Consider the following 57,671-nt stretch of genomic DNA (forward strand, 5'->3'; position numbering starts at 1 on the left):
TTTCATGTTAATTTTTCGAGTTCGGCTTATATAGCATCCTGTTTTTATTAAAAAAACCTCCATATTCATCAGCCATGTTCACATGAATTAGTGTGAGATATGTCATTGTGTTTTCCTCGGAAACACGAACTTCTCTTTGGAGACATTCGCAGAATGAGTTACAATACAGATAAGCTATATATGGAGAACTTTTGAACAGGAGGCTGTACTGAGCTATGAAAATAACATCTATCGAGCCAACTCCCAGTCCGAACACCATGATGCTGCATCTGGATGAGCGACTGGAAGCGGGTATCCGCAGAACATATACACGGGACAATGAGCGTTCCGCTCCTCCATTTATCCGGCGCATGCTGGGCATTGAAGGGGTCAAAAGCGTGTTTCACACGACCGACTTTGTGGCCCTTGACCGCAAAGGGAATGCAGACTGGTCCACCATTTTGGGTCAAGTCCGGGATCGGCTAGGCGAGGAAGGCGCTGACGCCAATTGGGATTTGCCAGAGGAAACCTCTGGAGAAGCATTTGGCGAGGCACAGGTTTTTGTGCAATTTTTTCGCGGCATTCCTATGCAAATTCGAGTCAAGGCGGGGCAGCAGGAGGAACGAATTTCCTTGTCCGACCGCTTTGTGCAAGCCGTTACCCGTGTAGCGAGTGCAACGCTGATTAAGGAACGCAAGCTGAGTGATTACGGCGTCCGCTATGGTGAACTACCGGACATTGCACGCGAGGTCGAGCAGGAACTGGAAGCTGCCTTTCCGCAAGAGCGGCTGGAGCAGATTATCCAACAGGCGATTGCCCACGGCGCAAACAACAGCGAATTCGTGGAGGAACGCCGCGAGTGGAGCGATGCCGAGTTGGGGCAGGCCCTGCAGCACGAGGATTGGCGCACACGCTACGCTGCGCTGGATCGGCTGGAACCGACGCCCGAGCATTTGCCGCTTATCCGGCAAGCGCTGCATGACGACAAAATGCAGCTGCGGCGGCTGGGCGTCGTCTATCTGGGCGATATTCGCTCACCGGAGGCGATGGATCTGCTAGCCGAGGCACTGCGCGATCCTTCAGCGGCAGTACGCCGCACCGCAGGCGACACGTTGTCGGACATCGGCGACCCGGTCGCTACCAGCGCAATGATCGGAGCCCTGTCGGATAGCAGCAAGTTGGTGCGCTGGCGGGCGGCACGTTTTTTATACGAGGTTGGAACTGAGGATGCGCGTGATGCGCTGGAGAAGGCCGTCGATGATCCCGAATTCGAGGTTAGTCTACAGGCTAAAATGGCGCTGGAGCGCATCGAATCAGGCGAACAAGCGGCGGGAACAGTTTGGCAGCAGATGGCCAAGCGGAACTCTTAATTTAAGATTCTACGAGTGATTTTCAAAAAATTGTCGATTGTCAGAAGATGTACAGGTACGATATACTGTAGTTCGCTATACAATAAAATATCATGTCATACACCTCATCAACCCTGTTTTATGATGAGGTAGAGGTCGCGGATGTAATCAGTACACCGGAGGAGACGATAAGAGCCGTCTGAGATTCCAGTGGAAAGGTACACCCGCCGAAGTATGCGGAGCTGACTCTTTGTAAATACTCCGAATGCTGGGGCTGCTAACCGAAAGGAGCAGAACTGTCACACGCTGTCCTAACACAGACACGTGTGTTGAGCTATCTTGTTATAGAAGAAGGTATGGTGCGGAATGCATAGACAAGACCGCAGGCGTATTCCCTGCGGTTTTTTGATTTATATACTCCCCCTCCTTCTGGCTCTTGCCCTGACATGAAATACAATTTCATGAAGGAGTGTTTGAACGTGCAACACAAAGCAACACCTGACGCAACCTTGCGTAAAAGTCTCAAAGCCCGCCATATGACGATGATCGCCCTCGGCGGCTCTATCGGAACAGGTCTGTTCCTCGCCAGTGGAGGCGCGGTTGCCGAAGCTGGACCCGGTGGTGCCCTGCTGGCTTATGCAGCAGTTGGTCTCATGGTCTACTTCCTCATGACCAGCCTCGGTGAGTTGGCTACATTTATGCCTGAATCTGGCTCTTTTAACACCTATGCAGGTCGCTTCGTCGATCCGGCTTTTGGTTTCGCCATGGGCTGGAACTTCTGGTACAACTGGGCGGTGACGATTGCTGCCGAATTGGCAGCAGCGACCGTGCTCATCAAATACTGGTTCCCGGAAAGCCACTCTGCCTGGTGGAGTCTGTTATTCCTAGCCGTAATCTTCGCGCTGAACGCGTTGACCGTCAAAGGCTACGGTGAGTCTGAATACTGGTTCGCCATGATTAAAATTGTGACCGTCGTCATCTTTTTGACTGTAGGTGTGCTGATGATCTTTGGCATTATGGGTGGCCCTGCGATCGGCTTTGCCAACTTCACGGTAGGAGACGCCCCGTTCCATGGCGGATTCTTTGCTGTATTGGGCGTATTCATGGCAGCGGGCTTTTCCTTTCAGGGAACGGAGCTGATTGGGGTAGCCGCTGGAGAGAGCGAAAATCCGCGTGAAAATGTGCCGAGCGCCATCCGTCAAATCTTTTGGCGCATCCTGTTCTTTTATATTCTCGCGATTCTCGTGATTGGATTGATCATTCCGTACACTAATCCGAATCTGCTGCGGGGAGACATCAGTGACATCGGGGTCAGCCCGTTCACGCTCGTATTTGAAAAAGCAGGGCTTGCGATTGCTGCTTCTGTTATGAACGCCGTTATTTTGACTTCCGTATTGTCGGCAGGTAACTCGGGTATGTACGCGGCAACTCGGGTACTGTACGCTTTGGCACGGGAAGGTAAAGCCCCGCGTTTCCTCGGACATATCAATAGACGCGGCATTCCTATGAACGCGCTTCTGATCACGACCGCTGTCGGTATGCTGGCCTTTCTCGCCTCTCTGTATGGAGACGGTGTAGTCTATAACTGGCTGCTGAATGCCTCCGGAATGTGTGGATTTATTACGTGGGTCGGGATTGCGGTCAGCCATTATCGTTTCCGTCGTGCCTTTACTGCACAGGGTCACAGTCTAAGTGAGCTGCCATACAAAGCCCGCTGGTTCCCGTTTGGGCCGTTGTTCGCCTTCGCTCTGTGTATCATTGTCATTATCGGGCAAGGGGCGGATGCCTTCACCGGACAGGAGATTGACTGGAAAACGATGATCGCTACGTATATGAGTGTGCCGCTGTTCCTTCTGCTGTGGCTCGGCTACAAATGGATCAAACGTACTAAAATCGTTCCGTTAAAAGAATGTGATTTGAGTCCAGATGCTTCTTCGGATAAATAATAGAAAACAGTAAAAAAAGCCCGTCTCCACATATCAGGGAAAACACGCTGGTAAACCTGGTCCAAGACCGTTTATCCGCATTTTCACCTGTATATGCCCGGAGACGGGCTTTTTCTGTTTATTTGGAGGAAGGTTCCAATGAAGCTGACAAAGACATGGATAAGGCACGACGACTAAAAATACCGTATATAACAGCAATCAGCGTCAGCACTGCAGAAAACAAGTACAAATTAACGATGCCCAGATGATCTGCAATCCAGCCCATTAACAGCAGCGATATACAAAAGGTCAAACTTGTCAGTGTGGCCTGGGCAGACAGCACCTTGGGCAAATCATGTACGGACACACTCATTTGCATCATCGTGCGGCGGGATACGACGGACATTTCCGCAGGTAGTCCCATCAACAACACGATAAGCAGTGTCAGCGGCGGTAATGTGTTCAGTGCATACCACGCTGTCAGCAGCCCGTAGCCTACCATCCCCGCCAGCATGGCGGGCAGCAGTCTACGCTGCAAATGCTTGACGCAGGCGAGGACAACGATGCCGCCGCCAATCGCTCCTGCAAAATACGCTGCATTGATGTATCCCCACCATGCCTCGCTCTTGTGCAAAACCTGCTGAGCGAAAGCAAGCGTGAACGCGCCTACCCAAACCGAACCCCCTAGAAGGTCAATCATATCCATAAAAATAAGAGCTTTCAGTCTGCGACTGGCTCCGATGAGGCTCCAGCCTTCACGGAGTATTTCCTTTTTACGTTTGGGAGGTAGTGCGGTGCTCTCTGATTCCGGGCCATACAGTGTATCTTCCAACCGTGCAGGAGGCAAGTCATGATGCCCTTGCCCGGACTCAGTTACAGCTTCGGAAACTGAGACATCTCCACCTCGCACCCTTGTTCCAGGTTGCAGCAAATAATGGGCTTTGCCCTCTAGTGGATCTCGAATCAGGCTGGTGAAGATCATTGCTACCATATACAGCCCGCCAGCCACCAGTAGTGTTTTTTCCGAGCCTAGCATGGCTACGAGCACACCACTAAGCCCCCATCCCGCTAATTGCACCGTCTGGTCGCTGACCGATACCAGACTGTTTGCCCGCATGAGTCCTTCCCCAGACGCAAGGCGGGGAATCAGCGCATTACGCGCAGGCGTGGTCCATCCGTCCAGAAAGGACATGGCTGCCACCAACGTAAACACCATCACCCATATCGGCTCCGTACCCGCTGACCACAAGTGGCCCAGCAGAACAGCAAAGAAAGCCAATTGCCCGAACTGAGAAACGAATAAAATAAAAGGAAGCTGGAATCGGACCAAAATGAGCGGTGCTAAAAAGCCGCTGATCATCTGTGCCCCCATTCGCAGCAACGGGACGAGTACCGAAGAGAAGATCGAGTCCGTTTCATGAAAAACCAGAGACACAAGTGCCATAATGTAAAGAATGTCGGCCGCATTGGACATAGTCTGCGTGCCAAGCAAGTAGGTAAAGGAACGCTTGTGCATATAAATAGAATACTCCTTTGTTAATGTAGCTTTTTACAGCAAGATGATTAGGTCCATTTCAGGGTTACACGAAGATTGCCGGTACTTCCTAGATCCGTAATCTGATAGGAAATGGATTTTAAACCGAGTTGATATAAGGATTGTAAATCCTCCTTGAGACTTCGCTCCGTTCCCTGATAGGCAAAGGTAAGTGTCGTCCCTCCCTTATTTACAATCTTACGCACCTGTTCCTTAATGTCGGCGGATGTTTTAACCAGACCCTTGCCGTCTTGCAGCGGATATTCGAGGGTATTGTACAGTTTTTGATACACAGCAGCCTTTGATCCTCCGGTAGCCACCAGAACTGATAAGGTTTCACGATACGATGTATTCGCCTGAGGATACGGCTTTACCCATGAGTGATCCCGTCGCATTTCGGTATCCGTCAACAGATAATATGAAGTGCTTACCTCGTTCGCGCGATCCGGGGTTGGATCATCCCATGTCGTATCCATGTGATACCATCGATCATCTAATAAAACAAGATTCCAGGCATGCAGCTGGCCCCCTGCTCTTCCTTCCACAATCCGGTTCGTAATGCCTGCACGTTCCAGCATTTTATAGGCCAACAGTGAATAACCCTGACAGACTGTGCTTCCCGTTTTCAGGCCATCATAGGCTGTGTACTTTTGTTGTGCTTCATCATACTTCAGGCGAACGACGATCCAATCATGAATGGCCTTTACCTTCTCATGATCCGTCATTCCCTTCGTAATAATATCCCCCAGCACTGCTTTAACTGTGCTATCCACATATGCTGTCTGTTCCTTCGTCTCCCGGTAGCTTAGACGAATCGTAACCTGAGCGGAGGTCGTTGTGCCTGTATAGCTGAATGCGTAGCTTTTGATCGTATAATTCACATACGGATCGCTCTCCATGGCCTGTTGGATGGCCGTCTGTAATTGTTGCTTGAGACCGTTCACTCGCCCTTGATATGTAAAGGTCAGCGTTTCACTCCGCGTAGCCATTGCCTGTAAAAGCTTGTTCTGAAGCTGCTGCGATGATACGGATGGAGCCGGCTTGGTCGATGCCGCATACACATTGCTACCCCACTCCACAGCCTGCGGCAGCAACACAGCCAGCGCTGCACCCGCAACCAGACATTTTACAAGCCTAACCCCGATTTTTCTGTTCATACAGAGCGTTCCTGCCCTTCTTAGCATAGTTGTAAACAGCTATATCTTACCATAAAAACAGTTGCCCCAAACGCTCTAGTTTTGTCGGTTGCAGACGAGTAAGGGAGCAGTTCAAGACAGGGTGTGACATTATACTCGCCTATATAACAGATGGGACAATGAGCAGACTTGTCGTTCGCAGAGAGTTTTATCACAGCAATCTAGGTTTCCTCATGATATGGTACTGGCATCGGAAGTAAATGATATTGATTCTCATTCTAGATCAGAAAGGCTGAGCACCATGCCAGAATGTATCTCACTCCTTCGTACGCCACTGGGTCAGACTGTGCGTTTGCAATCTCTTGCCCCTCTTCATCCCTCATTGCGCCGCCGCTTAACAGATATGGGTATCAACGAAGGTTCCATCATACGATTAAAGAAAATCAGTTTATTGGGCGGTCCTATCGTCATTGAATGCAACGGCCAGCTGGTTGGCCTCCGTCAAAATCAAGTGAAGCAACTGGAGGTTGTTCCAACATGGACATGATCGCTCTATTCGGTAATCCCAACACAGGAAAAACCTCATTATTCAACAAGCTGACTCGTACGTATGCAGAAGTAGGAAACTGGTCCGGCGTCACAGTGGAAAAGAAAACAGGAATCCTGCGTGACAAGTCTGCCGTATTGGTGGATTTGCCGGGCGCCTACTCTTTACTCCCTCTTTCGCTGGATGAAGGTGTCGCAACTCGATATTTGCTGGAAGAACCTCCTACGGCCCTGATCAACATTGTGGATGCCTCCCAGCTCCAGCGTAATCTCTATCTAACCGTACAACTACTGGAGTATGGCCGTCCGCTTGTACTTGGCTTAAACATGACTGACGTAGCCGATGCCACGGGTCTTCGTGTAAACAAGGAATTGTTAGCCGATCAGTTGAACGTTCCCATCATTCCTATGGTGGCGCGTACAGGCAGTGGAAGTAAGCAAATGCTCGCTTCTCTTCGGGAGGTAAGACGTACATCCAATGCTTTTCAATTGGACTACGGCCCTGCCGTTGAAGCTGCTATTACCGATATTTGCGACTTGCTGCCAAATGCACCTGTGCCGCAACTGCGGTGGGCCGCACTGCAATGTCTGGAAGGCAATCCTGTCGTCATGGAATGGATGACGAATGAGGTACAGCGTGAACAAGTAACTGTGCGCATCCACCGTTGCGAGGAAGAACTTCTCGGTGAAGGCCATGCCATCACCCCTGCTCAGCATATTCGTTCTGTACGAACAGCATGGATTGCTGATCTGTGCACCAAGGCACTCGACACCTCCAAACTCAGACCGCACAGCCTGACGGATAGGCTGGATGCACTATTAACTCACCGGTATCTGGGGATTCCGATCTTTTTGCTGCTGATGTACGCTACCTTCAAGTTCACCTTCGATTGGGCGGGTACGATCCTTTCAGATATGCTGGATGGATTTTTTTCAGGGACACTCAGCACTTGGATTTCTGAGTTACTCGTTCACTTGAACGCGTCCGCTTTTACGCAAAGTCTAGTCGTGGACGGCATCGTGGCTGGAGTCGGGGGTGTGCTTGTTTTTCTGCCTCAAATTGCTATTTTATTTCTGATAATTTCAGTGATCGAAGACTCCGGGTATATGGCACGGGTCACGATACTAATGGATCGCCTGATGCAAGCCGTTGGCTTGAACGGGAAAAGCTTCATTCCCTTTATCATCGGATTTGGCTGCAATGTCCCTGCGATTATGGCAGCACGCACCATTGAACAGCCCAGAGAACGTCTCATTACAACGTTGCTGGTGCCCTTTATGTCGTGTTCGGCCCGCCTGCCGGTATATGCGTTGTTTGCGGGTGTGTTTTTCCCAACACATGCGGCAAGCATCATCATGCTGATGTATGTGTTAGGAATCATCGTTTCACTTATACTTGCCAAAATTTTTTCCAAAGTATCCATTTTGTCGGGTGAGCCCTCCCTCTTCATCGTGGAACTTCCTCCCTATCGAGTGCCGCAGGCTCTTACACTATTCCGCAGCACATGGGAGAAGGTCAAAGGCTTCGTCCGTAAAGCTGGAACCATTATTCTTGCAGGTTCCGTTGGCATCTGGCTCTTGTCCAATTTCGGTCCGCAGGGCTTCGGGGCAGACATGGATGACAGCCTGCTTGCCACCGTTGGAGGTTGGTTCGCTCCATTACTGGCCCCTCTCGGTTTTGGCACCTGGCAAGCAGGTGCTTCCCTACTCACGGGCTTTATGGCCAAGGAAGTTGTCGTATCAACGATGAATATTATTTACCACGTTCCTGATATGCAGGGACTTGAACTACAAGTCAGACAGGCCTTTACACCGCTTGCCTCTTTTAGCTTTATGGTGTTCATTCTGTTGTATGTTCCGTGTCTGGCTACGGTAGCGGTCATTCGTAAAGAAACCCTTTCGTGGCGTTGGACCGCATTTTCTGTGATCTATCCTTTGACCGTCGCATATATCATCGCCGTCTTGATCTATCAATGTGGCAGATTATTAGGTTGGGGTTAAGTCAGGCCCTACAGTAAATAAAAGGAAGTGGATTCCATGATCAATATCATCATTTTATTGGCGATCCTCGGTTATAGTGCGTGGGTGCTGGTACGATTTTTGCGAAAAAGCCGTCAAGGCGCCTGTGCGGGGTGTTCGTCGAGCAAGTCATGTCCTGGCTGTGCCGGGAGTTCTATGAATGAAGATCATGCGAAAATCGAGAAAAGTATTTAATTCAAACTCATCATCACATGAAAAAAAAGCGGCTCCGGGGGTTTCTTACACCCGAAGCCGCTTTTCATTTACGCTCAAAACTCACCGTATTCAGCGATATACTGCCAAATGCTCACTTAGCTCTCGCGTATGCAGGTAAACTTCACGGTACAGTTCGTATAGGCCTTCATACCGTGCCACATGTTCCGGGTTTGGCGAATATCTCGCTGCTTCACGCAAAAAAGCTTCAGCACACGCTTGCAGAGATTCAAACCAGCCACTACCATAAGCAGCCAGCATGGCCGCCCCCAAGGCAGGTCCCTGCTCGCTTTCCAGCTTGATGATATCCGCATTAAAAATATCTGCCTGCATTTGCAGCCATGCCTCATTACGCGCACCGCCGCCGATGGAAATGACTTCGTTCACCGTTTTGCCCGTTCCTCTGAGAATATCAATGGATTCCTTGAGCGAAAACGTAATTCCCTCCAGTACCGCCCGTGTAAAATGCGCAAACTTATGCCCCGCATCCATCCCGATAAAGCTGCCTCGAATGGTTGCATCTGGATGAGGTGTACGTTCGCCGACGATATAAGGCGTGAACAGCAGCCCTTGGCTGCCCGGCTCAATAGAGTTCACATCTGCCAACAGTGCATCAAAAGAATGCCCTGGTGCAAAGGTATCCTTAAACCAAGTCAAGCTGTATCCGGCCGCGAGCGTAACCCCCATAATATAATAAGCATCCTGCTCACTATGATTAAAAAAATGCGCCCGCCCCTGCACATCAATATCCTTGCGTTCCTCATAAGAAAGTACAACCCCTGAGGTGCCGATACTGCACAGGGTGCGGCCTTCGCTCAAAATGCCGGCGCCAATCGCGCCACATGCGTTGTCCGCACCACCTGCAAAGACCTTCGTTTCAGGCGAAAGCCCGCTCTGCTCCGCAATCTCCGGCAGTAGCGTACCCGTCTGATCAAAGGATTCCACTAGCGGCGGGAACAGCGACAACGGTAGGTCAAACGCGGCAGCGATCTCTTCGCTCCACTGCTTGTTCGCAATATCCAGCAGCAGCGTGCCCGCCGCATCCGAATACTCCGTCGCCAGCTCTCCTGTCAGACAGTAGCGCACATAATCCTTGGGCAGCATAAAATGTGCCGCACGGGCCAGCACGTCTGGCTCATGCTCCTGCACCCACAGCAGCTTGGGCAGCGTGAAGCCTTCCAGCGCGCGATTACGTGCGATGTTCAGCAGCTCCGATCCGAGCTTTTCTTCAATACGACGGCATTGTGCTGTTGTACGCGTGTCATTCCACAGAATAGCCGGACGAAGCACTTGGCCTTCCTTGTCAGTCAGCACAAGCCCGTGCATCTGTCCCGAAAAGCTAATACCGTCCACGGCATCTGTGCCGCCGATTCCAGCCTTCTCCACAAGCTGTTTTAGTGATGCTAACGTGCCACTGACCCAGTCCTCAGGGTGCTGTTCGCTATACCCCGCCTTTGGCTGATGGAGCGGATAAGACTGGGAGGTTTCATAAGACACCTGCCCCTTGCGGTTAACCAGCACCGTTTTGACCGCGCTGGTACCCAAATCTACGCCGATGACATAGCGTTCCTGCTCCTGATTTAGCTTCTCCTGCATTGGAGTTCCTCCTTCCCTGTTATCGTACTGCCCTTATAAGTTCTGGCACTAGTCAGCCAAAATGTATTGATTTAATGTTGCTTTCAGATATTCCTGACGACCGGATACATTTTTGCGTGGTGTTTCGTTCGCCAGAGCATATTCAGCCAGAGAAGCAAGTGTTGCTTTTCCGGATACGATGTCTGCTCCAATACCTTCTTTAAAGCTGCTGTAGCGCTTCTCAATAAAGTTTTCAAACACACGATCTTCGATCAGTTTGGCGGCTACCTTCAGTCCCTTCGCATACGTATCCATACCTGCGATGTGCGCAAGGAACAAGTCTTCTGGCTCAAATGATGCTCTGCGCACCTTGGCATCAAAGTTGATACCACCGCGGCCCAAGCCTTCATTTTGCAGCACTTCATACATAGTCAGTGTGGCATCATACAGATCAACCGGGAATTCGTCCGTATCCCAACCCAGCAGCAAATCTCCCTGATTTGCATCCAGTGATCCCAGCATGCCGTTAATCCGTGCTACACGTACTTCATGATCAAAAGTATGCCCCGCCAAAGTTGCATGATTAGCTTCCAGATTAAGCTTGAAATGCTGATCCAGATCATATTTTTGCAGGAAGGCAATCGTCGTCGCCGCATCAAAATCATACTGATGCTTAGTTGGCTCCTTCGGTTTTGGCTCAATCAGGAACTGAGCGTCAAAGCCAATTTCACGCGCATAGTCTACGGCCATATGGAACATACGTCCCAAATTGTCCTGCTCCAGCTTCAAATCCGTGTTCAGCAGTGTTTCGTAGCCTTCACGGCCTCCCCAGAAAACATAGTTATCCGCGCCCAGACGTTTGCCCACTTCCAACCCTTTTTTAATCTGAGCAGCTGCGTGTGCGTATACATCTGCATTGCAAGTCGACGCAGCTCCATGCAAATAACGTGGATGGCTAAACATGTTCGCCGTATTCCACAGCAGTTTTTTCCCCGTAGCTTTCATATGTTCCTCAATCAGATCCACGATGGTATCCAAATTGCTGTAAAATTCCTTCAATGACGCGCCTTCTGGTGCAATATCCACATCGTGGAAAGCAAAATAAGGTAAATTCAGCTTATCCAGTAGCTCAAAGGCAGCTTCTACACGTGCCTTCGCCAAATCCAGCCCGGTAAACTTGGACCATGGACGTTCCGCTGTTTCTACACCAAAAGGATCAGAGCCGCCTGCAACCAGTGTATGCCAATAGGCCATGCTAAAACGCAAATGCTCCTCCATCGTTTTTCCCGCTACAATTTCCTGTGGATTATAAAATTTGAACGCAAAAGGATTGTCGGATTGCTTGCCCTCAAAGTTAATTTTAGATACCTGTTCGAAATAAGCCATTATAAGTTCCTCCTTTATAGTAAACGTTTACAAAAACGATTCTAGCACAGCTAAAAGACTTTGTCTATTGCTTAAACTAAGTTTGTTTTTATGATATAATATCAGGAATTACACCAACAGGAAGTGAATTAACATGAATGTCACTGGCGATCAGGCGCTTGTCAAAAAGCTGAATAAATCCATTGTGCTGGAGCGTATTCGCCTTCATGCTCCGCTATCCCGGGCACAGTTATCCAGTCAAACTGGATTAAACAAGGCCACCGTTTCCAATCTGGTGGCAGAGCTCATCACCGATGGACTTGTGTATGAGACGGGATTAGGGGAATCCAGCGGCGGGCGTAAGCCTTTGATGCTACTGTTCAACAGCCGTGCAGGCTTTGTACTCGGTATTGAGGTGAGTGTACAGTACATCAAGGGCGCTCTGACCGATCTGGCAGGTACCATTGAAACTGAGCTTACCTTTTCCCTAACTCAGCATGACCCCGCCTTTGTTATGGAACAGATTCGAAAGCTCGTTCAGGAGCTCATGCAGGTCACTCCTCCCTCCCCTCATGGTATCGTCGGCATTGGGCTGGGGGTACCGGGTATGGTGGATGAAACCGGAACCGTTTTGTTCGCACCCAATCTGGGCTGGGAAGAGGTTCCGCTGCGGCAGCAGCTTGAGGCCGAGCTAGGTCTGCCCGTCGTAGTGGATAACGAAGCCAACGTCGGCGCACAGGGCGAGTTGTACTATGGTATGGACGGTGATCACCGACAGCTGGTGCGGGATCTGGTCTACATCAGTGCAGGGTCCGGGATCGGGGCCGGGATTATCATTGACGGCAAGCCGTATCAAGGAGCTTGGGGGTACGCCGGAGAGACGGGTCATATGACCATTGATTGGAACGGACGGCTCTGCTCCTGCGGTAGTCGCGGCTGCTGGGAGCTGTATGCTTCGGAGAAGGCGTATGTAGCATCCACATTGAAACTGCCTGCACATAATACAGCGGAATTACTGCCGTTTGCTCAGCAAGGTGAAGCGAGTACATTAAGCGTCCTTAGTGATATTGGGAGATATTTGGGTGTGGGTATTACCAACATTGTGAACAGCCTCAACCCCGGAATGCTTATCATCGGCGGTCCACTGGCGGAAGCCAGACCTTGGTTGGAGCAAAGTATGCGTGAAGTGATTGACGAACGTGCTCTGCCCTATCACCGTCGGCAACTACAGATCCGTTTCTCCACGCTTGGCAGCCGTTCGACGATGCTAGGTGCCGCCTATGCAGCAACAGCTCCTTTTCTCGGGCGTGTGCGCGTATCTTTATAAGAAAAAAAGCGTACGGGAACACTTAGGTTCCTGTACGCCCACTTTTCTCGGGATTTTGGAAAATCCTCTTCTTACAACCCGTTATTGGAGATAACATCCTTATACCAGTAGAAACTCTTTTTTCGTTTTCTTTCAAGTGTCCCATTACCGTCATTGTCTTTGTCCACATATATAAATCCGTATCTTTTTTCCATTTCAGATGAGGAATAACTGACCAAGTCGATCGCTCCCCAGCTGGTGTAGCCCATGAGTTCAACCCCGTCTAGAATCGCTTCATGCATTTGTTCAAAATGTGCACGGAAGTAATCAATACGGTAATCATCCTGAATACTACCATCTTCCTCCACCTTGTCGTATGCCCCCAAACCATTTTCTACAATGAACAATGGTACTTCATAGCGGCTGTACAGCTCATTCAGAGAGAGTCTCAAGCCGACTGGGTCCACCTGCCAGCCCCAATCACTCGTTTCCAGATAAGGATTTTTAACGCCGCCAATCGTATTGCCACTGACTTTTTCCATGCCTTCACTATCCGCACTAGCAACCAACGACATATAGTAACTAAAGGAAATGAAATCCACCGGATGCGTCTTCAAAATTTCATCGTCACCCTCGAGCTTTTCAATCACGATTTCCTTTTCACGGAAGAAGCGTTTCATATAATGGGGATACGCTCCGCGAACCTGTACATCCGTGAAAAAATAGTTGAACTGATTATCTTTAAATGCTGCCAGAATATCCTGCGGATTACAGGTGTGCGGATACGTCGTTAGCCGGGTTAACATACAGCCGATTTTAGAATCCGGAATGATTTCGTGGCAGTATTTTACGGCCAGAGCACTAGCTACAAATTGATGATGCAGACCCTGATAAACCGCTAGCTCTACATTTTCAAAGCGCTCCGGTAAAATACCAGCGCTCGTAAACGGATGGCGCACGATACTATCTATTTCATTAAAAGTGATCCAGTGCTTTACTTTATTTTGGTATCTTTTAAATACAGTCTTACAAAAATGGATAAAGAAATCTACAACTTTCCGTTGGATCCAGCCTCCGTAATGGTTTACAAGATACATCGGCATTTCGTAATGGGACAGGGTGACAAGTGGCTCTATCCCGTTTTTATGCATTTCATCAAACAGCCGATCATAAAATTGCAGTCCAGCCTCGTTGGGCTTGTCCTCATCTCCGTTGGGGAAAATACGCGTCCAAGCAATAGAAACTCGCAACGTTTTAAATCCCATTTCACCAAACAATGCTAAATCTTCGGGATAGCGGTGATAAAAATCAATTCCCTGACGTTTGGGATAATCATGATCTGACGTGTCCTGCATCGCCTTTTGGATATGCTCCTCAGTCATTGAATTGTGTTTTTTATAATCAGCTTTGCTCACATTCTTTTTGTAAATAGCCATATCTGCTGTAGATATCCCTTTACCATCGACATTCCAGGCGCCCTCCACCTGATTTGCGGCTACCGCACCTCCCCATAAAAAACCTTTCGGAAATGTTCTTTTTATTTCTGTCATCTCTAGCTCCTCCTCTTTAATTTCTACTTATGACTCGTTTTAAGTGAATGATCAGATACATGAGTTCTTCATCCGGGATCAAAAGTTCGAATTTGGCTTCAATATATTGTTGAATCGATAACGCACACTTCTCTTCTTCAGGGTACTTGTTCACAATTTGGCTCATTAATTCTGGATCTTGAGAATCCAACATTTTATGCTCAAGTAATCTCTGAACAAAAAATTGAAGGTGCGTTAGAAAACGCGAATAGTTGATGCTGTGGGTATCCAGTTCGATTTGGTAATGCAGTTTAATGATGTTCAAAATGTCTTTGACCGTATTGGTCATCAATAAAACCTGGTTCATATTGTTATCGGTTTGTTGAGCATTAACCAAATGAAAGGCGATATTCGCCGCTTCCTCTTCAGGCAGTTCTAGACCGATACGCTTTTCAATCAAGGAGAGCGCATACAAGCCAATACCGAACTCTTCCGGATAAAACTTTTTGACCTCCCACAGCATCCGATTCTGAATCTTCATATTTTCTTTAAATCGTTTGGTTGCCATGTACAGATGGTCTGTCAGGGATACATATAAATGCTCATTCAAGTGACTGGATAGTGTATTTTTGGCATAAGATATGATTTCGTCTGCCAGAATCAAATACTCTTTGGGGGTTTCCTTCATTAGCGCCGTCAGATCAGAAGACATGCTTTCATTTTCAAGAACATATATCTTTTCAATCTCGTTCTCATCGACGAAGTCACCAGGTTTGCTTTTAAAGCCGATCCCTTTCCCCATCACGATAATTTCTTTGTGATCCTCACGTTTGGCAAGAACAATACTCGTATTGAGAACTTTAATTACTTTCATATCCAACGACATCTCACTTTCCAGGCTTGATTCCCCCAACAAACACACTGTTAAAGTACAGTAATTAGAGGCTTCTCCGGCCCTGTCTTTTCTGAACTTTCATGACCCATGATTTCCAGATAGTCCGCCGTGTTGGTCACAATAATCGGAGTTATCGTATCATACCCCGCCCTTTGTATAGCTTCAAGTTCAAATTCAATTAGAAGTTGTCCATGCTTAATTTCGTCCCCTTCCTGTACATGCACAGTAAAATGCTGGCCTTTCAGCTTAACGGTATCCAAACCGATGTGAATGAGCAGTTCTACGCCTTCAACTGATTTTAAGGCTATGGAATGCTTGGTGCGGAATACATTTGCTACGATGCCGTCAAAAGGTGCGACCACTTTTCCGCTACTTGGTTGAATAGCCATCCCTTTACCCACTGCTTCCTGAGAAAATGCTTCATCTTTGACCTGTTGTAAGGGAATTACGGTGCCCTCCATAGGTGCGAAAATAACGGTTTTAGATTTGAAGCTTTTACTTATACTTTGTGCTTTAGCAGGCTCGGGACGAGCTTCTATTTTAGTCGGTTCGGTAACCGTATCTTGAAAGCCGATCATATAAACTGCAATAAAAGTCACAATGATCGAAATAGCCATCGTAATAAGCGCATATACCAGGTTAGAGTGATCTTCACTGATAAACATCGGCAGTGATGCAAAACCTGGACCCACAGCTGCATAAGCTTTTAAATTCATAAGACCTGCAAACAATCCGGCAACCCCGGCTCCAATCATACAGGCGAACAGTGTTTTTTTCAGGCGTAAATGTACGCCATACAAAGCGGGTTCCGTAATGCCGAATACCCCTGAAATACCTGCGGACAAAGCAATTTGTTTGAACTTGGGATCTTTCGTTTTCAGCGAGACGGCAAATGCACCCGCGCCTTGGGCCATATTGGAAGCCAACATGGCAACCAGTACCAATGTTTCATATCCTGGTGAAGCCAGCGCAGCAAAAATAATAGGATAGAATACTTTGTGCATGCCGAACATGACGATTAGCGGCATCACGATAGACATCAATACGACTGTAAGCCAGCCGATTCGTTCCTGAATCCAGAATACACCGTTGGACATACCTAAGCCCAAATACGTACCTAGAGGTCCTAAGGCAATGAGAGAAACAGGTGCGACAATCAGAATGACGATTAATGGTTTTAGAAATATTTTCACAGGTCCGGGAGAGATTTTATCAGCAAATTTCTCAATATATGACATGAGCCATATGGTCAAAATAATAGGAATAACGGAGGTAGCGTATTGTACCGATGCTACGGGCAAGCCTGCAAATGTGACAGCTTTCTCACCTCCTAGCAAACTGATTAAGTTCGGATGAAGTAGCACACCCCCTAGGAGTACGGATACGAATGGATTAGTCTTGAATTTCTGCGCGCTGGAGAAAGCCAGCAGCATAGGCAGAAAATAAAATGCCGCATCCGAGATTACACTTAGGATCATATACGTTTGGCTTTCCTTGCTCATGATTCCGGTTACTGTGCATAGCAAGAGCAGTGCTTTTAACATCCCTGATGCAGCAATGGCCGGAATAATGGGCTGGAAAATACCTGCAATCATGCTCGCAAAACTATTGAACAATCCCTTAAAGCTTCGATCCATCTTCACTTTTTCGGCTTCATCGGAAGACGATTGATTCGGGTCCAGCAATTTGACTAGCTCATTGTAGACATAGCCTACATCATTTCCTATAATGACCTGATATTGTCCACCGCTATTCACGGCTCCCATAACTCCGTCCAAAGCTTTAATTTCATCTGTTTGTGCCAATTCCGGCTTACGAAGCGTCATCCGTAATCGAGTAGAGCAATGAATAACACTGTTAATATTATCGTTCCCGCCCACTTTGTTAAAAATGGCTTGTGCGATATCTTTGTAATTCATGAGTTACACCTACCTTCTTAAAATAAGGAACAAAAAAAGACCTAAAAAGGGTAGGGAAAAATATCCTACCCAATCTAGGTCTTGCCTGCCGAACAGTAACACGCCTTTATTGGATATTGTGCTATTTAGTTAATTAGAAGTCATAATTGATGGTGCATTGATGAATTGTTACATAGAAGCAACCCGGGTTTTAAGCGCTTACAATTAAAATATAGCACCTATTATCTACAGATGCAATACTTTTCGACAAAATTCTCTCTTTGTAAAAAGAAGTAAAAAGACCTCCATCGCAGCTGTAACTGCAATGGGGGCCTTATTTAAACCATATAACGATCATAGGACCGTCATCTGCTGTTAGGTTGGATTAAGCGTTCAACACTTTTTCAAACTTGGTTTTGTTCATACCGGAAATACGTTCTTCCCCGATCAAAGTCAATGGAACGGCACGAATGCCCATATCCCAAACCTCTTGAGCAAAAGCTTCATTGGTTTCAATGTTGCGTTCTTCGTACTCCACGCCTTTTTCACTCAAATAGCTTTTTACTTGACGGCAATGCGGGCAGTTTGTAGATGTGTATACAATTGCTTTTTCCATGAATATCACCTCATCATTTATTTTGTTACATCATATTTATTCAACCTTGCGAAGATCATTACAGGGCCAGTGCGCTGTGCTCCAAGCTTTCGATGTATTTCTCGCTGTCCATAGCAGCCATGCAGCCACTACCTGCTGCGGTAATTGCTTGTCTGTAGCGTGTATCCTGTACGTCGCCACAAGCGAATACGCCTGGCACGTTTGTTTCAGAAGTCCCCGGATTTACGACGATATAACCGTTCGCATCCGTTGTAATTTGCCCCTCGAGGAAGCCTGTATTCGGATGATGACCAATCGCCACGAATACGCCGCTAACTGTAATGGTCTCCTCTTCGCCTGTTGCATTATTCAGCACTTTCAAGCCAGTGACTCCGTTCTCGTCAGCGATCACTTCTACAGGAGTACGATTGAGCGCCCATTCAATTTTGTTGTTCGCACGAGCACGATCCTGCATAATTTTGGAGGCGCGCATTTCTTCACGACGATGCACCAACGTTACTTTGGAGGCAAAACGAGTCAGGAAATTGGCTTCCTCCAGTGCAGAGTCTCCACCGCCGATGACAACAATTTCTTTGCCACGGAAAAAGAAGCCGTCGCATGTTGCGCAAGTGCTTACGCCACGTCCGATATTATCCTGTTCACCGGGAATACCCAAATATTTGGCAGTCGCCCCTGTGGAAATAATCAGTGTATCGGTAACCAGTTCACCCAAACCTTCTACATCCAATGTAAATGGACGAGCAGTTGTGTCTACCTTGTTTACCCAACCTGTGCGGAATTCAGCGCCAAAACGCTCCGCTTGCTTACGCATATTATCCATCAAATCGGGCCCCATGATTCCTTCAGGAAAACCCGGGAAATTTTCGACTTCCGTAGTCGTGGTTAATTGTCCGCCTGGCTGTGGTCCTTCGATCACCAGTGGGCTCATGTTAGCGCGTGCCAGATAAATTGCAGCGGTCAAACCGGCAGGGCCGGTACCTATAATAATGGACTTGTACATATCTTGGTTCCTCCTAAAATATCATAAGTATTATATAACGAGTTTTCGACACCGGGCGCTGGGCAGCTGCATATACTCTAAAAGTAATTCCACCAAAAGCTTATCCCAAAATGTGGACACCCGGATATTGCAAAAACGAATCACTTGTTTTGTAGGTTCTTATGACTTAGACTGATTCTAAATCCTAATTTCATTATGCGGAAATAGCTGTAAACAGTCAAATGAAGTTTTCATGAAGCGAAGCTTAAAGATAAATTAGGTATGGAGGGATTATCCCGATTATGAATGACGTTTTTGTAGGTAGCTTTATTTCTGCCCTGTCCACTGGACTCGGCGCCGTGCCCATACTATTTATGCGTAATATCACGCATCGGCTTCGCGATGTTTTGTTGGCTTATGCCGCAGGAATTATGACCTCTGCATCCGTGTATAACCTCATTCCCGAAGCGATCGAGCATTCCAATTGGTTCGTGCTGACTGCGGGAATCCTGCTCGGCTGTCTCGTATTACTGGTGATGGAAATGTACATTCCCCATGCGGATTTGGAGGACCCGGACTCCAAGACCTTTCATCTGGAGTCCAAATCTTTTCTCATTATCGCAGCTATTACATTGCACAATTTGCCAGAAGGGCTTTCCGTTGGAGTCAGCTATGCAAGTGAGACTCACAATCTCGGCAATCTGATCGCCTTCTCTATCGGCCTGCAAAATGCCCCGGAAGGCTTTATCGTAGCATTATTCCTTGTGAATCAAAACATTGGCCGTTTCAAGGCATTGGGCATTGCTACCCTCACCGGAGCCGTGGAAATCATAACGAGTCTGATCGGGTTTTATTTGAGTAGCTGGGTGAACGGACTGGTACCTTACGGGCTTGCTTTTGCCGCCGGAGCCATGATGTTTATCGTCTACAAGGAACTGATTCCCGAGAGTCACGGGGATGGCAACCAGCGGATCGCCACATTCTCTTTTATTCTCGGCTTGATTACAATGATTGGGCTAACCGAATGGCTATAGCCGAGCAACACAAAAAAGCTGCCTTCTGCCTGTAATCCAGACAGATAAGCAGCCTTTTTGGCATGTTCACATGAAGGTACCTCATTTTTTTTGGTTCATGGAGCGCAGTGCTTCACGGTACTGCTCATCCTCACTTTTGTGAGTCTCCTTCTCTCCATTAGATATTTGGGAACGTTCATCCTTTTCTTCGTCTTTTCCAGCAAAACCACGTAAAGCCGCACGATAATCCTGATCCCCGTAAGCACCTTTGATGTTCTCGCGATCCTTTTCCACCTTCTTATCCGTCTGGATATCCGGCATATTGCGATGCTCCTCGGCATGGTGTTCTTCGACGTCGAGATTTTTATGCTGCATCTCACGCGTATGATCTGTCAATTCACGCACCTCGGGTTCCACCTGCACAGGATAAGGACGTTTACTTCTTTGCCGTGTATCCTCTTCGGTGGGGTGAGTCTTGGGAGAAGACTTGCGTGTCATCTTCGTATTAAATACCAGCAAAAAAATAAAGGCAACCGCAGCTACTACGATAAAAGCAATGGTCATCGGCGGCCTCCTATTCTCTTTCAGCGCTACGGTACCGTCTCGCTATCTCAGCGACCCGTTTGCCCAAAGAGCGACCTAGTGCAAGATCATCACCCGTTGGAAGATTAGGCGGTCCATTGGGGTCTGTCTCCACCGGACATGTTATCCCTACGCCGTAATAGGAGCCGTATAACGCATTTTCCGTAATATTAGCTGGCAGTCCTACAACAATCATGCCTTGATGAAGCATCGGAGTAATCAAATTCAGAAGTGTGGATTCTAATCCACCATGAACAGTAGCGGTTGTGCAAAACACAGCGCCGATTTTATCCACCAGCTTGCCCTGTGCCCACAGATACCCCAGCTTATCAATCCAGCTTTTCAGACCGCTACTAATGGTACCAAAATGGCCCGGGCAACCCCATATGATCGCGTCCACACTCACTAGCTCATTCACATCGGCCTCGTTCACATGCTTTAGCAACACTTCCGTGTGCTCAAGGCGCGCGCCTTCTGCGATGGAGCGAGCGAGACGTTCGGTATGCTCATTTTCACTGTCATATACAATCATGATTCTGGTCGTCATTATGCGCATCATCCTTTGTCAGCAAAATCATCCTTTTCGCATGCGCTCTTAACCTTGCCCAAAATCCATCTGAATATTATGAATCGTTTGACGCATACTTTGAAAATCCAAGAACTAGGGAGGCATGTTACACATGAATTCACGCGCCATATTAGTCAACCTGCTAGTTATTATCATTATTCTGGCAGGAGGTGGAGCCGCCGCCTATTACTATAATCAATCCGCCAACTACATAAAAACCGATAATGCCCAAGTGAGCGGACAAGCGGTTACCATTGCCTCTCCAAGCGCGGGCAAGCTCACAGGCTGGAATGCTGAAGTTGGTAAAACCTACACCGCTGGAAGCACGCTTGGGAATATAGAAGGAGGCGGAAGTCGAATTAGCGTTACGATTCCAACCGATGGTACCATCGTGCAGCAATCTGCGGTCAATAACTCGATTGTTGGGGCAGGCACGCCTTTAGCGAAGGCTTTTGATCTAAACAATTTATGGATTACCGCCAATATAGACGAAACGGCTGTACAGGATCTTCAAGTAGGACAGACCGTAGATGTATATATTGATGCTTACCCGGATACGTCCCTAAGCGGTAAACTCGAAAAGATCGGCCTGGCGACCGCATCGACTTTTTCACTACTGCCCACTTCCAATACCACTGCCAACTATACCAAGGTAACGCAGGTCGTGCCTGTCAATATTTCCATTCAAGGTTATAAAGGGCTGGGTATTATCCCGGGAATGAGTGCGACCATCAGAGTTCACAAGTAGGAGGCTGTCATGGATCAAAAAATGTCCGTCGGACGTATTCTGTCCGTGCTGCTGCTAGGCGCCTTCATTTCGATTTTGAATCAAACACTGCTTAACGTGGCCATTCCACACTTGATGAATGATTTCAATGTATCTGCAACGACCGTTCAATGGCTATCCACCGGATATATGCTAACCAACGGGATTTTGATTCCAATCACCGCTTTTCTGATTGAGTCATTCGGAACACGTGCGCTGTTCATATCCGCGATGGGGTTATTTACTGCCGGGTCTGTCGTCTGTGCTGCCAGTACCGGCTTTGCGCCTATGCTGGTTGGACGCGTTATCCAGGCCAGCGGAGCGGGCATCATCATGCCTGTGGTCATGAACGTGTTCCTGACTGTGTTTCCTCCGGAAAAACGGGGCGCTGCCATGGGTACCATGGGGATCGCCATGATGTTTGCCCCGGCGATTGGACCGACTTTATCCGGCTGGATTGTGGAGCATTACAGCTGGCGGCTGCTATTTTTGCTGGTTATTCCGCTGGCGATCATTGATATTCTGTTCGCCATACGCTGGCTCAAAAATGTATCCAAGCTAACAAAACCGAACTTTGACCTGTTGGGAACCATCTTTTCCACCCTTGGTTTTGGCTTTCTGCTGTATGGCTTTAGTTCAGCTGGAGACAAAGGCTGGAGTAGCAATACGGTAATACTTACACTCGCTGCCGGGATTGTGTTTATTGTAATGTTTATCGTACGTGAGCTGAACATGATACAACCGATGCTGGAGTTCCGTGTGTTTAAATATGATATTTTCACTGTATCGACCTTAGTCGGGGCTACCGTCAACATGACAATGTTCGGCGGGATGCTGCTGCTGCCGATCTATTTGCAAAATATACGCGGCTTTACACCGCTGCAATCCGGTCTGCTGCTGTTGCCGGGTGCACTGCTGATGGGTGTGATGTCACCGATATCAGGGGCAGTATTTGACCGTATCGGCGCGAGGCCGTTGGCGATCATTGGACTGATCATTACGGCAGTCACGACATGGGAATTCAGTCTGCTGACCGATGCCACCACCTACGGACATATTATGATCATCTATACGATTCGCAGCTTCGGAATGTCATTGCTGATGATGTCCGTCCAGACGGAAGGGCTAAACCAGCTACCTGCCCATCTCGGTAGCCACGGTACAGCCATGTCCAACACAGTACGGCAAATCGCTGGGTCTATCGGTACCGCTTGGCTCATTACTGTAATGAGCAGCCGGACCACGATTCATGTAGCGGATTATGCGAATGTCGCTACCACCGCCAATGTTCCTTTAACCGAAGGAGTAGCACAGTTGGGACAAACCCTCGCGCAAACGGCGGGCGTTTCAACAGAAAGTGGTTCAGCGTTGGCGCTACAACAGGTGTACCGCAGTGCCGTTACGGAATCGACGATCCATGGCATTAATGATGCCTTCATCATTGCTACAGGGATTGCGCTTGCAGGGCTATTGTTTTCCTTGTTCTTGCGACGGTCTACACCGCGACGAAGATAGACGTACAGCGTTAGCGAACTAGAGGTATGAGATGAACTTGCCTTTCAGACAGATAGGCTAGTACTGCAAAAGAAGGAGCATTCACCCCCTTGGATTTTAAGAGGTATGAATGCTCCTTCCTGTTTGTCATCTTGTAATTATTAGTCCTATGACCGCAATAAGCGCAGGCCATTCAAAATGACAAGTAATGTGCTGCCTTCATGCCCAATAACCCCAAATGGCAGGGCTATATCTTGCACAAAGTTGCTGATCACAAGCAGCAAAATGACACTTACCGCGAAGATCATATTTTGTTTGACCACCCGCTGCGCCTTGCGCGCCAGTGCTATCGTCGGAGCAATCTCCTCGATTCCATCGTTCATCAGTACCACGTCAGCGACCTCTAGCGCTGCTCCGCTGCCATGCATCCCCATGCCTAGTCCTACGGTTGCCGCAGTCAACGCTGGAGCGTCATTCACACCGTCGCCGACCATGACGACATGCCCGTACTGCTCCCGCAGCATGCGAATATGGCTGACTTTGTCCTCCGGCATTAAGCCAGCATATACGGCGTCGACTCCGGCCTGCTCCGCGATCACAGCAGCCGTTTCTGGACGGTCTCCGGTCAGCATGACGACCCAGATCCCCTGCGCTTGCAGACGTTTCACGGACTCTTGGGCCTGCGGACGCAGCTCGTCGCGTAGTGCCAGCATCCCGGCAATCCGATCATCCGCGAGGATAATGGATACGGTTTTGCCCTCAGCTTCCAGCCGGGCCCGACTCTCCATCCACTGTGGCTCTGCCAGAGGACTAGGTCCATCCAGTACATTTGTACGACCGATTTTCCACTTCACCCCGCCTATGATGCCTTCCATCCCCCATCCGGTGAGTGCCTGCACTTGCTCGGTTGGGAGCAGCTCTCTCTGTCCCCATTCAGCTTGGGCTTTGGCTACAATCGCTCGCGCCAGCGGATGCAAAGAATAACTTTCGATTGTAGCGACAATGTGCAATAGCTCATCGGCATCGTATTCTGCGGCGGTAATCCAATCCGTGACGACAGGTGACCCCATCGTTAACGTGCCTGTTTTGTCAAAAGCAACAACAGAAGTCAATGCCATATTCTCCACATGTGCGCCACCTTTGAACAGGATGCCCCGCCGGGCACGGTTGGAAATGGCCGATAGCATCACTGGCATAATGGATGACACGAGCGCACAGGGTGAGGCCACGACGAGGAACACCATAGCCTTGTAGAACGCTGCTGCCCACGTCCAGCCTAATGCTATGGGTGCACCGGCAATGACGATCAGCGTGACAGCAACAACAATTCGAGCGTACACCGATTCGAACGTTTTAATAAACCGCTGGGAATCAGGAACTTCGGTCTGAGCCTCTTCCACCATACGAATGATTTTTGAAAATAAAGTGTCCTCCGAGGACTGACTAACCTCTACATATAGCACGCCTTCTCCATTAATGGTGCCGGCATATACTTCGTCACCTTCCACCTTATTTACCGGAACAGATTCACCGGTAATAGATGCCTGATTCACTGCCGAAACGCCCTTGGAGATTCGCCCATCCGCCGGAATCAGTTCGCCCGGCTTCACCAGCAGCAGGTCGCCTGGCAACAGCTGCTCAATGCCGACCGTTTCCGTCCCCTCGCGAGACAAGCGCAAAGCCGTTTCCGGCTTCAACGCCATGAGCTCAGAAATATCCTTACTACTACGCTCGGTGGTATAGCTCTCCAGCGCACCACTGAGTGCAAAAATAAAGATCAGCATGGCTCCTTCATTCCAATAGCCAATGGCCGCAGCTCCTAGGGAGGCAGCGATCATGAGCAGATTAACATCCAGATCATGTTCTCGGATCAGTGTTTCGATCCCTTCTCTGGCTTTGGACCAGCCCCCAAGGGCGTAAGACACCACATACAGAATGACCGATAGCCATTGCCACCAATGTGAAATCCCCCATGCCATTAGCATCAGCAATCCACTACCTAGAGCAGCTTGCATCTCCTTGTTTTTCAGCATGCTTTTAAGCTGAAATTGCGGCTTGCGATTCGGACCGGGTCGTCCGCTGCCACTGTTTTTTGAAAGGGTTCGGTTAGAGGAAGACAATGTATCTTGTAATCGTTGAGCAGCTTGCATCATGTCACGTTCCTTTCATATTTTGTTCCTTGTACTAGCATCTCATTGAGAATGATATCCATTGTTAAGTGCCCTAAAATAGCACATGCTGCTTCGGGAAGCCCGAAGCAGCATGTTTGGCAATGAGAATGATAATCATTTTTGCATATATACAATTATTTTGGTTTAGTGAAACTTTTGTTTTATTATATACCTTTTCTTTTCCACTTGTAAACCAGTAATAGCCTAAATAAAAAAAGATACCCGCGCAAACACCGCAGGTATCCTCCATATTTAAAGTATCCTATTCAGGATTTGCAAAATTCGATTCCAGTCGCTCCAAAGTGCAATATATAGACGAACTAGACCATTTCGATCTATATATTGTTCATTGAAAGTCGCTTATTGGATTTTTGCAAAATCCTCTATTACATGAATTCGGGTTATCTTCAGGCTAAAGGAAACTTCCACGCATGGTTGTGTGCAGTTCCTGAAGTGTGCTGACGATCTGCGGGCTGTTGCAGTTCCAAACGCGCAGCCGCAAGGCGTGCAGCGGGAACTGCTGTGTCCGGGCAAATGACCCCCGTCAGCTCATTCTCCCAGATCGAAATCCCATCCAGAGACTGGTGAATTTCATCTATTGCTACCCATAAAGGAAGCTCGGGCTTTACACGCCGAACAGCTTCCATTATGCATTTTATCGTATCACTAGTATTCTCATGACCATTGACATCGGATGGAATCAACTGATCCTCAGCCCTAATGCCATCGGATGAAGTTGGTACGACTTCTAAAATGACCGTATCGGCAAAGCGTGCCAGATCTGCAGCTTGAGCCACCTGCTTGATCTGTCGTGCGCCCACTTCGGACATGTGATTGGGGTTGGCTGACTCCCCCGACCGTGCGGCTGGCCTGTTCCCTGTTTGGCTTACGTTAGGCACCAAAGACGGATCAACTGTCAAAAGTACGCCTACCCGATATGGAATGCACCGAAGACGTCCGCATAAGGTCTGCTCCGCAACGCCGTCAATCCAGTCTCGGGTTGCCCGGAATTCGTCCACGTCAGCCGGATTGCGCACCATAATCTCCAGCTTGGGTTCTCCCCCCTGCCGCACGCTCCGTAACGCCGCACGCAGTAATGCCTCCAGCTGCATATCTTGCAGGCTTCCAAGACCCACTGCATTGTTCTGCTCAATTAGGGCTATAGTGAGTGGTGATCCGTTCAAAGACTCGAATAAGCCTTCATATTCTGTTTCCAGCAAACTGATAATTCGGCGGGACAAATGCTCACACAATCCAGGCAGGCCAGATGCCTGGTTAAAGGTTTTGTACGTGTCAGATGCACGAGAACCGGGAATAAGGATGGGATCGGGCTCCCCGTCAGGGGCATGAATCATCTGTCCAGACTCAGCTACGTCCAGATAGGCATAGCATAATTCCCCCACGCGGCCAGATGCCTGTGACAAGGGACCATGCAGAAGACTATAACCGTCAAAACTGCCTATTTCTGATGCTGTCTCTGTACTGATGCGACTCAAACTTGCAGGAGCATCGGCATAAATCCGTATGGAGGTACGCCTGTATTCATCGCTCCATTTTAGGAGTGTGCCCATTGCTTGCCCAATATCGTTGCTGTTATTCAGCATCGTTTCCCCAAGTAATTCCGGATTCGCAGCCATCAAAGCCTCCGCTCGACTGATTACGCCCTGCTCAGCTAAACCAACCAGCCAGCCCAACGGATCTTCCTCCTGCGTAGCAGATACTTCATGGCTGCCTGCCCTTAGCGTCTCCATAGCCAACCTCTGTGCAGCAGCCTCCGTACCCGACTCTGGAACTTTGAGATCCCGGCTGTTTTTACCACCCAACAGCTCTGCGAATACATGCATCAGTTTAGCCTCCATGCTATTAATCCATCCTTTCTTCCGTCAGCAAGTTGGCACACACGAATTCGAGTACCCCTCCAAACAAAGAAAACGCTTACTCATTATGGAGCAACCGAATCTTACATGGGCCTTACCTGTAAAGCCCCTACCTTAACGTATTAGGCACGCCACACATTTATACATCTGGGCACAACCACCCTACATCCCAAAATAAATCTCTATACTGCTGGCACAAGACCACTCGAAAAAGGAACCTATAAAATAAACACCCCCGGTCTTCACAGGATGCCTATACATCCAATGCTAACCCAGGGGTGTTTATTTTTATTCGTAAGAACGAACCTTCAATACACGCATCACATTCAATACGGCTAGCAATGTTACACCTACATCGGAAAATACAGCCTCCCACATAGTAGCAATACCGAATGCTCCCAGCGTAAGAAACACAGCTTTGACGCCTAGCGCAAATATAATGTTTTGCCATACGATACGACGTGTGCGCTTAGCGATATGGATCGCCGTAACTAGCCTTGAAGGCTCGTCGTTCATGATTACGATATCTGCCGCCTCAATCGCAGCATCCGATCCCAAACCGCCCATCGCTACACCGACATCTGCCAGTGCCAGTACGGGTGTATCATTAATCCCATCGCCTACGAACAAAATTTTGTCGCTCGTTTTTTTACTTGTAGACAACTGCTCGATGGCTTCAGCTTTGTGCTGAGGTAACAGCTCTGCCCGTACTTCATCCAAACCCAGCTGTCGTCCTACAGCCTCGGCAACTGTCCTATTGTCACCCGTCAGCATGATGGTTTTAACCACACCCAACTTTTTCAGTGAAGCAACCGTTTGGGCTGCGTCTTCCTTAACCTCATCTGAAATCAGAATGCACCCAGCATACGTTCCGTCTACAGCCACATGTACGACCGTTCCTTCATCCAGCGTCCCTGCTTGCTGCGCCGCGTTAAAAGCCACATGCTCCCGCTCCATCAGCTTGGCGTTCCCGGCCGATACCAGACGACCATCTATTTGTGCCTGAATCCCGTGACCCGATATTTCACTATATTGCTGAACCCGTTCTGCTCTGAGTTCTTTACCGTAGGATTCACGCAAAGACGCAGCAATAGGGTGTGTGGAATGCAGCTCCGCCAAAGCGGCGGTTTCGAGCAAGCTTTCGTTTGTAAAATCTCCGGCAGGATAAATCCCTGTTACACGGAAAACACCTTTGGTGAGTGTGCCCGTTTTATCGAAAACAGCGTATTTCACATGATTCAGAGCTTCAAGATAGTTCCCGCCCTTGATCAGAATACCTGAACGGGAGGCTGCCCCGATTCCCCCAAAGAAGCCCAGTGGAATGGATACTACCAGCGCACAAGGACAAGAAATAACGAGGAAAACAAGCGCACGGTATACCCAATCTGCAAATTGTGCACCTGGCACAACAAGCGGTGGAACAACCGCCAACAACAGCGCTACAATAACCACTACTGGAGTATAGTATCTGGAAAATTTCGTGATAAACTTTTCAGTCGGCGCTTTTTTGGCACTCGCATTTTGCACTAATTCCAAAATTTTAGAGACCGCGGATTCACTAAATTCTTTGCTAACCTCTACCGTTAGAAGTCCGTTCGTATTGATAAATCCACTCAACACACTGCTTCCTGGCTCTACAGTACGAGGCACCGATTCACCAGTCAACGCAGAGGTATCCACATGCGATTTACCATCTATAACCTTACCATCCAGCGGGATCTTCTCGCCCGGCTTAATTACAATCAAATCCCCTATGCGAACGTCTTCTGGGGACACTCTCCGTACGGACTCAGCCGTCTTCAGGTTGGCATAGTCCGGTCTAATATCCATCAGATCACTGATGGACTTACGTGAACGGTTAACTGCAATGCCTTGAAACAGCTCTCCGATTTGATAAAAGAACATGACAGCTACGCCTTCCGGGTATTCCCCAATCGCAAATGCACCCACAGTAGCTAGCGTCATTAGGAAGTATTCGTCAAAGGCCATTCCACGCACCAGGCTGCGCGCAGCCTGCAAGACAACATCACCGCCAACGATGATATATGCCAGTAAAAATAGGGCCAGCTTGCCTACACCTTCGACAGGTAACCACCAGGCAACAGCCGCAACGACCGCACCAATAGCCAAACGCGCAATCATGCGGCGCATACCGTCCGTACCGTGATCATGCGTATGTCCAGCGTGGCCATCATCTCCATGCGAATGTGAATGAGCGTGGGTGGCTTCACCATGTTCGTGCTCTGCATGGTGGTTGTGATGCTCGTGTCCATGATCACCGTGGTTGTGTCCATCGTGCGTATGGGCTTGCTTGCCATGTGCTCCATGATGATGACCAGCGTGGCTGTGAGCCGCATGTTGCCCGACCTCGTGTGTATGCCCTTCACCTTCACCATCATGCTCATGACCGCATGCACAATCCTCTGTGCTGTCTGACTGTACTGCACCAGCATTGCTTCGGCTGTCTTCACGCAGGCGTCCACGAGCATTTTTTACAACCATTCGAACATGCGGCTCGAGTCTGTGAACCTTCCGTTCAGTCTGGCGAAAAACCTCTTCTTTTTGATCCGAACTTGTGGTCATCGTCAACGTTTTCGTAACAAAATTGACCGAGCAATCCAGGACCCCTTCTATTTTACTGACTCCATTTTCAATCTTTAGAGCACAGTTGGCGCAATCCAAACCTTCCAAAATCCATTCATGCCGTTCCGTTCTTTTTAGAGCATCCATAATCATCGGCCTCCAATTAACTATATATGAGCAACTGTTCATATATTATTTGTTAAGGTCATTATATTCAGGATCAGGGTCAAAAGTCAATGTCTCTAGCCCCTTTTTAACAAAAAAATCGACTTCAACGGACAAACGCCAAAAGAGCGCCAATCACTTGGCGCCCTACTGTTGTTTTATTCCAAAAAATCATTGATGTGATATGTGCTGATGGGTTTGCAAAAAGATCTGCTCCACATGATTATCATCCAGTGAATAAAACACCGTCTTGCCTTCCTTGCGTCGTTTGACAATACGCAGGTTGCGCAAATAGCGAAGCTGGTGGGATACCGCAGATTGTCCCATGTTCAACACCTGGGTCAGATCATGAACACACAATTCTTTTTGTGCCAGGGCATAAATCAGCTTAATCCGTGTCGGGTCACCCAGTGCTTTAAACAGCTCCGACATTTTGTATGCGATGGAATCCTCGACAAGGGAAGATTTTATGCGCTCGATTTCCTGATCTGAACCGTGACAAGCCGGCTCGCAATCCAAAGCTTCCGTTTCAGAATTCATCCTTTTCACCCCGTGTATTTCGACTTGATGCTTCTATTATAGCAAATTCGTAGAGTTTACGAATAGCTTATATTACAGCTTGCCCTGTAACAGAAAACTTCCAAGTTTCAATGCTTGCCTAACGCTATAGCTTTACACGACATAAAGCTTAATTCAACGTCTTTAATACTTCATCACTGTAAGGAATAATTTCTTCTATTTGTTGATCACGTAACTTCACCGCAAACGCTGGATCAACCAACAAAGCACGCCCAACCGCAACCAGATCAGCTTCCTCTCGTTCTACTTGCCCCACGAGTTGTTCTAATCTTGCCTCTACACTACTGGATTGATCGGTTTGACGATTATTATTTTTTTCCAAATCACTCAAAAAGGCCTTCTCCAAACCAATCGAGCCCACAGTAATCACTGGCTTGCCTGTTATCTTTTTGGTCCAAGCTGCCAAATTTAGATCAGACCCTTCAAATTCCGGTTCCCAAAAACGGCGGCTTGAGCAATGGAATATATCCACCCCTGCCTTCACTAATGGAGTGAGAAACTGTTCAAGTTCCTGTGGTGTCTGTGCCAGCTTTTCTTCATAGTGATACATCTTCCACTGGGAGAATCGCAGTACAATTGGGAAGTTCGGCCCCACTGCACGACGGCAAGCCTCAATGACCTCCACCGCAAACCGAGTACGCTGGACCAAATTGCCTCCGTATTGATCGGTACGCTTATTCGTTTTGTCCCAGAAAAATTGATCGATTAAATAGCCATGTGCTCCATGAAGCTCAATACCGTCAAACCCCACTCGCTGGGCATCGGCAGCGGCCTGAGCATAAGCGGAGATAATATCCGCAATCTCAGCCTCCGTCAATGGCTCGACCACCTTTTCACCAGCGGGAGAAATACCGGACGGACCGACAGGCAATGCCTCGGGATTCGGTTGATTATCTGCACCTATTTTACGGGCCGTACCCACATGCCAGAGCTGCGGTATAATCTTGCCACCTACCGCATGAACCTCCTCAACTACCTTGGCCCATCCCTCTAATCCCTCTCCATAAAAATTAGGAATGCTTGTGTGCTCCACAGCTGCAGGATGATTAATAGCAGTGCCCTCCGTAATAATCAATCCAACTGCATTTTCCGCACGGCGACGATAATACGCGGCCACTTCAGGCCCTGGAATACCTTGAGGAGAAAAATTCCGTGTCATAGGCGCCATAACAATCCGATTGGGAAGAGATAAATTACCTGCCTTAAAAGGTTTAAACAGTAATTCTGTGTTCATTAATTTTTCCTCCGCTCTCCACTAGTATTATCGTTTTCACTCTACTGTTATACAATTCCATTTTACACATATGTAAACTTGAGTTCAAGAAGCCACAGTTTTAATTTTAATAAGCTACACAAAAAAAGAAGAAGCGGCTCTAAGTCCGCTTCTTCTTTCCTAATTCGTTTGTACTTGAGTGATTTTGCAAAAATCCTGACTTATTAGTGTGCTACCATGTTGTATTCCATAATCCATACAGAACCACCAACAATGGTCAACAGGATAACTACCCCGAAAATCAAAGTCATGACATTCCAGCGTGGTCCATTGCTTTCACGAATGTGCATGAAGAAGAAAAGCTGAACCAGAAATTGCAGCACTGCCGCGGCTAAAATAACAACCATGGTCGAAGTGCGGCTCAACATATGATTCATAACCACACCGAGAGGAATGATGGTCAGTACGATGGACAGAATAAACCCGATAACATAGGATTTCACTGAACCGTGAGAATCATCATGACCATGCGAACCCGCTCCTGTTTGATGCTGTGCCATCTACATCACCCCCATCAAATAGACGACTGTCAGCAAGAAGATCCAGACAGCGTCCAAAAAGTGCCAGTACAAGCTCAATGCCGAAACTTTGCCCTTCGTCTCTGGTGTAAGCCCGCGTTTCTTCAACTGGAACATGAGTCCAATCATCCAAACCAGACCTAACGAAACGTGAAGTCCATGCGTTCCGACTAAAGTGAAGAATGCCGACAAGAACGCGCTGGTTCCAAAATTGGCTCCTTCGTGTACCAACTCAACAAACTCGTAAACCTCAAAACCGATAAAACCAAGACCCAGGATCGCCGTCACGATTAACCAGTTAATTAATCCCTTCATGCTTCCTTTGTTCATGGCCAACACAGCCAGACCACTTGTGAAGCTGCTCGTGAGCAAGAGGAACGTTTCAATAATAACGCCCGTCATGTTAAACAGCTCTGCGCCACCCGGTCCTCCGGCTGTGTTGTTCCGAAGGACGACGAAGGTTGCGAACAAGGTACTGAACAGGATTACGTCCGTTACGAGGAAGATCCAAAAACCAAGCATCTTCAATTCTTGCGGATCGTGATGCCCGTGGTCATGATCATGGCTTTGGTGTGCTGCTGCTTGTGCCATTATACAGACCCCCTTATTGCCGCTTCCGTGCGTTTTACTTCATCCGCAGGGATATAGTAGTCGCCATCATAGGAGAAGAACGAACGGCAAATCATACAAATTGCCACACCGATCAACCCTGGAATATAGAAGAACGACCATCCGAATACGAACCCGAAACCTGCAATGAAAAAGAATACCGACATAATGAATGGAATCGCCGAGTTCTTCGGCATATGAATCGCTTCAATTGGCGGCTGCTTTCTGAAAATACCTTTTGCACGTTTATCTTTTTCTGCCCACCAGTCATCCCGTTCTTCTACTTGTGGAATGGTAGCAAAATTGTACTCCGGTGCAGGTGAAGGAATCGACCATTCCAACGTATGGCCACCCCAAGGGTCGCCTGTTGTATCCTTCAGCTTGCGGTAATTCTTGATGCCCAGAAGAATTTGAAGAACCTGGAACAAGAAACCAATCCCCATCAAGAATGCCCCAACGGTCGAAACGAGGTTAAGCGGCTGCCAGCCGGTATCCCAGCCATAAGTGCTCAGACGACGCGTCATACCCATCAGACCCAGAGAATATTGTGGAATAAAACATACATAGAAACCGATGTTCCAGAACCAGAAAGCCCATTTACCAGGCGTTTCAGGTAATGTGAAACCGAACATTTTAGGCCACCAATAGTACAGACCTGCCAAGTAACCGAACACTACACCACCAATCAGAGCGGAGTGAAAGTGAGCGATCAGGAAGTAACTGTTATGGAACTGGAAGTCAGCAGGCGCTACAGACAACATGACGCCCGTCAAACCAGCAATCAAGAAGTTAGGAATAAAAGCAATTGACCACATCATAGGGGTCTTGAATGTAATCTTACCCCGATACATCGTGAACAACCAGTTAAATACTTTAACCCCTGTTGGTATTGCGATAACCATCGTCGAAATCGCAAAGAATGCATTAACATCTGCGCCTGATCCCATCGTGAAGAAGTGATGCGCCCAGGTGAAGAAGGACAAGATCGCAATAATGAACATGGCGTAAACCATGGACTTGTATCCAAACAATTTCTTTTTGGAGAATACACTGATGACCTCGGAATAAATACCGAAAGCCGGCAAAACTACAATGTATACCTCAGGGTGACCCCACATCCAGATCAAGTTGATATACATCATCGGATTACCGCCGAAATCAAGCGTAAAGAAGTGTCCTCCTCCAAAGCGGTCAAGGAATAGCAAGGCTAAAGTAACCGTCAGAATTGGAAACGCGAAAATGATAATAACACATGATGAAAATACGGACCACGTAAAGACAGGAATCTTCATCCAAGTCATACCAGGTGCACGCATTTTAATGATAGTAACAATAAAGTTGATCCCTGTAGCCAATGAACCTATACCCGAAATCTGAATACCCCAGATATAGAAGTTCTGACCAACGCCGGGACTAAATTGCATTTCTGAAAGCGGTGGATAACTCAACCAACCTGCATCTGGCGAACCGCCGATAACGAAGGACAGGTTGAACAACATCGCTCCCATAAAGAAAAGCCAGAAGCTCAATGCGTTCAGGAAAGGGAACGCAACGTCGCGCGCACCAATTTGAAGTGGTACGGCAATGTTAAACAAACCAAACATCAACGGCATCGCCATAAACAAGATCATGATCGTGCCATGTGTTGTGAAAATCTGGTTGTAATGCTCAGGATGCAGTAGTGTAACATCCGGTGTAGCAAGTTGAACACGCATCAATAATGCATCCACGCCTCCGCGGAATAACATCAAGATGGCCGCAAGAATATACATAATACCGACTTTTTTATGGTCGACGGTAGTCAACCAGTTTTTCCAAAGCCAGCCCCATTTTTTGAAATAAGTGAGCACAAACACGATCCCGATCGTTGCTAGTGCGATGGAAACGTCCGCTCCATAGATCATCGGGTCTCCAGTAACGAAGAAAGTGGATGCAAACTCTTTTATTTTGTCAAGCATTGGGGGCCTCCTTCCCTGTAATCATTTAATGGTGTCCGCTCATATTCATATGACTCATGTCCATTGCAGCTTCATCTTCTGTATCGGACTTGGAAGAACCTTCTGTGGATGTGTGTCCGCCATGTCCAGCATGCGGGTTAGAAGCACCATCCACTACATACTTGCTTACAATGTCTTGGAACAAGCCATCTGGAATTGAAGAATACTCATCAGGTTGGGACAAACCTGGTTTTGCAAGCGCCAAATAGCCGTCTTTCGTCAGCGGCTTAGACTGCTTCTTGATGTTAGCGACCCAGTTTTTGTACTCTTCATCCGACTGAACCTCTACATCAAAACGCATTTGTCCAAAATGCTCACCGCTAAAGTTTGCACCCGAACCAAAGTATGTTCCTTCGTGGTCGGCCTGCAAATGCAGTTTCATTGCCATGCCTGACATGGTGTAGATCTGACCGCCCAATTGCGGAATCCAGAACGAGTTCATCGGGGCGTCGGCAGTCAGTTCAAAACGGACTGGAACACCTTTAGGAATGTGAATTTCATTGACTGTAGCAATACCTTCTTCAGGGTACATAAAGAGCCATTTCCAGTCCAGTGAAGTCACTTGAATGGTTACTGGCTTTTGTGTACTTGCCAACGGCTTGGAAGGCTCCAGCAAGTAGGTATATCTCGCAGTTATAACCGCAAGAATGCAGATAACGATGATTGGAATAGCCCACCATACGGTCTCCAGCTTTTTGCTGTCATCCCAATGAGGTTGGTACTTGGCTTTGTTATCCGGTGCGTCGCGATATCGCCAAATGATGAAAAAAGTCAAAATCATGACCGGTACAATCAGCAGTGCAGCCATAGACGTTGAAAGAATGATCAGCTCTTTTTGTGCTTGCCCAATAGGTCCTTTTGGATCGAAAACAACGTATTTTCCGCCAGCATAAAAACACGTCCAAATGAGCAATGCTACCGTGAGCACGGTCAAAACCAACGCAATAATCGCTTTTGGTTTTTTGTTCATGTTGTTCCCCTCTCCTTAAATAATAAATTACTCAAAACTTACGAACTCCTGTAATGTTGCCCTTATATAAGATAGCAGAAAAGCGGCCACTTTTTTTATTGTTAACAGAATTGTCGATTATTTGTCCGTTTTTTGTGAAAAACATCTCTAAAAATAAAATTTCTCTTGCAAATTCAAAATTTCTTATTAATACAAAGATGACATAATAAAAACGTTATTTGTGTATCTTAAAGAAGTTATATTAAAGAAAAAAGGGGACTCCTTACAGTTATCATCCTACACTGCTCGAAGCCCCACATTGTTGTTTTCGGTATATATTGCTTTAAATCATTTTTAAATTGTATTAACTGCGGCCGTTTTCCTGGTCTTCCTTCTTGCGTGCAATGACAAATGATTTCCCAACTAGAAAAATAAAAATCCCGGCAACAACGCAGCCAATACCTGTCATTAAATATATATTTCGATCAGTTAAATTACCTATATCAAGCAAAATAAGGATAATTCCTGCAATACAGGCGATCCAAGCGATAACAGATACCGTGCGGCTCATTTGGTTATCATTTGATCCTGATTTCCTAACATTCGAAGCCATACCCTCCACTCCCTCTGGTTTAAAATGGTTTAAAACGCCCTCGTCAGGTATTTTTTTCAGTATGCACACTTCTTATTTTTTTATTCCTGCTGTCTCTACATACTTGAAACAACCTGCATTCATCTTGGTTATTATTACCCCAGAGGGCCTCCTATTCAAACAAAAGGGAGCAGAGACAGGCGTAAATCTGCTTTATTTTCAAAACATCTCTTCGTTTAACGTCTGGTCTCCAACCAGTTATTACTTACTACATTTCGATACCAATAGTAACTTTCCTTCGGGGTGCGGACCTGTGTGCGGAAATCGACATGAATCATGCCAAATCTCATATTATATCCCTCTGCCCACTCAAAATTGTCCATAAGTGACCATGCCATATATCCTTTGACATGAAGGCCGTCATGAATAGCCCGGTGTACCTGCACCAAATGCTGCTGCATATACGAAATACGACGGTCATCCTGAACCTTGCCATTCACGACATCATCGTTGATGCAAGCCCCATTCTCTGTGATATAAATATCGAGGTTACCGTATTTTTGCAAATAATGCAGTACCTCGTACAGCCCACGCGACTCCACTGGCCAACCGATATCCGTTACAGGTAGCCCCATATTGATTTCTTCAGATTGAAGAAACCCGGCTTCAGGATTAAAACGATTAACTGACATAGCATAGTAATTGATACCGATCATATCAATAGGCTCGCCGATAATATCCATATCCCCATCCTGAATAGGCACGGTGGCTCCCTGCTCCGCAAACCAGTCTACCAAAAACTGAGGATACGAGCCTTGATAAATAGGTTGAAGAAACCAGTCACTGTGCAGGGAAATGGTGCGCGCACAAGCGGCTTTATCTTCCTCAGATGTGCTGTAAGGAACAGCCCAGGAGACATTGGGAGCGATACCGATCTGGCCACTGGTGCCCAGCTCGCGGAAGCGGCGCACAGAAAGACCATGCGCAACTAGCAAATGATGTCCTACATCAATGGCTGTCTGAAGATTGGTCAGACCCGGGGCATGAACACCCAGCATATTGGATAAAAAGGCGATGCACCACGGTTCATTGAATGTTAGCCAATGGTGTATTTTACCGTGAAATTCGCGGAACATCGTTTCTGCAAACTGGACAAATGCTTGAATCGTGCGACGATTCTCCCAGCCTCCAGCATCCTGAAGCGCTTGAGGCAGATCCCAATGGTACAGTGTACAAAACGGTTCAATCCCATTTTCGTTCAACAAATCGACTACGCGATGATAATAGTCCAATCCTTCTTGATTGACTTCACCGTCACCATTGGGAAATATACGCGGCCAGGACACTGAAAAACGGTATGTACGAATGCCCAGCTCCTTCATTAGGCGGATATCTTCCTCGTAGCGATGATAGCTGTCACAAGCTACATTGCCGTTATCACCGTTGAATACTTTGCCAGGCGTATGGGCAAAGGTATCCCAGATCGACAAACCTCTCCCATCCTCCTCATAAGCTCCCTCGATTTGATAGGCTGCCGTCGCGGTCCCCCACATAAAGTCCTGCGGAAATTGAAAAATGGTCATAATGTCTCTTCCTCTCCTTTAATTATAATCGTATGTCCGTTCGTTATTTCATGCTCTTTGGTAAAAATCCATGACAAAATGAATCCTCCATGCTCAGGATCAGGCAGAGCCTGACGGGCATTAGCGCTAAACGGATGCGCACTGCGAATCGTGCAGCTTCCTGCTGAGATGGATGTGACCAGTTCAGCGCAGACAAGCCGGGAACCGGACCATTCCATGCCGACCGTCATCCCGCCATGTCCCTTCAATCCACTGACCCGTCCCTTCGACCAGGCCGTTGGTAGGGCAGGCAGTAACGTCAGTTCTCCCGGACGGCTTTGTAGCAGCATTTCTGCGATCCCCGCCGTCGCACCAAAATTACCGTCGATCTGAAAAGGCGGGTGAGCGTCGAATAAATTAGGATAGGTCGATCGCGACAGCAACGTGCGAACATACCGATGTGCGGCATCGCCATCTTCCAGCCGAGCGTACAGGTTAATCAACCAGGCACAGCTCCATCCGGTGTGCCCACCACCGTGATCAAGCCGTCGACGCAGCGATATGCGGGCCGCCTCAGCCAGCTCCGGGGTATCACGGATGTGAATTTGTCGACCGGGGTACAACCCATATAGATGCGAGACATGCCGATGCCCAGGCTCCGCTTCCTCAAAATCGACAAACCATTCCTGTAACTGACCGTGACGGCCAATTTGATAGGGCATTAACCTGTCCCGTATCTCCTCGCAGCGGTTGCGAAACTCATCGTCTAATTCCAGCAGGTCCGCAGCTTGAATGCAGTTACCCAACAGCTCCCGAATCAGCGTCATATCCATGGTGGAGCCAATAGATATACTGCATTCCTCGCCGTCCGGCGTTTTGAATTTATTTTCAGGTGATGTGGATGGGGATGTCACAAGCCAACCCTCCGGGCCTTCCACGAGCCAGTCCATGCAAAAGGCTGCCGCCCCCTTCATGAGTGGATAAGCTTGTTCTGCCAAATAGGCTGTATCCAGGGTAAACAGATAGCGCTCCCATAGATGGGCGGTCAGCCATACACCCCCAAGCGGCCAAAACGCCCAACTGGCATGGCCCCCTGAAGGTCCAGCGTATCTCCACACATCTACATTGTGATGAGCTGCCCACCCTTGAGCACCATAATGGATGGAGGCTACCCTCCGTCCCGTGCGGGCAACTTCTCCAATCATGTGCAGCAATGGTTCATGGCACTCGGCAAGATTGCATACCTCAGCGGGCCAATAGTTCATCTGAGCATTGATATTGGTTGTATAATTACTGTTCCACGGCGGCTGCACCCGGTCATTCCAGATGCCCTGAAGATTGGCAGGCTGACTCCCCGGACGCGAGCTGCCCATGAGCAAATAGCGGCCATACTGAAATAACAGCACCTCCAGCCCCGGGTCGTCCTGACCTTTCTGATAACGTTCTAATCGCAGATCGGTCGGTAGAACGGAGTCGTCGGTTAAAGTATCACCTCTCAGTTCTAATACAACGCGGTCAAACAGCTTTCGGTGATCCTGTTCATGGCGTTGCCGCACCTGCTCACTTCCCAGCGAAATTGCTCCGTCTAAAATGACTTGACATGCTTCTGCTGACTCCGTTGCATCACTATTCGGCATAGTGTGAAATCCCCGAAATCCGGTAGCTGCTGCCAAATACACCGTGATTTTATCCGCGCCTGAGATGATCAGTGCTCCATCAGCACCCTTCGTCAAGGTTCCTCCCTCGGGAATAACCCTCGCCTGAACTGCAAAAGCCATCCCCAAATCATTTTCATAAACAACAGACTGTGGATGATCGCCGTGATAATTAGATTCCACATGACTGGGCGCTCGTCCAGTCAACGTAATAAAGTCCCCGGACGGCTCCTCGGATGGAGCGTCCTCCTTATCGCTATCCCATTTGGATGAATCACCAAAATGTATATCCTCTCCAACCTCGTCTTCACAAGGATGGAGGGAAGTGATGCGCACGGATGCATGGATCTTCCCAAGCTTATTCGCAGTCAGTGACACCATCATGACTCCATCTGGCGCACTGGCGATAACTTCACGGGTATAGCAGACTCCAGCACTCTGAAAAGTGACCGCTGCCGTTCCGGTCAGCAAATCCAGTTCCCGTTCATAATGTGCAATTTCCCCTAGGCCCTCCTGCGTAATCCACAAATCTCCCAAAGGCTGATAGGCTTCCGTATCGCGACCTAGCATATTCGCATTAATCAGTTGTTCCGCTTCCTTGTATTTTCCATCTGCAATCAGCTTTCTGACAGGCTGCAAATATCGCAATGCATCATACTGAACGCCGTCTCTGGGAAATCCGGACCAGAGCGTATCCTCGTTTAATTGCAAATGCTCCTCTCTGATTCCGCCAAATACCATAGCTCCCAGCCTTCCGTTACCGACTGGCAATGCTTCCTCCCATACCTCAGCAGGCTGGCGATACCATAAACGCAGGGACTGTCGTCTTTCGCTTTTCGTCACATCAAACCCTCCCCCATCAAGATGAAACAGAGCGCTAATCCCGTATGGACCACAAGGACAAGCGCTCTGTCATTCCGGCATTCAAAATTTCGTTAAAAGCAGTCAGCTATTTAGAAGCCTTGCCACTCCATAACTCCACTCTGTCCTTCACCAGTTGCGTGTATTGCTGTTCCATTTGGACAGCTCCGGCGGCATCCAGTTCTTTAATCATGTTGTCGTATACCGTATCAAAATTGGAAGCCGGTGCTAAAATAGCTTCCGGTATACGTTTGCGGATAATGTCTGTCGTTTTTTTGAATGTAACGTTATAGCTGGATTCATTGTCTGTTGTCAGGTTATAGGCTGCGCCCCAAGGCTTTACATCAAATTCTTTCTTGTCCGGGAACAGATCTTTCCACGTTTTTACGCCATACGCTTTAAGTGATTCTTTCTCCGGCTTCGAATAAGCCGCGATAATTTGTTCCGGGAATTTGGCAGTATAGTAGTTACCTGTAGGGTCCTTCACGCCGTCACCATAGTGTCCGCTGATGAGCGTGTACAAATCTATACCCGTAGATTTATTGAAGTTGGTTGTATTGTTCGTTTTTTGTTCCAGTACATCAGCAGGAATGACGCGTTTGCCGTCTTTAATTTCATAATGCTTGCCTTCGATCCCCCAGTTCACTAGCACCTGTCCTTCATCGGAAGCTAAATAATCAAGGAATTTAATAGCCCGCACCGGGTCCTTGCAATTCTCTGTAATACCTACTCCATAACCGGACGTGAAGCCCGTATCCTGAAAGGAACGATCCTTGTATTCCTCCGAAAGTGTAACTGGAAAATGCGCGTAGCTGGATTCGGATTTACCTGACGCTTTTAACGCATTTTCGGCATCCTGATAACCCCATTCCTGGTCGATCAGACCAAGAACACGACCGCTGGCAATTTTGGATTTGTATTGATCACTTTTTTGCACAAACGAATCTTTATCGAGCAGTCCTTCATTGTACATGTGGTTCAACCAACGGAAATATTCCTTTTCTTCCGGACGTTTGTAATGAAGCTTCGCTTCAAATGTTTTGGGATCAATAAAATATTCACCATCATCCGGCGCTCCAGTCGTCTGGAAGGCAGGATTCGTTACGGTAATCATAATTCTCCAGTCGTCTGCATCCAGCGTAAGTGGGATCGTTTTTTTGCCATTGATCGTCGGATGCTTGGCTGCATAAGTTTTGAGTACGTTTTCATAATCCTGTAGCGTTCTTACCTTTGGATATCCTAGCTCCTTGAGCACCTTATGCTGAATTTCAAATCCCCCCGTCGCGTCAAAACTCTCCTGTCCCACACCTGCATACGTAGGAAGGACATAAATGGATTGATCTTTATTACTGTATTTCAAACGATCCATATAGGGTCCATATAGCTTTTTGAGATTGGGTGCATGATCGTTGATCAGATCTGTCAGATCAATCATGGCCCCCGCATCCACAAGCTTGTTAATATTCGCTTTAGGAGAAACCAAGTCCGGGTATTCTCCACTTGCTGCCATCAAAGCAATTCGGTCATCTCCACCTCCACCGCTGACATCAAATTCCGCATTCAAGGTTACACCTGTTTTTTTGGTGATTTCCTTGCCTATTTCATCCTTCATTCCGTTCCATTGTGGGCTTGTATCTGCTCCGAAGAAGCTAAACGTAATCGGGTCTGTGCCGCTGGATGTGCCTTCCTTCGCTGCTTTATCGCTTCCTCCACAACCTGCGAGTGCGGTAAGGGACACCGCGAGCAAGGGAATCAGTGCAAATCTGGACCAGTGTTTTTTCATGTATAAATCCTCCTATATTCCTATGATGACTTCTCCTGCAAATAACTGCTATTTTACTACCGGAATCCTGTCTTTTATGATTTCACTGCCCCCAGTGTCATCCCGCCTACAAAATATTTTTGCAGGAACGGATATACCATCAGGATGGGGAGCGTAACCGTAATCGTGATTGCCATTTTAATCGACTCTGGTGAAATTTGAGCCATTTGCTTAGCCATATCGTTACTATTCGTCATACTGGAGCCGCCTTGCTGCGTACTTTGCAGTATCTTCATCAGCTCATACTGTAGCGTCGTCCATTGCGGCGCCCCACCATTATACAAATACGTATCAAACCAAGCATTCCACTGACCTACTGCCAGAAAAAGAGCAATCGTTGCCAATACTGGTTTGCACAGCGGCAAAATAATTCTCCAGTAAATCGTAAAATCATTCGCCCCATCGAGTTTGGCAGACTCCTGCAACGCATATGGCAAACCGTCCATAAAGGAACGAATGACAAACACGTTAAATGCGCTAATTAAGCCTGGAAAAATGTACACCCAAAACGAACCCAGCAGATGCAGATCACGCATCAAAATAAACACGGGCACCATCCCGCCAGAAAAATACATCGTCAACGCCAAAAACGTAGAAATAAACTTACGAGCGCGAAACTCGACCCGACTCAATGTAAAAGCAAGCATAGACGCGCAAATCAATCCGAGTACTGTTCCGACCAAAGTACGAAGAATAGATATTTGCAGTCCCTGAAGAAGGCCATCGTACTGGAAAATCGTTTTGTAATTTTCGAGCGTAAATTGGCGGGGCCATATATAAATTCCACCGCGAACCGTGTCCGTTGAATTGTTCAGGGAAATCGCAAGTACGTTCAGAAACGGGTACAGCGTCAACACCACGATCAGAGCCATGAGGATATAATTGAACAGGTCAAACAGCTTCTCAGACCGGGTAGCATTAAATGCCTTATTCGTCATTTCGCTTCTCCCTCCCTACATGATGCTTTCTTTGGTCAGTTTTTTGAATATACCGTTCGCCGTAAACAACAGCAAAATGCTAACCAGTGAGTTGAAAATACCAATTGCCGTCCCATAAGAGAAGCGACCCAAATTAATCCCGTAATTGAGCGCGTACAGATCCAACACCTCGGAATAATCCGTCACGAGACTATTGCCAAGCAAGAACTGCTTTTCAAAACCATTGCTCACCAGATGCCCAATCGCCATAATGAACAGAACGGCAATCGTCGAGCGGATACCCGGCAGTGTAATATGCCACATCTGTCTCCAGCGGCTCGCTCCATCCACGCGCGATGCTTCATACTGTTCTTGATCAATTCCGGTGATTGCAGCTAAATAAATAATCGTATTCCAACCTGTCTCTTTCCATATGTCGGAAGCGGTTACAATGTACCAGAACCAGCTCCCCTTTGCCATGAACTGAATCGGCTCATCCACAATATGAAGCGCTACCAATATATCGTTGACAATGCCTCCGTCAATGGACAGCATTTTCGTGACCAATCCAGCCACAACTACCCAGGATACAAAATGCGGGAGGTAGGATATCGTCTGCACAAACCGTTTGAACAGCATTCCCCGCAACTCGTTTAACAGAATTGCAAAAAAGATCGGTACGACAAAACCAAATATAATCCCCATCAGGCTCATCGCCAGTGTATTACGTAATACTAGATAAAATCGTTCGTCCTGAAATAACTCAATAAAGTTATTCAACCCTACCCATTTCTGGTCCGTAAAGGATTTAGCTGGCTTATAATTTTGAAACGCCATCGTCCAGCCCCAGAGCGGCAGATAGCTGAAAACAAACACCCATATGACGAAAGGAATGGACATAAAATAAAGATACTTTTGCTGCTTCACACTGTCCCACAAGCCTTTTCTACCACGTTCAGGCTTCGGTCCGCGAGCCTTGCGCGGTCTTCCCCGGTTGGATTCAGGAATCACAGCACCATTGTTGGAAGCGGTTTCAGTTGAAGATTCCATAACAAGCTCCTCCTCATCTCTAGATACTATTATCATACTTTGCTGGCTTGGAAGCGGGTACCCGACGAATTAGGAGAAAAATCAGTTCAAAATTAGATATATGAGGGGTCTCTATGCCTTCCAAGCATAACTTTTTTGCGGATTCCAAACAAAATCGATCCTATAGTGAAAGATGACTAAAATTGTATTGGGGTTTACATTATAATCAAACTTGACAAACTTATTGGATGGAGGAGACTTTATGGAAACTAACGTAATAACATTACCTCTTTTTCATGTTGCAGGTTACAGAATCGAAGCCAATATTAATGAATTTGAGTCTGGTCTTGGCAAGAGCATCTATCATTCATTAATTGAAAGAAAAGATGAAATTCGGGACAGGAAAAATGAGAATGTAATTTTAATGCAAATTTATCCCATGAAGCCTGATTTTAATCCTCAGGTAGATAAGTTTACAAATATAATCTGTTATGAAATAAGTAAACTAGGTGAGGTTCCATTAAATATGATAAGTCATACTGTAAATGAAAGTAAGTATGTAACTTTCACACATAAGGGGCTTGAATCGGAGCTTGATCATTCGTATGACTACATATATGGCCAATGGATTAAAGATACCGGAAATGAACCGAAGGATTACGATTTTGAAATTTGGGGTGAGAAATATAATCCAGAAAGTTCAGACAATGAGATTGAATTATTTATAGCATTGAAATGAACGAGACACAACAATAGCCCCCAACACAAAATGTGTTGAGGGCTATTGTTTGCTTAGGTCAATCTATTCCTAGTTCACAGGCTCGGATGATCCAGCTCATACAGGTTGCGGTATCGGGGCTGCTCCTGCCAAAGCTTTTCATGACTGCCCCGCATGGAAATGACCCCTTTTTCCATAAAAATCACCTCGTCCATATGCTCCATTCCTGTCAGATGATGCGTGATCCAGATCAATGTTTTGCCCTTCAGCACACGAAACATCGTCTGCATGAGTTCATGCTCTGTCAGTGGGTCAAGTCCCACTGTTGGCTCATCCAGCAAAACAATCGGGTGATTTTGCAGCAAAATCCGCGCCAGTGCAATTCGCTGTTTTTCTCCACCGGAAAAACGAAGACCCGTCTCCTGCATTCGAGTATCGTAGCCCTCCGGTAAAGAATCAATTAGGGTTCCAAGCCCCACCTGCTCTGTTACTGCACGAACCTCTTCCAGCGTAGCATTGGGTCGTCCTAACCGAATATTATTCGCTACCGTCGTATCGAATAAATACGGCTGCTGGTTTAGCACCGCAAATAAACCGGAGTATGCTCCACCTGTATATACGGGAATCCCTGCGACAGTGACGCTACCTTCATCAGGCTGCAATGCTCCCTGAATCAGGTTCAGCAGCGTGGACTTGCCCGCACCACTGCGGCCAAGCAATGCAAGCTTGCCCCCCTGCGGTACGTGCAGGGAGATATTACGCACGCTCCATTCCTGCGTTGCCGCATAGCGGTAGCTTACGTTGTTCAGCAGCAGGTCTCCTCCGAGGCCCAATCGCATAGCGGTAGCCTGTTCCTCTAGAATGTCTGCTGTTCCGCCTGCTCCCGGTGTAGGTGTGTCTTTCTCCGAATCCTTTAACCGTCGAAGTGAATCCTGATACTCCGGTGCATGAACCACCGCTTCTCCAGCGCGAACGAAGGCATCCAGCAATGGAAAAGCCACAAGGGCAAAGGATGCCAGCCATGTGGCTTCTATACGATTCTGTGCTACCAGTCCCCCGGCCCACACAGTCATAATCACAATCCCGCCGCCTACAACGCATTGTGCGATCCAATGAGAACGCCACTCGCTCCGGCGAAGTGAATTCTCCATCACGGCAGCCCTATTGTGCCGTTGTGTAAAGGTACTCAGGAAATGCCCAGTCCGTCCGCTCAGCACCAGATCACTCATGCCGAACAGAGCATCCGTCAGCTCCTGATAGGCTTTACTCCGTTCCTGCTTGAACATTCGCCGTTTGGCGAGTGAGGTCCATAGTGAGATAGCTGGGGCAATAAAAAGCAAAAATCCGCCATATAGCGCCATGAGCAAGGCAAAGGTTCCGTCCATCCGTCCGAGCGCCAAGATGCCTGCTGCATAAATCAGCAAAGCCGATAGCGCAGGCAGAACTAGCTTCAGATAGATGTTTTGAAGCTGCTCAATATCCTCTGCCAGCAATCCTAATAGATCCCCTGTACGGAATTTGCTGCGAATCATCAGCGCCTGCGGTTCTACTGCCCGATATAAGCGTACCCGCATACGGGACACCAGACGCAGTGCGGCATCATGCCCTACCAAGCGCTCCAGGTACTGAATAACCGCTTTACTAAAGCCAAATGTTCGCACAAGCACAATTGGAACGTACACCATTAATATATTTTCCGGTTTTAAGGCCGAACGGGTAATCAGATGACCGGACGTAAAGAGCAACGCGCCCGCACATCCAATGGCCAGCGCGCCCAAAAGAGCAGCTACCAGAAAGGCCCAAAAATATTGTCTCAGATACGTCACAAACCAGCCTTGTCTGCTATTGTCCGTTACTCTCATATCGTCCGTTCCCTCCTTCCGATATCCCCGTCAGCAATCGGTAATATGCTCCCTTACGGGCAATCAATTGCTGATGGGAGCCTACTTCTTCCAGGCGACCTTGATCCATCATCCAGACACAGTCCATTTCTGGCATCCAATGAAGCCGGTGGGTGGCAAGAAACATTCTCTTATGTTTCAAAACCGATAAAATCGTCTGTTTTAGCTCCCATTCTGTCTCAATATCCAGATGGGCCGTAGGCTCATCCAATAAAACGACCGGACGATTACTGAGCAATGCCCGCGCCAATGCAATCCGTTGCGCCTGCCCTCCGCTCAGTGTCCGACCTGCTTCACCAATGGGCTCATTCAATCCACCCGGAAGACCGTCTACCAGTTCACGCAGTCCAACCGCGTCAATCGCCCACTCTACCTGCTGGTTGGATGCCTCCGGTTCATAAAAGCGGATATTATCTGCCAGAGAAGCGCTAAACAGGTATGGATGCTGTGGAATATAGGCAATATGCCGTTGCCATTCAGCTTTGGCAACCCCAGCCAATCCGCATCCATTCAGGAGCAGCTCACCCGAAGTGGGATCAGCAAAGCCGCCAAGCAGACTGAGCAGCGTCGTTTTACCTGCACCGCTAGCTCCAACGATGCCGATCATGTTCATGAGCGGTTCAACATTTGCAGACACATGTTCGAGCCGAGCCGAACCGTCTTCATTCAGGAGGCACACATCAGATAGCTCGAGACTATCCTGTCCCGTGATGTCCAATCTTTTATCGCTAGCTGCCTGTTTATTCGGCTCGTTCGCATCATCTTCTGTACTGAGAATGGAGCGTATTGCTCCCCAAGCCTCCTTACCATCCAGTGAAGCATGATAGTCTGATCCCAACTGGCGTATGGGCATAAAATATTCTGGTGCCAGAATAAGCACCGCAAGCGCTGCCTCCAGACCCACCGAGCCACTAATCAGGCGCAGCCCCAAGCCTACCGCGACAAAAGCGACCGATAGCATACTAAAAAAATCGAGGGCAAATGAGGAAAGAAACGCTACCCGCAGCGTGCGCATCGTTGCCGTGCGGTATTGGTCGCTGACCTTCCCAACCGATTCCCCATGCTCTTGGCTACGCCCCAAAAACCTTAGTGTCTGAAGTCCACGCAGCGAATCCGTGAAATGGTGAGATAACAGACGATAGGAACGCCACTGCTTGTCTGCCTGCTTCCGCGCCGCCAAGCCGAGCAAAATAAAAAAGCCCACCAGTATCGGCATCGTAGTCGTCAAAATCACACCTGAAATGACATCCAATGTGAAAACATACACAAGCACAAGTATAGTTACAGCCATCATGTCAATCATTCGAGGAATGGACAGTTCCAAATACGTGCGAAAACGATCTATGCCGTCCAGCGCTAGCGTCACCAACTTGCCGCTGCCTTCCTGCGCTGCAAAACCCGGCCCCCGTTCGAACAAACGTGCAAGCAGACGCTCCCGTAAGGAAGCGCCTGAAGCTTCGGCAAAACGGCCGGCTGTCCGTCGTTGCAGCCAGATCATCGTATGCCTCATTGCAAAAGCAGCGAAAAACAACGCCAGTGACGGCCAAGCCATCACCAGCGGATTTTTATCAAATAAAATCGTAACAGCCTTTGCCAAGAAGACTGCTTGTGCAATCACAGCAGCCCCCTGGAGCAGGGAAAGGGCAGCCAGTAGCAGCATTACTGGCCGAATGCCCTTTAATTCTAACCATGCCTTATCCATTAGTATTCCAAATGATCCTTCTCACTGAGACGCTTATGGAAAACAAAATAGCTCCACGCCTGATAAGCCAGCACAAAGGGTAAAAGCGTTGCTGCAACAATCGTCATGGCTTTCAGTGTGTAATGACTGGAGCTTGCATTATAAATCGTCAAATCAAAAGCACTGTTAATCGAGCTCACCATAAATCTTGGGAACAAACCAACGAATAACGAAACGAAGGTCAGCAAAATCAATGCACCTGTCATCCCGAAGGCCCATCCTTCGCGGCCCTGCTTCAGGAAGTACCACGTCAGCACATAGGCGACAATTCCCACTGCTACCGCAGCATACATAAAGGGACCGCGACGTGCAAATAAATCCGTTGCAAAATAAGTCCATACCACCATGCCAGCGAGTAAAATGCCCAATACCGGAAGAAATTTGGACGCAATCACGCGAGCACGATCCCGTACTTCTCCAATCGTCCGCAGGGAAATGAACGTCAGCCCATGCATTAGGCACATTCCGACCACTGTCAGTCCAATCCATACGGTGTATCCATTGAACACATCGGAAAATCCAGCTTTCAAATCCATGTTTTGCTGAATAGGTACACCTTTCACCAAAGCCGCAAAAGCCATACCGAACAGCATCGGCGGTAGAAAGCTACCAATCAGAATGCAGGCATCCCACGTTCCTGTCCACCATTTCCCTTCAGCCTTGCCGCGGAACTCAAAAGAAACTCCACGCAAGATCAAACCTAGCAAAATAAAGACAAATACCAGATAATATCCGCTGAACATAGTTGCATAAAAATGCGGGAAAGCGGCAAACATCGCACCTGCTGCTGTAATCAGCCACACTTCGTTGGCATCCCAAAATGGACCAATCGTATTGATCATCAAACGTTTTTGTTGGTCATTGCGCGGTACCAATCCCGTGGCCATCCCCACGCCAAAATCAAAGCCCTCCAGAAAAAAGAAACCGGTAAACAACACTGCGATCAATAAGAACCATAAATCATTTAGCGTCATTATTGTCACCCCCTTGGGCAAATGGATCATGAATTACCGTTTGCTGATGTGGCTCGATATCTGGACCTTTGCGAGCCGTACGGTAAAACAGAAATGCCAGCACACCTGTTAAAATTAAATACAATGTGGTAAATGAGATGAACGAGAACAGCACTTCTCCTGCCACAACCGTAGGCGAAACAGAATCTTTTGTTTGAAGCAAACCAAATACAGTCCACGGTTGGCGACCTATTTCGGTCATGATCCAACCAGCAGTATTCCCAATGAATGGAAGGGATATCCCCCATATCATAAGACGGAAGAACCAGCGATGTGAACCTTCCAGCTTTTTACGGAACGTCAGGTAAGCACCGTATAAAGCGAGTGCAATCATGCCACATCCCGCCGCAATCATAATACGGAAGCTCCAGAACGTGGTACGTACTGGCGGGATATAATCGCCCGGACCATAGGTTTTTTCATATTCTGCTTGAAGCTCATTCATACCAGGCACAGAGCCGGAAAATTTACTATAAGATAGAAAACTCAGAGCAAAAGGAACTTTAATTTCAAAGGTATTTTCCTTCTTTTCAGGATCAATACCCGCGATAACTGTCCAAGGAGCGGGGTCACCGCTGTTCTCCCATAAGCCCTCACTGGCAGCCATCTTCATCGGTTGTGTTTTCACTAAATATTGAGCCTGACCATGACCAAACAAAGGAATAGCAATGGCACTGATTAAGGCAACAATAATGCTCAATTTAAAAGAAGGTTTAAAAAAGTCCATATTCTTTTTGTGCATCAGCTTCCATGCACTGATACCCGCGATAAGAAATGCCCCCGTTGCAAAAGCAGCAAACAACGTATGCGGAAATTCCCATAACAGTTGTTCATTCGTTAACAGAGCAGCAAAATCTTTCATTTCTGCACGTCCATTTTGAATCTCATATCCTACTGGACGCTGCATGAATGAATTAGCAGCTAGAATCCACAACGCCGATAACATCGTACCGATAGATACCAGCCACATACAGATTAAATGGACCGTTTTGGACAATCTTTCCCAACCGAATACCCATAATCCGATAAAGGTCGATTCCAGGAAAAATGCAAGCAGCGCTTCGATCGCCAGCGGCGTACCGAATACATCACCCACAAAACGGGAAAAGTCCGACCAGTTCATCCCGAACTGGAATTCTTGCAAAATCCCGGTGACTACGCCCAATGCAAAGTTAATCAGCAGAAACGTTCCCCAGAATTGAGCCATTTTTTTGTACAAGTCATTTTTTTTGATAACATACATAGTCTCCATAATTGCCACCAATAACGACAATCCAATGGAGATCGGCACATAAACAAAGTGAAGAATCGTTGTAGTTGCAAACTGCAACCGTGCCAAATCCAATACGTCCATGATGTTGCTCCTCCCCCTGCACTTCTCTTAACATTGATTTATAGTGTCTGTAATCTGAAGTCTTCTACATTTGTGATAGTATTCACATTCTTACATATGCAGCGGTCACTTTTTAGAAAATGACTCACTCAACTACCTTCACCATGGTTGTCATGATCCGGCTTCAGATTATCCCCATTATATAGAATAAATTTAAATGAAATAGAATCGAAAATGTGAACATCGTGTCAAATCTGTGTCATAACGATGGCGATTTGATGAAAACGGCCTAAACTACATAATAAATGTGACATTTTCGATTGATCTATCCATTTATCCGCCATAAAAAAAGAGCCTCTCTTCGTTCGGAGGTCGTACCTCCGACATCTGTAAGAGAGACTTCATAGCGTTGAACCTAGGGATTCTATCAACAGCCATCTGTTCCTCCGTTCTTTTGAACCCGATTACGGTAGGAGGAAGGTGACATTCCAACATACTTTTTAAATTTACTATGAAAATAATCTGCATTCGCATATCCTACGCGTTCCGCCACCTGGTGCACCTTAATTCCTTGAGCAAGCAATTCTCTTGCTCGCTCAATCCTCACCTTATCCAGGTAGGCATTAAAGGCCTCGCCAGTATGACTTTTGAACAGTTTGCCCAAATAGCCACTATTGTAATTGAACATATCTGCCAGTAACTCCAGTCGCAAATTTTCATCATAATGACTATGTATAAAGTCAATCATTTGTTTCATGATGATGCCCTTGCCACCAGATTCAGTCTGGCCAATCCATTGCAACACATGCTCCAGCGAGTGATCCACCAGCTCGCCCAATGTGGAATAAGCATATACATCGATTATAAAGCTGGAGTGCTCCTCTAGCACGGTTCGGCTGTGATCCTGTCCGGCTGCATACTTGTTCAACGCCAGTGTGAATGTTTGGGCGAACGCCGCCTTGATTGCAGATTCTGTGCGATAAATCCGTGGAAATTGGCCTTCCATTTCCTTAATGACACGGGTTGCAGCTTCACTATTAGCCATATCTAGCGCATAATACAGCTTTTCTGCATAACGTAGGGGATCATCTGTGGCACTATCAGACGCTCCACTCCTTTCAGTCTCGACTGTCTCCAATTCGTGTAGGTCTCCGGAAAGCATGGCTCTTTCTGCCCGGAACAAAAACGTACGTTCTAACAATCGTAGTGCCTGCTCAAAAGACCTGGGAATGTCGTTAAGAATGGCTACAGGATCACCGGCAGCCACATAAATTTCCTTTGCCCACGGCTTTAGCTCCTGTCGCCAAGCAGCCAGTAACTGAACAGCATCTTTCTCCGTTTTTAACGTGGCGGGAAGCAAAAGACCCATATATATTCCAGCCTCAAACACGATACCTCTGCCCTGCTCATGGCACAATTCTGTTAGCCGCTGCTTTGCTGCCGCCAGCCGAGCTTGCCGATCCCAGTCAGGAATACGTAAATCGAGCAGAATAACCTGATAGCTACTCCAGTCCAACTCTGGTAACACGGGCTGTTGTCCATGTTTTCCGTTACCGCTTTGATGTTCAGCTTGCTTGGATGCTCTGTGAAGAGAATCGCTGCTTTCCACAGCATTACGAGCATGCTCTTGATGAACCGGAAACAATAGTGCTTCGATCCAATTACGCTCATGGGAAGGCGGACTTCCCCATTTGCCATCTTCTTTCTCGTCCTCAATGTTTTGCCGTACCCGTTTCAACTCTGTCGTCATTTCTTCCTCATCAACTGGCTTCAGTAGGTAGCCATCCACCCCGAAGCCCATGGCTTGCCGTGCATAATCAAAGTCTGCATATCCGCTTAATATGAGAAAGTGAAACGGCTCTCCGTTCTTTTCACGTATGCTTCGTATGACCTCCAGCCCACTCATCCCGGGCATACGAATATCTACAATGACCAGCTCCGGTCGATGCTCTCCGAACTTATCCAGAGCCTCGCGTCCGTTCCCTGCCGTATCGACAATACGGAAGCCACAATTCCCCCAGTCAATAATGGAGGACAATCCTTCACGAATCGCAGGCTCATCATCTACAATCATTGCTTTATACATTCGACTCTTCCCCCCTTGGTATGGAAAAGTATACGGTTGTTCCTTCTTGTAATGCGCTTTCAATATGCAGTCCATAACGTTCGCCGTACATCAATGTTAGACGTTGATGTACATTACGCAGGCCAATACTGCTTCCTTCCGGCTCTTCCGTCCCCCTGATCCGAGCTAGCAGACGGGTCAGTTGCCCAGCTTCCATGCCAATCCCATCATCTTCTACTTTAATTTTTAGCTCTCTTCGTTCTATTGCAATATCTACCTTCACGGTAACTGGCTCTTCCTTATTTTCCAGGCCATGAATGACTGCATTTTCCACCAGCGGTTGTATGATTAAGGGAGGAATCGACAGGTCCGTCGCGCTTTCTTCCAAATTCACTTCATAAATCAAACGATTTCCAAATCTGAACTGCTGAATTTGTAAATAGGATCGCACCATATCCAGCTCCTGTAGTACCGTCGTTTTACCACTGCCAATCTCCAGATTCCGGCGCATCAGCCTGCCAAGCAAACGCACCGTCGTTGCAATTTCCGCTTCCCCATTCAGATGTGCTTTCATTCGAATGGATTCTAACGCATTAAACAGAAAATGCGGATTAATTTGGCTAGCCATCATTTTTAGCTTGATATCCTTTTGTGCCAATTCCAGTCTGTTGTTATGCTCACTCGTCTCATAGACCTGCGCCATGAGTTGGCGAATACTGTTCACCATATAGTTGAAACGGCGGGATAAATCCCCGATCTCGTCCCTTCCCTCCACACTCGATACCACATGAAAATCGCCCGCGGCTACCTTACCCAGTTCATAGCTCAACCGCTGTAGGCGTTTGGTAATCAGCCAGGAAATGATGGTGATCAGAATCAGTGCCATAACCAGCACCGCAAGAACACATAGAGCACCAATCAAGCTAATTCGGTTGGCTCCCTGTACAATATGCTCCGTCGAAAACACTGAAATAATCGTAAATCCGCTCACACTGGAGGCGGGCAGCAGCTCATCCACGATGATGTTGGAGGACTTTCCGTTGATTTTCGCTTCATATATTCCCTTACCCGCACGCTGAACATCAAAGCCCAAATGTAAATCTCCCAACGTCTGACCCACCGACTGCGGACGAGTAGCTGCGACCACAATACCATTACGATCTGCAATCAATGTTTCAAAGGGCTCCTTGCTCAGCATATGATTCAACTCGGTCTGACTCAGCGATATCATCAGAACTCCCTTGGTATTGTATTCGGGAAATGGAATTTGCCGTACCAGGCTCAGGCGATTAACCGGGTTATCTTCCTTATCATGAATGTAAAACCAGTTAATCGCCGTCCCCTTCAAAGCCGTTTGGAACCACTGCTGCCGCTCAATGTTAGAGTCCACTGGAATAAACTCCAGATTATTGACAAGCGTCGGATTGTACGAATAGAACCGGATGGTAGCAATCTCTCTATATTGCTGAGTATACTCATTAAAATCCTTGTATTGATGATACGCATTCATCAGCTCCACCATACCCGGATACCGTCTGTTCGCCATCTCCCTCAACCTCTTATCGAACATGAGCCCATTTGAAATATCCGTTGGCACACGCAGTAAATTTGCCGTCTGGCTCTTGATCTTTTCCACATTGTTTACTGTCTGGGCAATTGCACTATTCAATGCCTGCTCTCGCAAATAAAAAGTAACGCAGCCGCCTACCACCAGCACCGGGATCATGACAATCAGTACATAGGAGAACAGCAGCTTATTCCGCATACGCATATTATTCATCAGAAGCCGTACTCCACGATTCATGTCATCCCTCCCATAAGATAAGCGCTTACATTTTTGTGTATTTTCACATCCTCTATCACGAGCTACATGTTTCCAGTTTAAAGCTTCGTAACCTCTATATCCATATTTTTTTGCAAAATTAAAAAAATGTGGCGAACGGAGTCACCACACTTTACGGATCATGAGCTATTTACGTACAAAAGGTTCGATATGCACTCCCTGCGGCAGCTTGTGCGGATCTTCCGGATTGATACGGTCATAGAACATAATACCGTCCAAATGGTCCATTTCATGCTGTACTACAATCGCTGCATAACCTTTGAAAGTCAATAGCTCCTGTGTTCCGTCTGGCAAATTGGCCTTAATACGAATTTTTTCATAACGAGGTACATATCCGGCTACGTACCGATCTACAGACAAGCACCCCTCACCTTGTTCCAAATAAATCATGGACGTGGAGTGGCTGACCAGCTTCGGATTAAACAACGCATACTCTACCGTTTTGTCCCCATCTTCATAATAAATAGCGCACATTCTTTTGTTCAAACCTACCTGGTTCGCAGATAATCCCACACCCGGGCGCAGTTCATAGCGGGTAGCCAGCTCTTCATTTTGGCTATTTTTCAGATAATCCAGCATCCATTGCATCTGTTGAAGATCCTCTTCAGACAGTGGCAAGCATACCGGATCCACCTTCGTACGCAAAATAGACTCCCCTTCACGCACGATATCCTTCGTGAGAAGCATGTCCATCGATTGATTACTCATTCGTCAGCCTCGATTCATTAAAATAAATATACTTTCATGTTATTCAGCAAAAGTTAGGGGAGTTCCCAATATTCCTACAAGTTTTATCCCATAAATTATATCTATTCATGAAATGAATTGTCAAAATGAAGCGGTATTTAAGTCATTAAATATTCATTGCCTTAATGGTTTATCTAATTAACAATTATACTTATGCTCTATATAGCACAAAACGAAAAACCTCCTTAACCAATGAAGTGGTCAGGAGATTTTTTGCCGTTATCATACCTTTGAAATTAATCATACGTATCTTTTCTTACTATTAAGATGGCTGCTCCAACGCACTTGGAGCTTCACTAAACAGCTGCGCCTTTGGATTCGGCTGTGTCCAGGTATTATAATATTGCGAGTTCTTGCCGTAGGAATTGTCAATGACAACGTGCGGCATATCAAGCAGACAGGCCAGAATGTGACCGTGCAGCCGTGAAGTGCGAACCTCGCGGTAAGAGCTGAACAGCGTAACCGCTTTGTTCATAAGATGGTCTGTATACTTGTACCAGAACGTACGTGTAGGCAACGGTCCACCGATTTTCTTATCCAGTCGATAAAACTTCTGGAAATAGACAATTCCCTTCACTTCCAGCGGAGTAAACAAAGTATCCCAGTCCAGCCGGTGAGCGGCATCTGCCTCGTCATCGAACTTCTTTTGTCCACCCACCGTTTCAATATCAGTCCGCAGGAAATACAATACATCCTTCACTGTTTCCGTAGTCGGCTTCAATGGCCAGAGCTGGTGCGCCATATCAGGGCATAGTGTGATACTGCACTGGTTCAGCTTGTCCTTAGCCCACTGATAAGAGCGTGTATCCCGCACAAACATATGTAGATCCGGATGAGCATTGAACAAGGCAGCGACTTCATTAGCCTTCTGTTCAGATTGAAAGTGGATCGTCTGCGGCATAATCACAATTCGGTGGTTAGGGAAATCGCGAACGATGCGTTCTCGCAAATTTTGGTGATTTGAATAGAGATCGCCGAAGTTGCCGCCGCCGTGGCACACGATAATCCAGTCACCCGGAATTTGAAGCCGATCGGGAATATCCATAGCGCTATAACGGGCACGGACACGGATGCCATTATCCTTGAAGAACGCTTCGGTGCCTTTCATGATGAGTACATCCCCACCGTTATTATAGACGGGATAATCGACATAAATGATATTCGAACCTTGGGGGACTACGTCGAGAATGACGCTCAGCTTATTTTTCAGTTTAGCCATGGGATGCAAATTCGGCATCTTTCAGTTCTCCCTTCCTGCGCTTCTTTTGTATAGTCTGAATGACAAATGTAATGTCACTTTTATCAAAAATGATCCGTGATAGCGGAACATTGAAAAACATGGGGAACGAGAACAGTGAGAATGCCAACCGTACACAAGCACCTACAAGCAAAGCAATCGCAATGCCGTCCAGACCAAAGATCGGTGTACAAATAAAAAATAGACCGACGGTGATCGCATAGGCTACAATTTGCCGGAACAATACCAGTCCCGGACGTCCCAGCGCGTTAAAGGCCGAAGCCAGAATCCATGAGCCGCCACCAATGATACATTCCAGTGACAGCAGGTAGAACGTTAGCGATGCTTCCAGAAAAGCGGGGCCGTACAGCAAACCCAGCATGTATCGTCCAATGAAGAGAGCAGGCACAATGACGATTAACATCGCAGCCATAGAGATGCGAAAAGCACGACCTACTGTTTCGACAATCTTGCTGTGCTCCATCCCCGTCACCTTAGGAAAAGTAACGTTAGTGACGGCATTTTGCACCACATTGAACACACGAGACAAGGCGTAGACGACAGAGTACAGACCGAACGCTTTGGGTGATAGCAGCGCCACAATAACGATTTTGTCCGTTTGTGTGG

General features: G+C 47.5%; 45 protein-coding genes and 1 riboswitch (1 of these 46 cut by a window edge). Of the genes, 10 read left to right on the forward strand and 35 right to left on the reverse strand.

Going from position 1 to position 57,671, the window contains the following annotated elements; all coding sequences use genetic code 11:
• The first annotated feature begins 215 nt into the window (after window positions 1-215).
• Together ACUUJN_RS22270 and ACUUJN_RS22275 are read left to right on the forward strand one after the other, a co-directional pair.
• Entirely contained in the window at window positions 216-1,349 is a 1,134-nt protein-coding gene (locus tag ACUUJN_RS22270; protein WP_023990304.1) for a virulence factor, read from the forward strand.
• A gap of 121 nt (window positions 1,350-1,470) precedes the next feature.
• Window positions 1,471-1,673, forward strand: a riboswitch (Lysine riboswitch).
• A gap of 134 nt (window positions 1,674-1,807) precedes the next feature.
• The gene (locus tag ACUUJN_RS22275) at window positions 1,808-3,274 is read left to right on the forward strand and encodes an amino acid permease (RefSeq protein ID WP_068938245.1); all 1,467 of its coding nucleotides are present in this window, start codon (window positions 1,808-1,810) and stop codon (window positions 3,272-3,274) included.
• A 118-nt stretch (window positions 3,275-3,392) separates the two neighbouring features.
• Here the strand turns inward: ACUUJN_RS22275 and ACUUJN_RS22280 are convergent, their stop codons facing one another.
• Window positions 3,393-4,769 carry an MFS transporter gene (locus ACUUJN_RS22280; protein ID WP_279835132.1) on the reverse strand — a complete coding sequence of 459 codons (1,377 nt, stop codon included), beginning with the start codon at window positions 4,767-4,769 and terminating at the stop codon, window positions 3,393-3,395.
• Between the two features lie 47 nt (window positions 4,770-4,816).
• Entirely contained in the window at window positions 4,817-5,944 is a 1,128-nt protein-coding gene (locus ACUUJN_RS22285; protein ID WP_484668937.1) for a transglutaminase domain-containing protein, read from the reverse strand.
• A 280-nt stretch (window positions 5,945-6,224) separates the two neighbouring features.
• Here ACUUJN_RS22285 and ACUUJN_RS22290 point away from each other — a divergent pair, with 280 nt between their 5' ends.
• Genes ACUUJN_RS22290 through ACUUJN_RS22300 form a run of 3 tightly spaced genes read left to right on the forward strand, consistent with a single transcriptional unit; the run spans window position 6,225 to window position 8,683 of the window.
• Window positions 6,225-6,470 (forward strand): FeoA family protein, encoded by a 246-nt coding sequence (locus ACUUJN_RS22290; RefSeq protein ID WP_016820309.1) that lies wholly within the window; start codon window positions 6,225-6,227, stop codon window positions 6,468-6,470.
• On the forward strand, window positions 6,461-8,470 hold the full coding sequence (gene feoB / locus ACUUJN_RS22295) for a ferrous iron transport protein B (RefSeq protein WP_341056696.1): 2,010 nt from the start codon (window positions 6,461-6,463) through the stop codon (window positions 8,468-8,470). The genes ACUUJN_RS22290 and feoB overlap by 10 nt, the downstream gene beginning before the upstream one ends.
• A gap of 36 nt (window positions 8,471-8,506) precedes the next feature.
• Window positions 8,507-8,683, forward strand: coding sequence for a FeoB-associated Cys-rich membrane protein (locus tag ACUUJN_RS22300; protein ID WP_023990309.1), 177 nt, complete (start codon window positions 8,507-8,509; stop codon window positions 8,681-8,683).
• A gap of 90 nt (window positions 8,684-8,773) precedes the next feature.
• Here the strand turns inward: ACUUJN_RS22300 and xylB are convergent, their stop codons facing one another.
• Together xylB and xylA are read right to left on the reverse strand one after the other, a co-directional pair.
• Window positions 8,774-10,297, reverse strand: a complete 1,524-nt coding sequence (xylB, locus tag ACUUJN_RS22305; protein WP_053326098.1) for a xylulokinase — start codon at window positions 10,295-10,297, stop codon at window positions 8,774-8,776.
• 48 nt (window positions 10,298-10,345) lie between these two features.
• Window positions 10,346-11,662 carry a xylose isomerase gene (gene xylA / locus ACUUJN_RS22310; protein ID WP_068938249.1) on the reverse strand — a complete coding sequence of 439 codons (1,317 nt, stop codon included), beginning with the start codon at window positions 11,660-11,662 and terminating at the stop codon, window positions 10,346-10,348.
• Window positions 11,663-11,795: 133 nt separating this feature from the next.
• Here xylA and ACUUJN_RS22315 point away from each other — a divergent pair, with 133 nt between their 5' ends.
• Window positions 11,796-12,968, forward strand: coding sequence for an ROK family transcriptional regulator (locus ACUUJN_RS22315; RefSeq protein ID WP_023990312.1), 1,173 nt, complete (start codon window positions 11,796-11,798; stop codon window positions 12,966-12,968).
• A gap of 71 nt (window positions 12,969-13,039) precedes the next feature.
• Here ACUUJN_RS22315 and ACUUJN_RS22320 read toward each other — a convergent pair whose 3' ends face one another.
• The 5 genes from ACUUJN_RS22320 to trxB form a co-directional block, all read right to left on the reverse strand.
• Complete coding sequence (locus tag ACUUJN_RS22320; protein ID WP_484668938.1) at window positions 13,040-14,497, reverse strand: glycoside hydrolase family 1 protein; 1,458 nt, start codon at window positions 14,495-14,497, stop codon at window positions 13,040-13,042.
• A gap of 16 nt (window positions 14,498-14,513) precedes the next feature.
• Window positions 14,514-15,350 carry a BglG family transcription antiterminator LicT gene (gene licT, locus ACUUJN_RS22325; protein ID WP_028541828.1) on the reverse strand — a complete coding sequence of 279 codons (837 nt, stop codon included), beginning with the start codon at window positions 15,348-15,350 and terminating at the stop codon, window positions 14,514-14,516.
• A 50-nt stretch (window positions 15,351-15,400) separates the two neighbouring features.
• Window positions 15,401-17,290, reverse strand: coding sequence for a beta-glucoside-specific PTS transporter subunit IIABC (locus tag ACUUJN_RS22330; RefSeq protein WP_484668939.1), 1,890 nt, complete (start codon window positions 17,288-17,290; stop codon window positions 15,401-15,403).
• 364 nt (window positions 17,291-17,654) lie between these two features.
• The gene (locus tag ACUUJN_RS22335; protein ID WP_007432162.1) at window positions 17,655-17,885 is read right to left on the reverse strand and encodes a glutaredoxin family protein; all 231 of its coding nucleotides are present in this window, start codon (window positions 17,883-17,885) and stop codon (window positions 17,655-17,657) included.
• A gap of 58 nt (window positions 17,886-17,943) precedes the next feature.
• Window positions 17,944-18,885, reverse strand: coding sequence for a thioredoxin-disulfide reductase (gene trxB / locus ACUUJN_RS22340; protein ID WP_028541826.1), 942 nt, complete (start codon window positions 18,883-18,885; stop codon window positions 17,944-17,946).
• 281 nt (window positions 18,886-19,166) lie between these two features.
• On the opposite strand from trxB, the gene ACUUJN_RS22345 reads away from it, so the two are divergent.
• On the forward strand, window positions 19,167-19,898 hold the full coding sequence (locus ACUUJN_RS22345) for a ZIP family metal transporter (protein WP_053326102.1): 732 nt from the start codon (window positions 19,167-19,169) through the stop codon (window positions 19,896-19,898).
• An 81-nt stretch (window positions 19,899-19,979) separates the two neighbouring features.
• On the opposite strand, the gene ACUUJN_RS22350 is transcribed toward ACUUJN_RS22345, so the two are convergent.
• On the reverse strand, window positions 19,980-20,441 hold the full coding sequence (locus ACUUJN_RS22350; protein WP_053326103.1) for a hypothetical protein: 462 nt from the start codon (window positions 20,439-20,441) through the stop codon (window positions 19,980-19,982).
• Window positions 20,442-20,451: 10 nt separating this feature from the next.
• On the reverse strand, window positions 20,452-21,006 hold the full coding sequence (locus ACUUJN_RS22355; RefSeq protein ID WP_053326104.1) for an NAD(P)H-dependent oxidoreductase: 555 nt from the start codon (window positions 21,004-21,006) through the stop codon (window positions 20,452-20,454).
• A 133-nt stretch (window positions 21,007-21,139) separates the two neighbouring features.
• Here ACUUJN_RS22355 and ACUUJN_RS22360 point away from each other — a divergent pair, with 133 nt between their 5' ends.
• Window positions 21,140-21,775 carry an HlyD family efflux transporter periplasmic adaptor subunit gene (locus ACUUJN_RS22360; protein ID WP_103744670.1) on the forward strand — a complete coding sequence of 212 codons (636 nt, stop codon included), beginning with the start codon at window positions 21,140-21,142 and terminating at the stop codon, window positions 21,773-21,775.
• A gap of 9 nt (window positions 21,776-21,784) precedes the next feature.
• Window positions 21,785-23,308, forward strand: a complete 1,524-nt coding sequence (locus tag ACUUJN_RS22365) for a DHA2 family efflux MFS transporter permease subunit (protein ID WP_023990320.1) — start codon at window positions 21,785-21,787, stop codon at window positions 23,306-23,308.
• A 146-nt stretch (window positions 23,309-23,454) separates the two neighbouring features.
• Here the strand turns inward: ACUUJN_RS22365 and ACUUJN_RS22370 are convergent, their stop codons facing one another.
• The 15 genes from ACUUJN_RS22370 to ACUUJN_RS22440 form a co-directional block, all read right to left on the reverse strand.
• On the reverse strand, window positions 23,455-25,437 hold the full coding sequence (locus ACUUJN_RS22370; protein ID WP_484669768.1) for a heavy metal translocating P-type ATPase: 1,983 nt from the start codon (window positions 25,435-25,437) through the stop codon (window positions 23,455-23,457).
• Window positions 25,438-25,865: 428 nt separating this feature from the next.
• A complete protein-coding gene (locus tag ACUUJN_RS22375) occupies window positions 25,866-27,317 on the reverse strand; it encodes a PEP-utilizing protein (protein WP_484668940.1) in 1,452 nt (483 codons plus the stop codon).
• 306 nt (window positions 27,318-27,623) lie between these two features.
• Entirely contained in the window at window positions 27,624-30,065 is a 2,442-nt protein-coding gene (locus tag ACUUJN_RS22380; RefSeq protein ID WP_340857723.1) for a heavy metal translocating P-type ATPase, read from the reverse strand.
• 189 nt (window positions 30,066-30,254) lie between these two features.
• Window positions 30,255-30,623 (reverse strand): ArsR/SmtB family transcription factor, encoded by a 369-nt coding sequence (locus ACUUJN_RS22385; protein ID WP_007432172.1) that lies wholly within the window; start codon window positions 30,621-30,623, stop codon window positions 30,255-30,257.
• A 148-nt stretch (window positions 30,624-30,771) separates the two neighbouring features.
• Window positions 30,772-31,896, reverse strand: a complete 1,125-nt coding sequence (locus ACUUJN_RS22390; protein ID WP_023990325.1) for an NADH:flavin oxidoreductase — start codon at window positions 31,894-31,896, stop codon at window positions 30,772-30,774.
• Window positions 31,897-32,099: 203 nt separating this feature from the next.
• Complete coding sequence (cyoD, locus tag ACUUJN_RS22395; RefSeq protein ID WP_023990326.1) at window positions 32,100-32,435, reverse strand: cytochrome o ubiquinol oxidase subunit IV; 336 nt, start codon at window positions 32,433-32,435, stop codon at window positions 32,100-32,102.
• Window positions 32,436-33,044, reverse strand: a complete 609-nt coding sequence (cyoC, locus tag ACUUJN_RS22400) for a cytochrome o ubiquinol oxidase subunit III (RefSeq protein WP_023990327.1) — start codon at window positions 33,042-33,044, stop codon at window positions 32,436-32,438. It abuts the gene before it with no gap.
• Window positions 33,044-35,020: a cbb3-type cytochrome c oxidase subunit I gene (locus tag ACUUJN_RS22405; protein ID WP_023990328.1), complete on the reverse strand. Its 1,977-nt coding sequence runs from the start codon at window positions 35,018-35,020 to the stop codon at window positions 33,044-33,046. Before ACUUJN_RS22405 ends, cyoC begins: the two co-directional genes overlap by 1 nt.
• Window positions 35,021-35,045: 25 nt before the next feature.
• On the reverse strand, window positions 35,046-36,029 hold the full coding sequence (gene cyoA, locus ACUUJN_RS22410; protein WP_023990329.1) for a ubiquinol oxidase subunit II: 984 nt from the start codon (window positions 36,027-36,029) through the stop codon (window positions 35,046-35,048).
• A 343-nt stretch (window positions 36,030-36,372) separates the two neighbouring features.
• Complete coding sequence (locus ACUUJN_RS22415) at window positions 36,373-36,621, reverse strand: hypothetical protein (RefSeq protein ID WP_013311984.1); 249 nt, start codon at window positions 36,619-36,621, stop codon at window positions 36,373-36,375.
• Window positions 36,622-36,836: 215 nt separating this feature from the next.
• Complete coding sequence (locus ACUUJN_RS22420; protein ID WP_025721514.1) at window positions 36,837-38,183, reverse strand: GH1 family beta-glucosidase; 1,347 nt, start codon at window positions 38,181-38,183, stop codon at window positions 36,837-36,839.
• Window positions 38,180-40,660: a glycoside hydrolase family 95 protein gene (locus ACUUJN_RS22425; RefSeq protein ID WP_484668941.1), complete on the reverse strand. Its 2,481-nt coding sequence runs from the start codon at window positions 40,658-40,660 to the stop codon at window positions 38,180-38,182. The genes ACUUJN_RS22420 and ACUUJN_RS22425 overlap by 4 nt, the downstream gene beginning before the upstream one ends.
• Window positions 40,661-40,766: 106 nt before the next feature.
• The gene (locus ACUUJN_RS22430) at window positions 40,767-42,461 is read right to left on the reverse strand and encodes an ABC transporter substrate-binding protein (protein WP_023990332.1); all 1,695 of its coding nucleotides are present in this window, start codon (window positions 42,459-42,461) and stop codon (window positions 40,767-40,769) included.
• A gap of 74 nt (window positions 42,462-42,535) precedes the next feature.
• Entirely contained in the window at window positions 42,536-43,438 is a 903-nt protein-coding gene (locus tag ACUUJN_RS22435; protein WP_023990333.1) for a carbohydrate ABC transporter permease, read from the reverse strand.
• A 15-nt stretch (window positions 43,439-43,453) separates the two neighbouring features.
• Window positions 43,454-44,467, reverse strand: coding sequence for an ABC transporter permease (locus ACUUJN_RS22440; RefSeq protein ID WP_023990334.1), 1,014 nt, complete (start codon window positions 44,465-44,467; stop codon window positions 43,454-43,456).
• Between the two features lie 241 nt (window positions 44,468-44,708).
• On the opposite strand from ACUUJN_RS22440, the gene ACUUJN_RS22445 reads away from it, so the two are divergent.
• Window positions 44,709-45,185, forward strand: coding sequence for a GyrI-like domain-containing protein (locus ACUUJN_RS22445; protein ID WP_023990335.1), 477 nt, complete (start codon window positions 44,709-44,711; stop codon window positions 45,183-45,185).
• Between the two features lie 74 nt (window positions 45,186-45,259).
• Here ACUUJN_RS22445 and cydC read toward each other — a convergent pair whose 3' ends face one another.
• The 9 genes from cydC to ACUUJN_RS22490 form a co-directional block, all read right to left on the reverse strand.
• Complete coding sequence (gene cydC, locus ACUUJN_RS22450; RefSeq protein WP_340857716.1) at window positions 45,260-47,026, reverse strand: thiol reductant ABC exporter subunit CydC; 1,767 nt, start codon at window positions 47,024-47,026, stop codon at window positions 45,260-45,262.
• Window positions 47,007-48,767, reverse strand: a complete 1,761-nt coding sequence (cydD, locus tag ACUUJN_RS22455) for a thiol reductant ABC exporter subunit CydD (protein ID WP_484668942.1) — start codon at window positions 48,765-48,767, stop codon at window positions 47,007-47,009. The genes cydC and cydD overlap by 20 nt, the downstream gene beginning before the upstream one ends.
• The gene (cydB, locus tag ACUUJN_RS22460) at window positions 48,767-49,780 is read right to left on the reverse strand and encodes a cytochrome d ubiquinol oxidase subunit II (protein ID WP_053326115.1); all 1,014 of its coding nucleotides are present in this window, start codon (window positions 49,778-49,780) and stop codon (window positions 48,767-48,769) included. The genes cydD and cydB overlap by 1 nt, the downstream gene beginning before the upstream one ends.
• Window positions 49,767-51,173 carry a cytochrome ubiquinol oxidase subunit I gene (locus ACUUJN_RS22465; RefSeq protein ID WP_068938261.1) on the reverse strand — a complete coding sequence of 469 codons (1,407 nt, stop codon included), beginning with the start codon at window positions 51,171-51,173 and terminating at the stop codon, window positions 49,767-49,769. Before ACUUJN_RS22465 ends, cydB begins: the two co-directional genes overlap by 14 nt.
• A 406-nt stretch (window positions 51,174-51,579) precedes the next feature.
• Window positions 51,580-53,238: a response regulator gene (locus ACUUJN_RS22470; protein WP_484668943.1), complete on the reverse strand. Its 1,659-nt coding sequence runs from the start codon at window positions 53,236-53,238 to the stop codon at window positions 51,580-51,582.
• Window positions 53,231-55,021, reverse strand: a complete 1,791-nt coding sequence (locus ACUUJN_RS22475) for a cache domain-containing sensor histidine kinase (RefSeq protein WP_254349012.1) — start codon at window positions 55,019-55,021, stop codon at window positions 53,231-53,233. Before ACUUJN_RS22475 ends, ACUUJN_RS22470 begins: the two co-directional genes overlap by 8 nt.
• Before the next feature lie 165 nt (window positions 55,022-55,186).
• Entirely contained in the window at window positions 55,187-55,768 is a 582-nt protein-coding gene (gene def / locus ACUUJN_RS22480; RefSeq protein WP_028541815.1) for a peptide deformylase, read from the reverse strand.
• A 301-nt stretch (window positions 55,769-56,069) separates the two neighbouring features.
• Window positions 56,070-57,044 (reverse strand): polysaccharide pyruvyl transferase family protein, encoded by a 975-nt coding sequence (locus ACUUJN_RS22485; RefSeq protein ID WP_023990345.1) that lies wholly within the window; start codon window positions 57,042-57,044, stop codon window positions 56,070-56,072.
• Window positions 57,019-57,671, reverse strand: partial view of a lipopolysaccharide biosynthesis protein gene (locus tag ACUUJN_RS22490; protein ID WP_028541812.1) — the end only. It continues 727 nt past the right edge of the window; only the last 653 of its 1,380 coding nucleotides appear in the window; its start codon lies off the right edge, out of view — the gene reads right to left on this strand; its stop codon occupies window positions 57,019-57,021. The genes ACUUJN_RS22485 and ACUUJN_RS22490 overlap by 26 nt, the downstream gene beginning before the upstream one ends.

The organism is Paenibacillus sp. LRG-1, from assembly GCF_057220305.1.

Bases quoted from the DNA above. Each gene is read 5' to 3' on its own strand.
- ACUUJN_RS22385 (WP_007432172.1), bottom strand. From the start codon at position 30,623: ATGAATTCTGAAACGGAAGCTTTGGATTGCGAGCCGGCTTGTCACGGT.
- ACUUJN_RS22370 (WP_484669768.1), bottom strand. From the start codon at position 25,437: ATGCAAGCTGCTCAACGATTACAAGATACATTGTCTTCCTCTAACCGA.
- ACUUJN_RS22360 (WP_103744670.1), top strand. From the start codon at position 21,140: ATGAATTCACGCGCCATATTAGTCAACCTGCTAGTTATTATCATTATT.
- ACUUJN_RS22465 (WP_068938261.1), bottom strand. From the start codon at position 51,173: ATGGACGTATTGGATTTGGCACGGTTGCAGTTTGCAACTACAACGATT.
- ACUUJN_RS22420 (WP_025721514.1), bottom strand. From the start codon at position 38,183: ATGACCATTTTTCAATTTCCGCAGGACTTTATGTGGGGGACCGCGACG.
- ACUUJN_RS22390 (WP_023990325.1), bottom strand. From the start codon at position 31,896: ATGAACACAGAATTACTGTTTAAACCTTTTAAGGCAGGTAATTTATCT.
- ACUUJN_RS22300 (WP_023990309.1), top strand. From the start codon at position 8,507: ATGATCAATATCATCATTTTATTGGCGATCCTCGGTTATAGTGCGTGG.
- ACUUJN_RS22280 (WP_279835132.1), bottom strand. From the start codon at position 4,769: ATGCACAAGCGTTCCTTTACCTACTTGCTTGGCACGCAGACTATGTCC.
- feoB (WP_341056696.1), top strand. From the start codon at position 6,461: ATGGACATGATCGCTCTATTCGGTAATCCCAACACAGGAAAAACCTCA.
- ACUUJN_RS22270 (WP_023990304.1), top strand. From the start codon at position 216: ATGAAAATAACATCTATCGAGCCAACTCCCAGTCCGAACACCATGATG.
- ACUUJN_RS22445 (WP_023990335.1), top strand. From the start codon at position 44,709: ATGGAAACTAACGTAATAACATTACCTCTTTTTCATGTTGCAGGTTAC.
- ACUUJN_RS22485 (WP_023990345.1), bottom strand. From the start codon at position 57,044: ATGCCGAATTTGCATCCCATGGCTAAACTGAAAAATAAGCTGAGCGTC.
- ACUUJN_RS22290 (WP_016820309.1), top strand. From the start codon at position 6,225: ATGCCAGAATGTATCTCACTCCTTCGTACGCCACTGGGTCAGACTGTG.
- cydB (WP_053326115.1), bottom strand. From the start codon at position 49,780: ATGACGCTAAATGATTTATGGTTCTTATTGATCGCAGTGTTGTTTACC.
- def (WP_028541815.1), bottom strand. From the start codon at position 55,768: ATGAGTAATCAATCGATGGACATGCTTCTCACGAAGGATATCGTGCGT.
- ACUUJN_RS22440 (WP_023990334.1), bottom strand. From the start codon at position 44,467: ATGGAATCTTCAACTGAAACCGCTTCCAACAATGGTGCTGTGATTCCT.
- cyoD (WP_023990326.1), bottom strand. From the start codon at position 32,435: ATGGCACAGCATCAAACAGGAGCGGGTTCGCATGGTCATGATGATTCT.
- ACUUJN_RS22375 (WP_484668940.1), bottom strand. From the start codon at position 27,317: ATGGAGGCTAAACTGATGCATGTATTCGCAGAGCTGTTGGGTGGTAAA.
- cydD (WP_484668942.1), bottom strand. From the start codon at position 48,767: ATGGATAAGGCATGGTTAGAATTAAAGGGCATTCGGCCAGTAATGCTG.
- cydC (WP_340857716.1), bottom strand. From the start codon at position 47,026: ATGAGAGTAACGGACAATAGCAGACAAGGCTGGTTTGTGACGTATCTG.
- ACUUJN_RS22320 (WP_484668938.1), bottom strand. From the start codon at position 14,497: ATGACAGAAATAAAAAGAACATTTCCGAAAGGTTTTTTATGGGGAGGT.
- cyoC (WP_023990327.1), bottom strand. From the start codon at position 33,044: ATGGCACAAGCAGCAGCACACCAAAGCCATGATCATGACCACGGGCAT.
- cyoA (WP_023990329.1), bottom strand. From the start codon at position 36,029: ATGAACAAAAAACCAAAAGCGATTATTGCGTTGGTTTTGACCGTGCTC.
- ACUUJN_RS22475 (WP_254349012.1), bottom strand. From the start codon at position 55,021: ATGAATCGTGGAGTACGGCTTCTGATGAATAATATGCGTATGCGGAAT.
- ACUUJN_RS22285 (WP_484668937.1), bottom strand. From the start codon at position 5,944: ATGAACAGAAAAATCGGGGTTAGGCTTGTAAAATGTCTGGTTGCGGGT.
- ACUUJN_RS22435 (WP_023990333.1), bottom strand. From the start codon at position 43,438: ATGACGAATAAGGCATTTAATGCTACCCGGTCTGAGAAGCTGTTTGAC.
- trxB (WP_028541826.1), bottom strand. From the start codon at position 18,885: ATGTACAAGTCCATTATTATAGGTACCGGCCCTGCCGGTTTGACCGCT.
- ACUUJN_RS22330 (WP_484668939.1), bottom strand. From the start codon at position 17,290: ATGAATTACAAAGATATCGCACAAGCCATTTTTAACAAAGTGGGCGGG.
- ACUUJN_RS22380 (WP_340857723.1), bottom strand. From the start codon at position 30,065: ATGGATGCTCTAAAAAGAACGGAACGGCATGAATGGATTTTGGAAGGT.
- ACUUJN_RS22430 (WP_023990332.1), bottom strand. From the start codon at position 42,461: ATGAAAAAACACTGGTCCAGATTTGCACTGATTCCCTTGCTCGCGGTG.
- ACUUJN_RS22315 (WP_023990312.1), top strand. From the start codon at position 11,796: ATGAATGTCACTGGCGATCAGGCGCTTGTCAAAAAGCTGAATAAATCC.
- xylB (WP_053326098.1), bottom strand. From the start codon at position 10,297: ATGCAGGAGAAGCTAAATCAGGAGCAGGAACGCTATGTCATCGGCGTA.
- ACUUJN_RS22365 (WP_023990320.1), top strand. From the start codon at position 21,785: ATGGATCAAAAAATGTCCGTCGGACGTATTCTGTCCGTGCTGCTGCTA.
- ACUUJN_RS22355 (WP_053326104.1), bottom strand. From the start codon at position 21,006: ATGACGACCAGAATCATGATTGTATATGACAGTGAAAATGAGCATACC.
- xylA (WP_068938249.1), bottom strand. From the start codon at position 11,662: ATGGCTTATTTCGAACAGGTATCTAAAATTAACTTTGAGGGCAAGCAA.
- ACUUJN_RS22415 (WP_013311984.1), bottom strand. From the start codon at position 36,621: ATGGCTTCGAATGTTAGGAAATCAGGATCAAATGATAACCAAATGAGC.
- ACUUJN_RS22350 (WP_053326103.1), bottom strand. From the start codon at position 20,441: ATGACCATTGCTTTTATCGTAGTAGCTGCGGTTGCCTTTATTTTTTTG.
- ACUUJN_RS22345 (WP_053326102.1), top strand. From the start codon at position 19,167: ATGAATGACGTTTTTGTAGGTAGCTTTATTTCTGCCCTGTCCACTGGA.
- ACUUJN_RS22335 (WP_007432162.1), bottom strand. From the start codon at position 17,885: ATGGAAAAAGCAATTGTATACACATCTACAAACTGCCCGCATTGCCGT.
- ACUUJN_RS22470 (WP_484668943.1), bottom strand. From the start codon at position 53,238: ATGTATAAAGCAATGATTGTAGATGATGAGCCTGCGATTCGTGAAGGA.
- ACUUJN_RS22405 (WP_023990328.1), bottom strand. From the start codon at position 35,020: ATGCTTGACAAAATAAAAGAGTTTGCATCCACTTTCTTCGTTACTGGA.
- licT (WP_028541828.1), bottom strand. From the start codon at position 15,350: ATGAAAGTAATTAAAGTTCTCAATACGAGTATTGTTCTTGCCAAACGT.